The organism is Vibrio rumoiensis 1S-45 (assembly GCF_000286955.2).
In the GTDB taxonomy this organism is placed as follows: domain Bacteria; phylum Pseudomonadota; class Gammaproteobacteria; order Enterobacterales; family Vibrionaceae; genus Vibrio; species Vibrio rumoiensis_A.
Genome location: NZ_AJYK02000115.1, coordinates 1 through 57,671 on the forward strand (window position 1 = coordinate 1; position 57,671 = coordinate 57,671).

General features: G+C 41.1%; 50 protein-coding genes and 1 other annotated feature (1 of these 51 running past the window's edge). Of the genes, 16 read left to right on the forward strand and 34 right to left on the reverse strand.

Annotated features, from left to right (window positions below; genetic code table 11):
* Positions 1-317: 317 nt before the first annotated feature.
* The 3 genes from clpB to rluD all read right to left on the reverse strand — a co-directional run bounded on the left by clpB (position 318) and on the right by rluD (position 4,749).
* Positions 318-2,894: an ATP-dependent chaperone ClpB gene (clpB, locus tag A1QC_RS14865; protein WP_017023711.1), complete on the reverse strand. Its 2,577-nt coding sequence runs from the start codon at positions 2,892-2,894 to the stop codon at positions 318-320.
* Positions 2,895-3,018: 124 nt separating this feature from the next.
* Positions 3,019-3,771: a peptidoglycan editing factor PgeF gene (gene pgeF / locus A1QC_RS14870; protein ID WP_017023712.1), complete on the reverse strand. Its 753-nt coding sequence runs from the start codon at positions 3,769-3,771 to the stop codon at positions 3,019-3,021.
* Positions 3,772-3,777: 6 nt separating this feature from the next.
* Positions 3,778-4,749: a 23S rRNA pseudouridine(1911/1915/1917) synthase RluD gene (gene rluD, locus A1QC_RS14875; RefSeq protein WP_017023713.1), complete on the reverse strand. Its 972-nt coding sequence runs from the start codon at positions 4,747-4,749 to the stop codon at positions 3,778-3,780.
* A gap of 161 nt (positions 4,750-4,910) precedes the next feature.
* Between rluD and bamD the strand changes: the two genes are divergently transcribed.
* From bamD to yjjX, 4 genes are all read left to right on the forward strand, one after another.
* Positions 4,911-5,639, forward strand: coding sequence for an outer membrane protein assembly factor BamD (gene bamD, locus A1QC_RS14880; protein ID WP_017023714.1), 729 nt, complete (start codon positions 4,911-4,913; stop codon positions 5,637-5,639).
* 374 nt (positions 5,640-6,013) lie between these two features.
* Complete coding sequence (gene hpf / locus A1QC_RS14885) at positions 6,014-6,352, forward strand: ribosome hibernation-promoting factor, HPF/YfiA family (RefSeq protein WP_017023715.1); 339 nt, start codon at positions 6,014-6,016, stop codon at positions 6,350-6,352.
* 119 nt (positions 6,353-6,471) lie between these two features.
* Positions 6,472-6,593, forward strand: a sequence feature (Phe leader region).
* A gap of 10 nt (positions 6,594-6,603) precedes the next feature.
* Positions 6,604-7,785, forward strand: a complete 1,182-nt coding sequence (gene pheA / locus A1QC_RS14890) for a prephenate dehydratase (RefSeq protein WP_017023716.1) — start codon at positions 6,604-6,606, stop codon at positions 7,783-7,785.
* Position 7,786: 1 nt separating this feature from the next.
* Positions 7,787-8,326, forward strand: a complete 540-nt coding sequence (yjjX, locus tag A1QC_RS14895; RefSeq protein WP_017023717.1) for an inosine/xanthosine triphosphatase — start codon at positions 7,787-7,789, stop codon at positions 8,324-8,326.
* A 27-nt stretch (positions 8,327-8,353) separates the two neighbouring features.
* On the opposite strand, the gene trpR is transcribed toward yjjX, so the two are convergent.
* Entirely contained in the window at positions 8,354-8,680 is a 327-nt protein-coding gene (gene trpR, locus A1QC_RS14900) for a trp operon repressor (RefSeq protein ID WP_017023718.1), read from the reverse strand.
* A 4-nt stretch (positions 8,681-8,684) separates the two neighbouring features.
* Entirely contained in the window at positions 8,685-10,679 is a 1,995-nt protein-coding gene (locus tag A1QC_RS14905; protein WP_017023719.1) for a transglycosylase SLT domain-containing protein, read from the reverse strand.
* Between the two features lie 161 nt (positions 10,680-10,840).
* Between A1QC_RS14905 and ettA the strand changes: the two genes are divergently transcribed.
* Positions 10,841-12,508: an energy-dependent translational throttle protein EttA gene (gene ettA / locus A1QC_RS14910; RefSeq protein WP_017023720.1), complete on the forward strand. Its 1,668-nt coding sequence runs from the start codon at positions 10,841-10,843 to the stop codon at positions 12,506-12,508.
* A 9-nt stretch (positions 12,509-12,517) separates the two neighbouring features.
* Here ettA and A1QC_RS15775 read toward each other — a convergent pair whose 3' ends face one another.
* A complete protein-coding gene (locus A1QC_RS15775) occupies positions 12,518-12,643 on the reverse strand; it encodes a hypothetical protein (protein ID WP_277815824.1) in 126 nt (41 codons plus the stop codon).
* 81 nt (positions 12,644-12,724) lie between these two features.
* On the opposite strand from A1QC_RS15775, the gene A1QC_RS14915 reads away from it, so the two are divergent.
* A complete protein-coding gene (locus A1QC_RS14915; protein WP_017023722.1) occupies positions 12,725-13,876 on the forward strand; it encodes a M23 family metallopeptidase in 1,152 nt (383 codons plus the stop codon).
* A 70-nt stretch (positions 13,877-13,946) separates the two neighbouring features.
* Here the strand turns inward: A1QC_RS14915 and tyrA are convergent, their stop codons facing one another.
* Both tyrA and A1QC_RS14925 read right to left on the reverse strand, forming a co-directional pair.
* Entirely contained in the window at positions 13,947-15,077 is a 1,131-nt protein-coding gene (gene tyrA, locus A1QC_RS14920; RefSeq protein ID WP_017023723.1) for a bifunctional chorismate mutase/prephenate dehydrogenase, read from the reverse strand.
* 36 nt (positions 15,078-15,113) lie between these two features.
* Positions 15,114-16,187, reverse strand: coding sequence for a 3-deoxy-7-phosphoheptulonate synthase (locus tag A1QC_RS14925; RefSeq protein ID WP_017023724.1), 1,074 nt, complete (start codon positions 16,185-16,187; stop codon positions 15,114-15,116).
* 196 nt (positions 16,188-16,383) lie between these two features.
* On the opposite strand from A1QC_RS14925, the gene A1QC_RS14930 reads away from it, so the two are divergent.
* Together A1QC_RS14930 and btsR are read left to right on the forward strand one after the other, a co-directional pair.
* Positions 16,384-18,063, forward strand: a complete 1,680-nt coding sequence (locus tag A1QC_RS14930) for a sensor histidine kinase (RefSeq protein WP_026025648.1) — start codon at positions 16,384-16,386, stop codon at positions 18,061-18,063.
* An 18-nt stretch (positions 18,064-18,081) separates the two neighbouring features.
* Positions 18,082-18,816, forward strand: a complete 735-nt coding sequence (gene btsR / locus A1QC_RS14935; RefSeq protein ID WP_017023726.1) for a two-component system response regulator BtsR — start codon at positions 18,082-18,084, stop codon at positions 18,814-18,816.
* An 89-nt stretch (positions 18,817-18,905) separates the two neighbouring features.
* Here btsR and A1QC_RS14940 read toward each other — a convergent pair whose 3' ends face one another.
* On the reverse strand, positions 18,906-20,372 hold the full coding sequence (locus tag A1QC_RS14940) for a RimK family protein (RefSeq protein WP_017023727.1): 1,467 nt from the start codon (positions 20,370-20,372) through the stop codon (positions 18,906-18,908).
* Between the two features lie 102 nt (positions 20,373-20,474).
* On the opposite strand from A1QC_RS14940, the gene A1QC_RS14945 reads away from it, so the two are divergent.
* Complete coding sequence (locus A1QC_RS14945; RefSeq protein ID WP_017023728.1) at positions 20,475-21,557, forward strand: GNAT family N-acetyltransferase/peptidase C39 family protein; 1,083 nt, start codon at positions 20,475-20,477, stop codon at positions 21,555-21,557.
* Between the two features lie 77 nt (positions 21,558-21,634).
* Here A1QC_RS14945 and A1QC_RS14950 read toward each other — a convergent pair whose 3' ends face one another.
* Together A1QC_RS14950 and A1QC_RS14955 are read right to left on the reverse strand one after the other, a co-directional pair.
* Positions 21,635-23,419, reverse strand: coding sequence for a cation:proton antiporter (locus A1QC_RS14950; RefSeq protein ID WP_017023729.1), 1,785 nt, complete (start codon positions 23,417-23,419; stop codon positions 21,635-21,637).
* A gap of 135 nt (positions 23,420-23,554) precedes the next feature.
* Positions 23,555-23,932, reverse strand: a complete 378-nt coding sequence (locus tag A1QC_RS14955; RefSeq protein ID WP_017023730.1) for a DUF2799 domain-containing protein — start codon at positions 23,930-23,932, stop codon at positions 23,555-23,557.
* 228 nt (positions 23,933-24,160) lie between these two features.
* Here A1QC_RS14955 and A1QC_RS14960 point away from each other — a divergent pair, with 228 nt between their 5' ends.
* Entirely contained in the window at positions 24,161-25,654 is a 1,494-nt protein-coding gene (locus A1QC_RS14960) for a carbon starvation CstA family protein (protein ID WP_017023731.1), read from the forward strand.
* 111 nt (positions 25,655-25,765) lie between these two features.
* Here the strand turns inward: A1QC_RS14960 and ispH are convergent, their stop codons facing one another.
* The 6 genes from ispH to murJ all read right to left on the reverse strand — a co-directional run bounded on the left by ispH (position 25,766) and on the right by murJ (position 33,400).
* Positions 25,766-26,710 (reverse strand): 4-hydroxy-3-methylbut-2-enyl diphosphate reductase, encoded by a 945-nt coding sequence (gene ispH, locus A1QC_RS14965; RefSeq protein ID WP_017023732.1) that lies wholly within the window; start codon positions 26,708-26,710, stop codon positions 25,766-25,768.
* An 85-nt stretch (positions 26,711-26,795) separates the two neighbouring features.
* The gene (fkpB, locus tag A1QC_RS14970; protein WP_017023733.1) at positions 26,796-27,224 is read right to left on the reverse strand and encodes an FKBP-type peptidyl-prolyl cis-trans isomerase; all 429 of its coding nucleotides are present in this window, start codon (positions 27,222-27,224) and stop codon (positions 26,796-26,798) included.
* A 102-nt stretch (positions 27,225-27,326) separates the two neighbouring features.
* Positions 27,327-27,830 (reverse strand): signal peptidase II, encoded by a 504-nt coding sequence (gene lspA, locus A1QC_RS14975; protein ID WP_017023734.1) that lies wholly within the window; start codon positions 27,828-27,830, stop codon positions 27,327-27,329.
* A 1-nt stretch (position 27,831) separates the two neighbouring features.
* The gene (ileS, locus tag A1QC_RS14980; RefSeq protein ID WP_017023735.1) at positions 27,832-30,690 is read right to left on the reverse strand and encodes an isoleucine--tRNA ligase; all 2,859 of its coding nucleotides are present in this window, start codon (positions 30,688-30,690) and stop codon (positions 27,832-27,834) included.
* Between the two features lie 58 nt (positions 30,691-30,748).
* Positions 30,749-31,735, reverse strand: coding sequence for a bifunctional riboflavin kinase/FAD synthetase (ribF, locus tag A1QC_RS14985; RefSeq protein ID WP_017023736.1), 987 nt, complete (start codon positions 31,733-31,735; stop codon positions 30,749-30,751).
* 108 nt (positions 31,736-31,843) lie between these two features.
* On the reverse strand, positions 31,844-33,400 hold the full coding sequence (gene murJ, locus A1QC_RS14990; protein ID WP_039836099.1) for a murein biosynthesis integral membrane protein MurJ: 1,557 nt from the start codon (positions 33,398-33,400) through the stop codon (positions 31,844-31,846).
* Between the two features lie 291 nt (positions 33,401-33,691).
* Between murJ and rpsT the strand changes: the two genes are divergently transcribed.
* Entirely contained in the window at positions 33,692-33,952 is a 261-nt protein-coding gene (gene rpsT / locus A1QC_RS14995; RefSeq protein WP_017023738.1) for a 30S ribosomal protein S20, read from the forward strand.
* An 88-nt stretch (positions 33,953-34,040) separates the two neighbouring features.
* On the opposite strand, the gene A1QC_RS15000 is transcribed toward rpsT, so the two are convergent.
* The 6 genes from A1QC_RS15000 to rppH form a co-directional block, all read right to left on the reverse strand.
* The gene (locus tag A1QC_RS15000; protein WP_017023739.1) at positions 34,041-34,337 is read right to left on the reverse strand and encodes an ArsR/SmtB family transcription factor; all 297 of its coding nucleotides are present in this window, start codon (positions 34,335-34,337) and stop codon (positions 34,041-34,043) included.
* A 129-nt stretch (positions 34,338-34,466) separates the two neighbouring features.
* On the reverse strand, positions 34,467-35,363 hold the full coding sequence (gene nhaR / locus A1QC_RS15005; protein ID WP_017023740.1) for a transcriptional activator NhaR: 897 nt from the start codon (positions 35,361-35,363) through the stop codon (positions 34,467-34,469).
* A gap of 109 nt (positions 35,364-35,472) precedes the next feature.
* Positions 35,473-36,324 (reverse strand): thymidylate synthase, encoded by an 852-nt coding sequence (locus A1QC_RS15010; protein ID WP_017023741.1) that lies wholly within the window; start codon positions 36,322-36,324, stop codon positions 35,473-35,475.
* A 1-nt stretch (position 36,325) separates the two neighbouring features.
* Complete coding sequence (gene lgt / locus A1QC_RS15015) at positions 36,326-37,165, reverse strand: prolipoprotein diacylglyceryl transferase (protein WP_017023742.1); 840 nt, start codon at positions 37,163-37,165, stop codon at positions 36,326-36,328.
* 154 nt (positions 37,166-37,319) lie between these two features.
* Complete coding sequence (gene ptsP / locus A1QC_RS15020; protein ID WP_017023743.1) at positions 37,320-39,569, reverse strand: phosphoenolpyruvate--protein phosphotransferase; 2,250 nt, start codon at positions 39,567-39,569, stop codon at positions 37,320-37,322.
* Between the two features lie 62 nt (positions 39,570-39,631).
* Positions 39,632-40,147: an RNA pyrophosphohydrolase gene (gene rppH / locus A1QC_RS15025; protein WP_017023744.1), complete on the reverse strand. Its 516-nt coding sequence runs from the start codon at positions 40,145-40,147 to the stop codon at positions 39,632-39,634.
* Between the two features lie 590 nt (positions 40,148-40,737).
* On the opposite strand from rppH, the gene mutH reads away from it, so the two are divergent.
* Entirely contained in the window at positions 40,738-41,409 is a 672-nt protein-coding gene (gene mutH / locus A1QC_RS15030) for a DNA mismatch repair endonuclease MutH (protein WP_026025651.1), read from the forward strand.
* Between the two features lie 14 nt (positions 41,410-41,423).
* Here mutH and A1QC_RS15035 read toward each other — a convergent pair whose 3' ends face one another.
* Positions 41,424-41,732, reverse strand: a complete 309-nt coding sequence (locus A1QC_RS15035) for a DUF6482 family protein (protein ID WP_017023746.1) — start codon at positions 41,730-41,732, stop codon at positions 41,424-41,426.
* Between the two features lie 170 nt (positions 41,733-41,902).
* On the opposite strand from A1QC_RS15035, the gene A1QC_RS15040 reads away from it, so the two are divergent.
* Positions 41,903-42,937: an NADP(H)-dependent aldo-keto reductase gene (locus A1QC_RS15040; protein WP_017023747.1), complete on the forward strand. Its 1,035-nt coding sequence runs from the start codon at positions 41,903-41,905 to the stop codon at positions 42,935-42,937.
* Positions 42,938-43,048: 111 nt separating this feature from the next.
* On the opposite strand, the gene A1QC_RS15045 is transcribed toward A1QC_RS15040, so the two are convergent.
* The 8 genes from A1QC_RS15045 to xerD form a co-directional block, all read right to left on the reverse strand.
* Positions 43,049-43,300 carry a hypothetical protein gene (locus A1QC_RS15045; protein WP_017023749.1) on the reverse strand — a complete coding sequence of 84 codons (252 nt, stop codon included), beginning with the start codon at positions 43,298-43,300 and terminating at the stop codon, positions 43,049-43,051.
* Positions 43,301-43,799: 499 nt separating this feature from the next.
* Positions 43,800-45,146, reverse strand: coding sequence for a sigma-54 dependent transcriptional regulator (locus tag A1QC_RS15050; RefSeq protein WP_017023750.1), 1,347 nt, complete (start codon positions 45,144-45,146; stop codon positions 43,800-43,802).
* Positions 45,147-45,494: 348 nt separating this feature from the next.
* Complete coding sequence (gene lysS, locus A1QC_RS15055) at positions 45,495-47,018, reverse strand: lysine--tRNA ligase (RefSeq protein WP_017023751.1); 1,524 nt, start codon at positions 47,016-47,018, stop codon at positions 45,495-45,497.
* An 82-nt stretch (positions 47,019-47,100) separates the two neighbouring features.
* Positions 47,101-48,199, reverse strand: a protein-coding gene (gene prfB, locus A1QC_RS15060) for a peptide chain release factor 2 (protein WP_141706030.1) whose coding sequence is annotated in 2 segments (ribosomal slippage) — positions 47,101-48,123 and positions 48,125-48,199 — 1,098 coding nt in all. Because the reading frame shifts where the segments join, the coding sequence is not laid out codon by codon here.
* A gap of 162 nt (positions 48,200-48,361) precedes the next feature.
* On the reverse strand, positions 48,362-50,131 hold the full coding sequence (recJ, locus tag A1QC_RS15065) for a single-stranded-DNA-specific exonuclease RecJ (protein WP_017023753.1): 1,770 nt from the start codon (positions 50,129-50,131) through the stop codon (positions 48,362-48,364).
* Positions 50,132-50,147: 16 nt separating this feature from the next.
* A complete protein-coding gene (yqfB, locus tag A1QC_RS15070) occupies positions 50,148-50,483 on the reverse strand; it encodes a N(4)-acetylcytidine aminohydrolase (RefSeq protein ID WP_017023754.1) in 336 nt (111 codons plus the stop codon).
* Positions 50,483-51,220: a bifunctional protein-disulfide isomerase/oxidoreductase DsbC gene (gene dsbC, locus A1QC_RS15075; protein WP_017023755.1), complete on the reverse strand. Its 738-nt coding sequence runs from the start codon at positions 51,218-51,220 to the stop codon at positions 50,483-50,485. Before dsbC ends, yqfB begins: the two co-directional genes overlap by 1 nt.
* Positions 51,221-51,281: 61 nt before the next feature.
* Positions 51,282-52,166, reverse strand: coding sequence for a site-specific tyrosine recombinase XerD (gene xerD, locus A1QC_RS15080; protein ID WP_039836108.1), 885 nt, complete (start codon positions 52,164-52,166; stop codon positions 51,282-51,284).
* A 190-nt stretch (positions 52,167-52,356) separates the two neighbouring features.
* Between xerD and fldB the strand changes: the two genes are divergently transcribed.
* A complete protein-coding gene (gene fldB / locus A1QC_RS15085) occupies positions 52,357-52,875 on the forward strand; it encodes a flavodoxin FldB (protein ID WP_017023757.1) in 519 nt (172 codons plus the stop codon).
* Between the two features lie 82 nt (positions 52,876-52,957).
* Here the strand turns inward: fldB and brnQ are convergent, their stop codons facing one another.
* Entirely contained in the window at positions 52,958-54,301 is a 1,344-nt protein-coding gene (gene brnQ / locus A1QC_RS15090; RefSeq protein WP_017023758.1) for a branched-chain amino acid transport system II carrier protein, read from the reverse strand.
* A gap of 300 nt (positions 54,302-54,601) precedes the next feature.
* Here brnQ and A1QC_RS15095 point away from each other — a divergent pair, with 300 nt between their 5' ends.
* Entirely contained in the window at positions 54,602-55,309 is a 708-nt protein-coding gene (locus tag A1QC_RS15095; protein WP_017023759.1) for a tRNA1(Val) (adenine(37)-N6)-methyltransferase, read from the forward strand.
* A 281-nt stretch (positions 55,310-55,590) separates the two neighbouring features.
* Entirely contained in the window at positions 55,591-56,838 is a 1,248-nt protein-coding gene (srmB, locus tag A1QC_RS15100; protein ID WP_017023760.1) for an ATP-dependent RNA helicase SrmB, read from the forward strand.
* A 114-nt stretch (positions 56,839-56,952) separates the two neighbouring features.
* Here srmB and yaaA read toward each other — a convergent pair whose 3' ends face one another.
* A protein-coding gene (gene yaaA / locus A1QC_RS15105; protein ID WP_017023761.1) for a peroxide stress protein YaaA crosses the window boundary here: on the reverse strand, positions 56,953-57,671 show its 3' portion. The gene runs 58 nt beyond the window's last position; 719 of the gene's 777 nt are visible here — the last part of the coding sequence; the start codon falls outside the window, past its right edge — the gene reads right to left on this strand; it ends in the stop codon at positions 56,953-56,955.

Here is a 57,671-nt window from a genome sequence, read left to right on the forward strand (position 1 = left end):
CAGTGAGGGCGCATTATAGGGAGTTAAATTTCATTGGCAATAGAAAACTTCAAAAAAACTTAAAAAAACCACTCGTTCGAACACTTATCGACCAAGTGTTTATTTTTACAACTTTTCACACCTATAACTAACATTTTATCCACAGAGTTATTAAAAATGAATGATATCTCTCAGTTTTAATCTCTACCACTTTTTAAATTACCATCTCTATTAATTAGTTTTAGAATGATTATTTGAGTGCATGACAATCAAATAATAGTGCAACTATAAAAAAGGGAGCCACATAAGGCTCCCTTTAACGTACTTGCAACAACTAACTATGATTGATTAGCAACTATCTGATCATCCTTTACGGTTAAATGAACCGTTTGGCCAGGAATCAATTCCCCCGACAAAATCGAGCGCGCTAATGGATTCTCCACCATCTGCTGAATTGCTCGTTTCAAAGGTCTCGCACCATATACAGGATCAAAGCCAACTTGAGCGACTAATTCCAACGCATCATCACCAACATCAAGAATATATTCTTTTTCAGCCATACGCTGACTTAAGCGTTCTAATTGAATAGAGGCTATCGATTTTATTTGCTCTTGCCCTAATGGATGGAATACGACGCTTTCATCTACACGATTTAAGAACTCAGGTCTAAAGTGCTGACTAACAATTTCCATCACTTCTGCTTTCATCGAGTCATAAGTCGAGGTCGCGGCCTTTTCTTGGATTCGATCCGATCCTAAGTTCGATGTCATTATCACAACAGTATTTTTAAAATCTACCGTACGACCTTGTCCATCCGTTAAGCGGCCATCATCTAGCACTTGAAGTAAAATATTAAATACATCAGGATGCGCCTTTTCAACCTCATCCAATAAAATCACTGAATAAGGTTTACGGCGAACCGCTTCTGTTAAGTAACCCCCCTCCTCATAACCAACATAACCAGGAGGTGCGCCAACCAAACGTGAAACCGAATGCTTTTCCATAAATTCAGACATATCAATCCGAACCATGGCATCTGCACTATCAAACATAAAGCTTGCCAACGTTTTACATAGCTCAGTTTTACCCACCCCTGTAGGCCCTAAAAATAAGAATGAACCAATCGGTTTATTCGGATCAGATAATCCAGCTCTGCTACGACGAATAGCATTGGAAACCACTTCTACCGCTTCTTTTTGTCCAATAACACGTTCATGCAATACTGTTTCCATAGAAAGCAACTTAGCTTTTTCTGCTTCTAACATTTTAGAGACAGGGATACCGGTTTGTTTAGAGAGTACTTCAGCAATTTCCGCATCAGTTACGCGATTTTTCAAAAGCGTCATCTCTATCGTCTCGGCTTGTGATGCTATCTCTAATTGTTTTTCAAGTTCTGGAATTTTACCGTATTGCAATTCAGACATACGTTGCAAGTCACCCGCACGGCGAGCCACATCCATATCTAAACGCGCTTGTTCTAATTCGGTTTTAATATGTTGTGTACCGGAAAGTGCTGCTTTTTCCGTTTTCCACACTTCTTCGAGTTCAGAATATTCACGCTCTTTTTCTGTTAACTCTTGGTTTAAGATTTCCAACCGCTTAGTACTTGCCGCATCACTTTCATTGAGCAGTGCTTGTTGCTCTATTTTTAATTGAATAATACGGCGATCTAACTTATCCAAAGATTCTGGTTTTGAATCCATTTGAATTCGAATACTCGATGCTGCTTCATCAATTAAATCGATCGCTTTATCTGGCAATTGTCTATCTGAGACATAACGATGAGATAATGTGGCCGCAGCAACAATCGCAGGGTCAGTAATTTCAACATGATGATGAAGTTCATAACGCTCTTTTAAACCACGTAAAATAGCAATGGTGTCTTCAACGCTAGGCTCATCCACCAGCACTTTTTGGAAACGACGTTCTAATGCTGGATCTTTTTCAACATATTGCCGATATTCATCTAGCGTGGTTGCGCCGACACAATGCAACTCACCACGCGCTAACGCAGGTTTAAGCATGTTACCGGCATCCATTGAACCTTCGCCTTTACCAGCACCAACCATGGTATGTAGTTCATCAATAAATAAAATAATATTGCCATCTTCTTGGGCAAGTTCGTTAAGCACCGCTTTTAATCGCTCTTCAAACTCTCCACGATATTTAGCACCAGCAATCAACGCGCCCATATCTAAAGATAAAACCCGCCGTCCACGTAAACCTTCTGGTACTTCATTATTGATGATACGTAATGCTAAACCTTCAACAATCGCCGTTTTACCAACACCGGGTTGACCAATCAACACAGGGTTATTTTTGGTTCGGCGTTGCAGTACTTGAATCGTGCGACGAATTTCATCATCACGGCCAATCACAGGATCGAGTTTGCCTTGCTCAGCACGTTCCGTTAAATCAATGGTGTATTTTTCTAATGCTTGACGTTTTTCTTCTGCATTAGGATCATCAACATTTTGACCACCACGAATTTCATCAATGGCTTTAGCCACTTTATCTTTAGTTAAACCCAAGTCTTTAAATAACTTGCCTAACGCGCCACGATCTTCAACTGCCGCTAATAAAAAAATCTCGGATGATATGTAAGCATCTTTTCGTTGTTGGGCAAATTGGTCGCAGAGGTTTAATAAATTACCAAGGGTTTTCGATAATTGTACGTCACCGCCAGTGCCTGTCACTTTCGGCAATTTATCTAATTCTTGGCTTAATTTTGATCGCAGCTGGGTACCATCAACACCGAGCATAGTGAAAATAGGTCGAATCGTGCTGCCATCTTGATTCAATAATGCCTGCATCAAATGCACAGGCTCGATGAATTGATGATCTCGGCCTAACGCAAGTGATTGTGCATCAGAAATAGCAAGCTGGAATTTACTGGTGAATTTGTCAAAACGCATAATAAGCCTCCACTTTCAATAAAGACACTTCAGAAAAAAGTGCCTCAAAAGAAACGTTATTTATGGCTTATAGATGGATGCTAAGGAGAGAGTTTTCAAGAGCAGGAGATTAATAGAACGAATATCATTCCATCCAAATAAAAGTTGCTTGTCGACCTGTCACACCATCACGGCGATAAGAGTAAAAGTCATCCGGTTCAGAAAAAGTACATCGCTGACTATCAAAAACCTGCTCTACACCAGCAAGATTTAATCTCTGTGTAGCAAGCAAAGACATATTCGCCAACCACTTCTTCGGGCTATCTTTTGCTGCTCTTTTCGGGTGATGTCGGATAAAAGCGTCACGAGCATGGGAATCAAAATGAGTAAATACTTCAAAGACATCACTACCTACTTCAAAAGCATTTGAACCAATAGCCGGTCCAATCCAAGCCATAACTTGACTAGGTTTTGTGAATTGTTGCACCGCATTTTCTAAAATACCATCAGCAAGCCCACGCCAACCGGCATGCACTGCCGCAACTTGCGTGCCATCAGTATTGGTTAGCAATACCGGCAAACAATCTGCAGTCATCACCGTACATACGATTTTTTTATGAGTCGTAATGGCACCATCGCCATCTAACGCTTGATGAGTCAGTTTATTAAGTTCAATCACCGAATTCGAATGCGTTTGATTCAACCAAACTGGTGAGGTTGGCATTGCTGCACCAGCCACCACCAAATTACGGTTTGTCTGTACAAGAACTTCATCATCTCCCACATGCATACCCAGATTTAACCCTTGATACACACCTTGCGATACACCCTCCCAACGAGTTGAGCTAAATGCTTTCACATTTTTAGGTGCAGGCCAATTAGGAGAAATAAACTTCATTGCAACTTATTCCTCTTCTTTATTGTCTTTCGCATCTTGACGCAGAGCTTCAGCCATCACGATCATATCGTCAGGGACAGGGGCATGGAATGACATTTCCTCACCAGTTCCTGGATGTTTAAACTTCAACATCACCGCATGAAGTGCTTGACGATCAAAGTTACGGATCATTTCCGTTAGCTCTTGAGATGCGCCTTTAGGAATACGGGCACGACCACCATAAGCAATATCCCCTAACAAAGGATGTTGAATATAAGCCATGTGAACACGAATTTGGTGAGTACGACCTGTCTCTAAACGTAAACGAATACGAGTATGAACTCGGAAATGCTCAGCCACACGATAATGAGTAATCGCAGGCTTACCTAATTCATTCACCGCCATTAAAGTACGTTTGGTTGAATGGCGACCAATTGGCTTTTCTACCATCCCACCCGCAGTCATGTTACCAATGATAATGGCTTCATATTCACGAGTTATATTACGCTTTTGAAGCGCACGAACTAAACGGGTTTGTGCTTGAACCGTTTTCGCCACCACCATTAAGCCTGTCGTATCTTTATCCAAACGATGAACAATACCAGCTCGAGGTACTTCAGCGATCGAAGGGTAATGATGCAACAATGCATTCAAAACCGTACCATCAGGTGTACCTGCGCCAGGGTGAACGACAAGATCGCGAGGTTTATTAATCACGATGATGTGATCATCTTCATGAACAATATCAAGAGGAATATCTTGAGCTTCCCAACGTTGTTCATCTTCTAACTCGGCTTGAACGGTAACTTCTTCACCGCCCATCACTCGAGTGCGAGCTTTAGTTACTACCTCACCATTAACTTGAACCTTGCCGTCAAGCAACCATTCTTTAAGGCGAGAACGAGAAAATTCTGAAAATAATTCAGCAATCGCTTGATCTAAGCGCTGCCCTAATTGAGAATCTTTTACTGTATCGGTGCGTATTATCTGCTGGGCCATATCGAACTTTTTAAAAAACCATGAGACTAATATCCAATAATATGGATAAAATAGGTCTATTCACCGTTATTGGTAAAATAGTGTTATTCACCATTGTATCTGTTAAGTTGTAAGAAGTAACGGACGCGACAATATTTAATTCAAGGAATTTTATCCTCACAATGAAACGCCAATACCTTTTGGGTCTAATTACCCTACTTTTATTAGCTGGCTGTGCCGACAATAAAGACGCAGTTCCGGACATGCCACCGTCGGATCTCTATACTCAAGCACAGCAACAGTTACAATCTGGCGATTGGGCTGACGCAATAAAAAAACTTGAAGCTCTAGATTCGCGCTATCCTTTTGGCCCTTATTCAGATCAAGTACAACTCGATCTCATTTTTGCCTACTACAAAAATGGCGATTACCCATTAACTTTAGCTACTATTTCTCGTTTTACCCGTTTAAATCCAACTCATGAGCGTTCAGATTGGATATTATACATGCGTGGTTTAACTCATATGGCTCAAGATTCAAACTTTATGCACACGCTTTTTGGGATTGATCGTTCAGACCGAGATCCTGAACCGGTTAAATCCGCCTTTAGTGATTTTAAACGCTTACTTGAACGCTACCCAACAAGCCAATACGCTGCCGACTCTCGCATTCGTTTATTAGCATTAAAAAACCGCTTAGCAGAATATGACTTAGCCTCTGCTGATTTTTATCTGCGCCGTAAAGCTTGGATTGCAGCAATTAACCGTAGCCAAGAAATCCAAAAAACGTATCCGGATACGAAGGCTGCACATGAGTCATTAGAAATTCAACTTAAAGCTTATAAAGCCTTAAATTTAGAAGATGGCATTCAACAAACGCAAACTCTCATCGATTTAAACAACAAAAAATAAATGTTTATTGAAGAGCTATCAGAGCAGCGAGCAATCGCTGCTTTTTTTATGCGTTGCTCTAACCAAAACACGAACAACACCAAAAGCAGGATAAATTAGATAACAGAGGAGAATGATGAAAAAACACACAGAATAAATTTCAATTAAAACAAGCCCCTAAAAACATAAATCTTTAGTAGCCATTCAATCTAATCTACTCATTTCTCACAGAAGAACAAGCCTTTTACTTGTATAAAATCATTAACTTTTGTTTATGATCACATTTACGTATCTATATAGCCATATAACTGATAAAGATGATCTTAATCACATTTATTTCGATTTAAAACGGTAATCTGAAAGCAACTAATCAAGGTCGCAAGAGGAAAGAATCTATGACTATAAATGTAACTGGTAAAAATATCGAAGTGACCTCTTCTATCCGTGAATACATTGAGGCTAAATTCAAAAAGCTTGAAAAATGGCAAATTGAACTCATACACTGCCAAGCAACCATTAGCACTGAACCGGGTAATCAACAAAAAATTGAAGCAACGATTACGGTACCAAAGGGCCAACTTGTTGCATCCGCTTCACATGAAGATCTGTATAAAGCCATCAATGAAGCCGAACATAAATTGGAACGCCAACTAAACAAACTCAGCCACAAGCCAGAAGCCAAACGAGCTAAAGCTGAAAAAATTGAAGTTGAAGAAGAGGCCGAAGTCGAATAATCCGCTCTCTGAAATAACAGTAAACCTTTATAGCGCTCAATTGGGCGCTATTTTTTTGCTTGACGCTTTATCCTTGCTTGCTTATGGTGTTATCTCTTTACAGGAAAATAAATATTATGCATTCATTCAAACTGTTCTTTTTTGGCTTCTTTTTTCCATCCTAACTGGTGGGGCTAGATGTCGTTTTAAAAATAAGCCAAAAACGGACAGAAAGCCTCCCACTCTGGGGGGCTTTTTTATAGGGATAAGTTATGACTCAACACCAATATTCACTTGAAGAAATTAGGCTTAGACTTAATGAGCTTGATGACCAGTTACTTAGCATTATTTCTGAGCGCCGCGCACTCAGCATTGAAGTGGCCAAGAGCAAGGTTGAAACCTCTAAACCAGTTCGAGATGCAAAGCGTGAACAAGAGTTATTGGTAAAATTGATAAATAACGGTAAAGAAAAATACCAACTTGACGCCACCTACATCACCAAGCTTTTTCACACCATTATTGAAGACTCTGTCTTACTACAACAATCATACCTACAAGACCTTGCTAACCCGCAGCAAAGTAGAAAGCCGTTAGCCAGAGTAGCCTTTCTCGGTGCCAAAGGATCTTATTCGCACTTAGCAAGCCGTGAGTACTTCAGCCGTAAAAATACCGAACTCATTGAACTCAATTGCAGTCATTTTAAAGAAGTGGCTTCAACCGTAGAATCTGGCCACGCCGATTTTGGTGTACTACCCATTGAAAATACCAGTTCAGGCTCCATCAACGAAGTTTACGACTTATTACAACATACGACGTTGTATATTGTGGGTGAGTTAACCCTTCCCATTGAACATTGCTTGCTTGCACCACAAGAGATGCGCTTGGAAGACATCAAAACCCTTTATTCTCACCCACAACCTCATCAACAATGCAGTGAGTTTTTAAGCCGATTAAATGGGGTGACTTTAGAATCTTGTGCAAGTACTGCTGATGCCATGCAAAAAGTCAAAGACATGAAGCAAACGGATGTTGCAGCAATTGGTAACTCGTCCAGTGGTAAATTGTATGGTCTACAGATCATTAAAGAGAACATTGCTAACCAAACGGAAAACCATACTCGTTTTATTGTAGTGGCGCGTAAACCGGTTGAAGTCTCAACTCAGATCCCAGCAAAAACGACTGTTATCATGTCGACATCACAAGAAACTGGATCTTTAGTACAAACTTTACTTGTACTGCAACGCTACGGCATCAACATGACCAAGCTTGAGTCTCGCCCAATCATGGGTAACCCTTGGGAAGAAATGTTCTATGTGGATTTAAAAGCCCATTTAGAATCACAAGAAATGCAACAAGCAATAGTGGAACTCACAAAAATCACACGCCACCTCAAAGTGCTAGGTTGCTATCCAATTGAAAACATTAAGCCAACACAAGTAAAACTGGAGTCGTAAGGTGTCTAATTCGTCTTTACAAAAGGTCGTTGTGGCTTCGCTTAATCCTGCAAAAATTCAAGCAGTTGAAAGCGCGTTTAAAGCTTCATTCCCAGCAACAACCTTCACCTTTGAAGGCGTATCGGTTGCTAGTGAGGTTCCCGATCAACCAATGAATGATCAGGAAACAAAACTTGGTGCTTTAAATCGAGTGAGAAATGCCAAAGTTAAGATCAATGATGGCGATTATTATGTGGGCTTAGAGGCTGGGATTGAAGGTGATTTCACATATGCATGGATGATCATCGAAGATAACCATAAACAAATAAAGCGTGGAGAGTCTCGCTCAGCTTGCCTAATGCTTCCCCCTTCCGTCTTAGAAAAAGTACGCCAGGGTAAAGAGCTTGGGTATGTTATGGATGAAGTGTTCTCTACCGAGAATATTAAACAAAAAGGTGGCGCGATAGGTTTACTAACACACCACCAATTGACTCGAAGTTCGGTTTACCACCAAGCGTTAGTGCTGGCTTTAATTCCGTTTTTAAATCCAGAGCACTTTTAGATTCAGCCTTTCTTATAACTCTCGTTATTACTCTTTATCTACAGCAGCTTGCAACATACGTTGAAGTTGCTGTTTTTTATCTTGCTCAAGCTTTTTAAGCTCAGTCGAACCTCGAGTGATCGTCGCAACACCTACCCCTAACATTTGGCTGATCTGGCGTTGAGAGTGCTCCCCTTTCATAAGTTCATGCAAAATATTCATTCTAGCAAGCAGCGCCTCACGCTCATCGAAAGTCAGCAACATCGACAACAAAAAGTCCAATTGTTCCTGCTGGCAAGATTGTTCTAATAAAGATAACACATCTTGCCATCGTTCAAATTCCGGAGTGCCTTTAGGCTCAGTAGCGTTCGTCATGAATTTAATACTTTTCCTTTAGTTCGTCTGGAGTTAAGAATACTCCATCTTGACCAAGTAGATTGCGATAATAAGTTTCAAACATCAAAATATTCTGCACATAGCCACGCGTTTCATTAAACGGGATCGCTTCAATAAAAGAATAAGCATCAATTGTTTGATTCGTTCGTGCTCGCCACGTCTTCACTCGATGTGGACCTGCATTATAAGCGGCAAATGCGAAGATTCGGTTATGGTTAAAATCGTCGAGTAAACCGCCTAAATATGAACTACCAATTTCAATATTCTTTTGAACATCATAGAGCTCATTAACGTTTTCATATTCTAACTTATAGACATCGGCCGTGTGTTTAGCCGTTGCAGGCATAATTTGCATAATACCACGAGCCCCAACAGGAGATCGCGCTTCAACATCTAATGCGCTTTCTTGTCGAGCCAACGACATTAACGTAATTAATGGAACCCCATTTTTCTTTGAGTAGAAGTCAAACCACCAGCGGTGAGCAATTGGAAAACGCATGCTGGTGTAGTCCCACATTTTCGCCTCAATAGTCGCAACCACAGCAAAATTGTGCCAACGTTTTTGAGTGGCATACTCAGCTAAAGCCTTCTTTTCATTTTCAGTACTGTGCCATAGCAACCAACGCCATTCACTTTTTGCAGCACTAATTTTATCAACCGCAATCATTTCCTGAACGCGATTAAGGGCATCTTGCTTTGAGGAGAGATCCGCTGTTTTTTCAGTTAACACCTTGCTTTCATAACGAATTGGCTCACCAAGTAAATTGGCCGCCGCTACACTATAAAAATCACGCTGCCCTAAAATTTTAGTTAAACGCTGTTTCGCTTGTTTGTCTTTTCCTTGCGATAATTCAACTCGGCCTTTCCAATATTGCCAACGAGTTGTATTTCTATCACTTTCAGGAAGTTTATCTATCCAATGATCAAGCGATTTCCAATCTGCATTTTGAATCGCCAAGCGAGCGCGACGCTCTAAACGTGACGTTTCACCGTATTGATTGAGAGCATTATCACGCCACTTAGCCAGATCATCGTTACTCGTATTCATTAACCAAGCACTTGCCAAGTTAGCGAGAGAGGCTTGATCTTTTTGTGGTAGCTTTTGAGCTTTCACAACTTGATCAAAAACATCCACGGCTTGTTGGGTATTTGTTCGAATCAACCGACTTAGTGCTAGCTCCGTTAATTCTTGGCTAAAAGGGGTCACCTTAGCCCTTTGGCTATACTCTAAAACACCATTTGGCTTTGAATATAAACTTTGTAAGTCTTGTGATTGTTGTTTAGCTAAGTCACTTTTTAGAAAATCATCTAAATAGCTAAACATATTTGAATTAGACGATTTGAAGGTGAGTAACATGCGCTCTAAAACTATATCATCATCTCTTAACCCAGCTTTTGCCCACTCTGAAAATAAATTATCACATGCGGATGAAACATTGCTGCCTGTAAGCCAAAGTTTCTTAGCACCTTTATAAGCTAAGTCTTTTTGGCCTTGTGTCCATTGTGAATAATAATAATAACACTGATAAGTTTGCCCTTTCGGCTCTTGTGTTTGGTATTCTGACATCAATTTCCATTGTTTGGTTTTCGCTAAAGCACTTAAATAATTAGCACTGAGGCGGCTGGAAAATGGAACGGTTTTGTACTTAGCCTCAAAATCATTCACTTCTTGTGGCGTACGATGTTCAATGTCCGAAATAAACGCGCGGTAATCCACATAAGGCGTTAATGGATAGCTCGCAATTTGAGGCCGAATCAATTGATAATCATCCACTTTATCGTCATCCAACAAGTCTTGAGCTTGCTGGTAAATTTGACGCTGTTTTTCCAAAGGGGATAAATCAACAGGAGTAGCGTCACTTGCTTTTGCTTCCTTGACTTGAGTCTCAGCCACTGGCTGTGCGACAACAGACCCATAAGAAAAGAGATAGGTTGCTGATGCAAGACAAGAAAATATCGTCTTTTTTAAATGCGGCATGAATATGGGTTTTCCCTAAAAATGTCTCATAAAACAATATGAAACCAATGAAAGATAGCAGATTGATAATAACCTTGTTTTCACTCACCTAGTGTGAATCTTCTGTTAGAAAGAGTAAACTATCCTTTTCAATTATGCTAAAGAATAGGATCTGAGCGGCTATGGCTGAATACGTCTATACCATGTCTCGTGTGAGCAAAATCGTGCCACCGAAACGTCAAATATTGAAAGATATCTCACTAAGTTTTTTTCCTGGTGCCAAAATTGGTGTTCTTGGTCTAAATGGCTCAGGTAAATCAACACTTTTACGCATTATGGCCGGTTTGGATACCGATATTGATGGCGAAGCTCGTCCTCAACCGGGTTTGAATGTGGGCTACCTGCCTCAAGAGCCTGTGCTCGACGAATCCAAGACTGTTCGTGAAATTGTAGAAGAAGCCGTTGCCGATGTCGCGGATGCATTAAAACGAATTGATGCAGTTTACGCAGCTTATGCTGAACCGGATGCTGATTTTGATGCACTAGCCAAAGAACAAGGTGAATTAGAAGCCTTAATCCAGGCAAAAGATGGTCACAACCTTGAAAACGCATTAGAGCGTGCCGCTGATGCCCTTCGCCTGCCAGAATGGGATGCGAAAATTGAATTTTTATCTGGTGGTGAACGTCGTCGTGTTGCGATCTGTCGTTTATTGCTTGAAAAACCAGACATGCTATTACTCGATGAACCAACCAACCACTTAGATGCGGAATCTGTCGCATGGCTTGAGCACTTCCTTGTCGATTATAGCGGTACCGTCGTCGCCATTACCCATGACCGTTACTTCTTAGATAACGCTGCGGGTTGGATTCTAGAGCTAGACCGTGGTGAAGGTATTCCATGGGAAGGTAACTACACTTCATGGTTAGAGCAAAAAGATGCTCGCTTAGAGCAAGAAGCTTCAACCGAAAGTGCGCGTAAGAAAACCATCGAGAAAGAATTGGAATGGGTTCGTCAAAATCCAAAAGGCCGTCAAGCGAAATCAAAAGCTCGTATGGCACGCTTTGAAGAATTGAACAAGACCGATCACCAAAAACGTAATGAAACTAACGAACTGTTCATCCCACCGGGTGAGCGCCTTGGTGACAAAGTGTTAGAAGTCAAGAATCTAACGAAATCTTTTGGTAATCGCGTTCTGATTGATGATCTCTCATTCAGCATGCCAAAAGGAGCCATCGTCGGTATCGTGGGTGCCAACGGAGCGGGTAAATCGACCCTATTTAAAATGCTCAGTGGTGCTGAACAGCCTGATTCAGGTACTGTTGAGCTTGGCGAAACCGTCAAACTGGCTTCTGTCGATCAGTTCCGCGATAGCATGAACGACAATAACACCGTATTCCAAGAAATCTCGGAAGGTGCGGATATCATCAAGATTAACAGCTTTGAAATTCCCGCACGTGCTTACTGCTCTCGCTTCAATTTCCGTGGCGTCGATCAGCAAAAACGCATTGGTGAACTTTCTGGTGGTGAACGTAACCGTGTCCATCTTGCTAAACTGCTGAAGGCGGGCGGTAACGTATTACTACTCGATGAACCGACCAATGACCTTGATGTTGAAACACTACGAGCACTAGAAGAAGCGTTATTAGAGTTCCCAGGTTGCGCTATGGTTATCTCGCATGACCGTTGGTTCTTAGATCGCATCGCTACACATATTCTCGATTACCGAGATGAAGGCCAAGTAAACTTCTTCGAAGGTAACTACACTGAGTATTCAGATTGGTTAAAACAAACGCTTGGCGCGGCAGCAACTGAACCTCACCGCATTAAATATAAGCGTGTGACTAAGTAAGTAAACAAGTTAGCCATTTAAATAAAAATCAAAGCCATTGCCCTTTTTCTCAGCAATGGCTTTTTTAGCTTTTCCTCTCATCAAGCACGAAATGAGAACAGCGCTGTAATTTTCTTTTGCAAAATCAACCTTCACTTTTCGCACGTTATAAATTGCTGTAGACCATTAAGCACCCTTTATTTTTGTTCTCGCTTTATGACTAATTTAGATCCCACAATGCCGAACATACCATCTTCACACCCCGTTGCTAAAAGCAATCAATCAGGTGAAAATAACAATGTGAATAAAAGTATTTGGCCTATCATGATCTTTAAGATCATAGCAGGAAAAATACGAACAAAAAAAGGTCTCTTGATTGCCTTTATCACGTTATTATCTTTAGGTTACATCGTTTATCACATGCCATTAAGAGATAATATTCAAGCGTCAAAACAGCAAGATCTCAATCAACAACTAGATAAATATCAACGTCTTTATCAAGAACAATTAAGTATCAATCAAACGCTTAAAACGACTCTAGAATCTACAAATAAATTAACGTATCAAGATATCCATAAGAGAGATGAGACAGACAGTGATACTGGCGAGCAAGATTTCATGGAAAGTGAATCATTTGATGGTTTAGACACTCCAGATGAAACCACAGCATCAGGTTCACGCTTCGAGCAAGCACTCAAAACGTTTGAGGATAACGAGTCGATCCGCTTTCCATTACCTCCCGCTTTAAAAGCGTCATTATTCCAAATGATCCCTAACGATACTCCTGTTAACTACAAAAGAGTCTCATCACCTTATGGAAACCGCCTTCACCCCATCAGCGGCAAGTGGAAGCGTCATTTAGGCATGGATCTTACTTGCCCTCTTGGTACCCCAGTATTTGCAACTGCAGACGGCGTGATAGAAATGACACGTGCCAGTAATCAAGGCTACGGTAACTTATTAAAAATCCGCCATTCCTTTGGATTTTCCACGCTATATGCGCATTTAAATCAATTTTCAGTAAAACCAGGGCAGTTTGTTGAAAAAGGAGATCGCGTTGGTTTTTGTGGTAGCAGCGGCAATTCAACTGGTTCACATCTACATTATGAAGTTCGATTTATTGGCAAAACGCTCAACCCAAAAGATTTTATGACATGGAAGCCCGAAGAAACGGCTCAATTATTCAGCCAACAAAAGCAAGTGCCTTGGAATAGCCTGATCGAGCAACTAAATCGCACGGTAAACCTACAAGTGCTACTCGCCATGAGCAGTAAAATGAACCATAAAAACTCGATAGATACAAAACCGGTCAAGCAAGCGAAAAAAAGAAGTGAAGGCCTACAAGATTTTGGATTAAATGAAGATGGTTGGACAACAGTAGCCGAATAGCGGTAATAAAAAAGCCTCCTATCATCATGATAAGAGGCCAATACTTTTCAATGAATTACATCAGGGCGACTTACTTCCCGCGATGAATCGCATCATTGGCTTGTTTCAATAGATTCTGACTTTCACGCATAAATTGCTGAGAGTAGTCACCATACCATTCTGAAACGGTATTAAATTGATCCACAAAAGCTTGCTTGTCTTGGTTATCCAAAATTTGAATGGCTTCACCAAAGCGTTGATGGAAACGTTTGATCATATCAATATTGCGTTGAGACGACATAATGATATCACCATATAATTCAGGATCTTGAGCAAATAAGCGACCAACCATTGCTAATTCTAAACGGTAAATTGGTGAGCTTAATTGCACTAAAGTATCGAGATTTGGATTTTCTTTTGATAAATGAGAGCCGTAAGCAAAAGAAGTAAAATGACGTAATGCTTGAATAAGCGTCATGCCATTGTCGTGCTCTTCTGCATCAATAGCACAAATACTCGCACCCCAAATTTCAAATTGTTTAAGTAACCATTGGTAAGTTTCTGGCATACGCCCATCACTGCAAATAATCACTTGCTTTGCCATGCTTGGAATGTCTGGGCCAAACATAGGATGCAAACCAACCACGGGTCCTGAGTGCGCTTCGAGCATCGCTGCTAAAGGCTCTGCTTTAATCGAGGTTAAATCACATAAAATGCAATCATCCGGCAATTTCGGCAACTTCTTAATGACCGAGTCGGTTAAATGGATTGGAACACTCACCACCACCATTCCGGCATCTTGCACGATCTCTTCAGCGTTATCCCAATCTTTGCTGCCCAAGACTTTCACTTGGTAGCCAGAAAGCTCAAACATACGCTTAAATAGTCCGCCTAATTGCCCATTACCACCAACAATAACCACCGAACCTAACTCTGGATTTAAGCATTTAAAACCAGAATCTTTTTCGCTGGCATACGATTCACGCATAGTGCGTCGTAAAATATCTTCAATTAATTGAGGTGGAACACCACGCTTTTCAGCTTCAGCGCGACGTGAAGCCAACATCGCAGCTTCACGATCTGGGGCGTAAATCGGTAAACCATGTTTACTTTTCACTTCACCGACTTTCTCAACCAAAGACAATCGCTGAGCCAAAAGCTCAACGATTTGTTTGTCTACGGCGTCGATTTGATCTCTTAATTCATTCAGTTCAACAGCCATTTATTCCTATCCTAAATTGATGCTATGCGCCCTACTCTACCCTTTAAGGCGATTTTCTAAAAATGGTACCAATTCTTGATGCGCATGGCGTAGTAATGTTTCCGTTGAATCCCAATTAATGCACGCATCTGTGATGGATACACCATACTTCATTTCAGAAAAGGGAATATCTGATCCTTGATTGCCTTCATTGATGTGACTTTCAATCATTAAACCAATGATGGATTGATTCCCTTCACGAATTTGATGGATTACATCTTCTGCCACTAATGGCTGACGACGATAATCTTTACGTGAGTTAGCGTGGCTACAATCAACCATCAATGCGGCATCTAAGCCATGCTTCGCCATTTCTTGTTCACATTCATTCACCGACACTGAATCGTAATTGGTTTGCTTGCCGCCACGTAAAATAACGTGACCATTAGCATTACCTTGAGTCGTTAATAAAGCCACTTGACCATCACTATCAATCCCCATAAAACGGTGGCTCGATGAGGCGGCTTGCATCGCATTAATCGCCGTCGATAAGCTGCCATCGGTACCATTTTTAAAGCCGACAGGTACAGATAAACCACTGGCCATTTCACGGTGAGTTTGCGACTCCGTAGTACGAGCGCCAATAGCCGCCCAGCTGAACGTATCGCCTAAGTATTGCGGGCTAATTGGGTCTAGCGCTTCTGTCGCTAATGGGATTTCCATTTCAGCTAAATCAACCAACAGTTGACGTGCAATATGCAAACCATGTTCAATATCGAAAGAGTTATCTAAATGTGGGTCGTTAATAAGGCCTTTCCAACCGACTGTGGTACGCGGTTTTTCAAAGTAAACACGCATCACAAGGTAAATTTGGTCATCCAATTGTGCGGATAATGCTTTAAGACGTTTTGCGTATTCTTTTGCAGCATCAATATCGTGAATAGAACATGGACCACACACGATCAAAAGACGATGATCTTTCTTATGTATAATGTTTGAGATCGTTTGACGAGACTCTTGAATGAAGTGACGAGCATTGTCACTTAATGGGATCTTTTGTTTTAGTTCATTCGGGGTGATAATGACTTGCTCATCGCTGATGTTGATGTTGCTTAATTCACTCTTATGCATAACGGATACCTGTAAACTTTTTAATACGAAAATTATCTGAGTCAACTCTCAGCGCTTTATGTTTCCAAAGTAACAGTATTTATTATCTTTTCAAGTAGATTACCAACACAAGAATAAAGTAAATTATAATTTACACCTGTATCATTTTATTTACAAAAATACTTTTATACTCATATCCTCTAATAAAAACGGTATTATGGATTTAATTCTCTCGTTACTACAGCAAATGTGTGTGTATTTAGTCTTGGCTTACATGTTAAGTAAGACACCAATATTCCTGCCTTTATTGAATATCTCTTCTCGCTTATCGCATAAATTCAGCTGTTATGTGTTGTTTTCATTATTTTGCATTATGGGGACTTACTTTGGCTTGAACTTTAATGACGCCATCGCCAATACTCGAGCTATTGGAGCGGTCATGGGGGGATTGTTTGGTGGGCCAATTGTTGGTTTTGCCGTTGGTTTAACTGGTGGCATGCATCGTTATAGTTTAGGCGGCTTTACCGATGTGGCTTGCGCTATCTCGACCACAGCCGAAGGGCTTATTGGCGGTTTGCTGCACTTATACTTAGTCAAAAAAGATAAATCGGATCTTCTTTTTAACCCTATCGTCGTGCTGGCTATCACCTTTATCGCAGAAGTAAGCCAAATGCTGATCATTATCTCGGTTGCCAAACCTTTTGATCAAGCTTACGCCTTAGTGGCTGAAATCGCGGCACCCATGATCATTGCAAACTGTATTGGCGCCGCGTTGTTCGTCAGTATCCTTCAAGATAGAAAAACCATTTATGAAAAGTATTCCGCTACCTTTTCTCGGCGAGCTCTTACCATTGCAGAACGCAGTGTAGGTATTTGGAATTCTGGTTTTAATACCGAGAATGCCGATAAAATCGTACGTATTATTTATGAAGAAACCAATGTAGGTGCCGTAGCGATAACGGATAAAGAAAAGATCTTAGCATTTATAGGTACCGGTGACAGCCACCATCAACCCAACACACCAATTTCTTCAGAGTGCACCCTTCAAGCCATGGAAGAGAACCGGGTCATTTATCTAGATGGGAGAGACTCGCCTTACCAATGCTCGATATCCGATACTTGTAAATTGGGCTCAGTTTTAGTTATTCCCCTACGAACCGGAAAAGAAGTGGTTGGCACGATTAAATTATATGAGCCAAAACGAAAGCTGCTTTCTAATATTAACCGCTCGATGGGAGAAGGCATCGCGCAACTCCTTTCTAGTCAAATTCTTTATGGTGATTTTCAGCAACAACAAACGCTATTAACTCAGTCTGAAATTAAACTTCTGCACGCCCAAGTCAATCCTCACTTTTTGTTTAATGCTTTAAATACTATTAGTGCGGTGATCCGCCGCGATCCCGATAAAGCACGTGAACTTATTCAACATCTTTCCCACTTTTTCAGAAGTAACTTAAAACAAAACATTGAAACGGTCAGCTTTAAAGATGAACTTGCCCACGTCAATGCTTACCTCACCATAGAGAAAGCCCGTTTTACCGATAGGCTTGACGTTGAAATCAAAATTGATGATGAGTTACTGGATAAATTAATTCCCAGCTTTACCCTGCAACCTTTGGTTGAAAATGCGATTAAACATGGCGTCGGGAATCTATTAGAAGGTGGTAAAGTCAGTATTTACAGCCAACAAAATTCATTAGGTTATCGGATTACCGTCGAGGATAATGCTGGCAGTTTCACCGCGCCTCAACAAGATCATGAAGGTTTAGGTATGGTGATTGTAACTAAGCGCCTAACCAACTACTTTGGCGATATGGCAGAACTACAAACCCATTGTCATCATGGTCAATTTACTCGTATGAGTTTTTTGATCCCAAATGATAAGATCGGTAAATAAAAATAGATAAGGAATATCATGCTAACGGCAATCGTGATTGATGACGAACTGTTTGCTCGTGAAGAGTTAACCGAGCTACTGCAAGAAACAGGTTTAGTTGAAGTGGTTGGACGGGCCAGTAATGCTATTGAAGGGCTAAAACAAATCAATACGCTCAAGCCTGAAGCGGTATTTGTCGATATTCACATGCCGCAAGTCAGTGGTATTGAACTGCTTGGCATGCTCGATCCTGATACCATGCCTCATGTTATTTTTGTCACCGCTTACGATCAATACGCCATCCAAGCATTTGAAGATAATGCATTTGATTACTTATTAAAACCGGTTGATCCAAAACGTTTGAATAAAAGTATTCAACGCTTACTCAAAGCAAAACAAAACCAAGAAGCAGTGTATACACAAACTCAAATCGAAGCATTAACCCCCAAGCAATTACAGCAAGTACCTTGCATGGGGCATAACCGAATTATGATCATCCCTTTAAATGATATCGAATCTGCATTCAGTGATCTTTCGGGCGTGCACATTCAAACCGCTCATCAAACAGCGACCAGCCAATTAACATTAAAGACCTTGGAAGAAAAAACCGAGCTGTTGCGTTGTCATCGTCAGTATTTAATTAATACCAAAGCGATTAAAGAGATTAAATTGTTGGAAAATGGTTTAGGCGAAGTGATCACACACAGTGGCAATGTGGTTCCAATTAGCCGTCGTTACTTAAAACCACTGAAAGAAGAATTGGGAATCGTATAGACAGGCGCTCCCGCTATTAGGAAAAACGTTACTCGTAGCTCGAGAGTATTCGAACTACGAGAAGCGTACCGACCGAACATCTAAAAACGTTAAAAACCCCTCAACTGAATCCGACGTAAGAATTCCGTCATAATGCGATCGTAAAGCAAATCCCCTAACCACAAGTCTTCCACTTTGTTATCAATGCTTGGGTTATCGTTCACTTCAATCACATAAACCTGACCATCAATTTCTTTTAAATCAACCCCATATAATCCAGAACCTATCAAGTTTGCCGCTTTTACAGCGGTATCCACCACATTTTTTGGCACTTGTTTTAGATCCAGCGTATCAAAGCCACCAGACGTAGTTCTGCCACTATTATGGTGTTGATAAATTTGCCAGTGACCACGGCTCATGTGGTAACGACATGCATAAATGGCCTGACGATTCATCACCCCAATACGCCAATCAAAATCGGTTGGCATAAAGGCTTGCGCCAAAATCAGTGCACTTTTATCAAACAGTTCCGCCGCTTTTTCTTCTAGCGTTGATTCATCGGTGACTTTCACCACCCCAACAGAAAATGCGCCATCTGGAATTTTAAGTACCAAAGGCAGTTCCATGTGTTCCAATAAGTTCTTTTTCCAATCCGGATCAAAGCCGCGCAAAATCATTGATTTCGGTGCTGGTACTTTATGTCTTTCCAGCAACTCGGTTAAGAATACTTTATTGGTACACTTCATGATCGATTCAGGATCATCCATCACAACCAAACCTAACTTTTCTGCTCGCTTGGCAAAGCGATAAGTAAAGTTACTAATGTTAGTGGTGGCGCGAATGAATAAACCATCAAATTCACTCAAGCGTGAAAAATCATCTGCGGTGATCGTTTGTAGGCTCATCCCCAAACGGTTAGCCGCTTTTTTAAAACGATTTAAAGCCACAGAATCCGATGGTGGCATCTTTTCTTCAGGATCCACCAGCATCGCTATGTCATAACGATATTGCTTACTTGGTTTAGGTGACGTGCGCCAAACTTTATTGGAAAATTGCTCTAATGACTGAGCAAAAACATCTTGTTCTTCATTATTCAAATCTTGGAATGGAAAAGGTTTCACCTTCACCAATTGCCAATGTTTGCCATGTTTTTTTAATTCGATATCTAGCACAGGGATCATGAAGTGCTCAAACAAACGACGAGCGACTTTCTCAAGCCCTTTCACGTTACTGCGACCGAAATAAATTTTGCTCGACACTTGCTCTGCGTCCGAGAAGTATTTATTAAGATCTTGTTCTGGTAGAGAGATAACAAAAGGCTGATTCACATCATTGATGGTCATGACTCTAGGGATCACTCGATGCCCACGCGCCTCCGCTAACAATGAACAATAATAGCCATTACTCATGTAACCATAATCACGGCACAAGTTTAGAACTTGTACGCTTTTATGCTTTTCAGATTTGTCAGAAAGAAAGCTCGGTTGCAGATAAGTATCGACCGTTACCACTTGATCAGATGGGAAATATTGACGCCAGTCGCTGTCTTTATCAGTCACAATAACAAAATTTGCCATGAATCCATTTACCTCTAGCAAAAAAACAATTTGTCGTATCTAATCATTGTGCAGCCTCTTCAATAAGGCTTAGGCAACAATCAAATTAGGTGGGACAGTAAGATGGAATTTCGCCGCGCAACACAACAAGATTTACCCGCATTAATTGAGCTAGAAAGCCAAGTATTCAGCAGTGACGTAATTGCGCCAAGGCAAATGAAACGCTTTCTTCAATCTCAACATAGCATGGTATTTATTGCACAACACGAGCAACAAACCGCCGGTTACGCACTACTTCTTTTCCATCAAGGAACACAACTATCACGCCTGTATTCTATTGCGGTTAACCCGAACTTTCGTGGGCAACAAATCGCTCAGCAATTGGTTGAAATTTGTGAACAATCTGCTTTAGAACAAGGTTCTACAACATTACGCCTAGAAGTCAGAAATGACAACATAGCAGCAAAGAATTTATACCTAAAGTTAGGCTATAAACCACTCAAAGTGTTAATTCATTATTATGATGATTTGGCCGATGGTATTCGCATGCAAAAGCGCTTAACCGCCAGTTTGCCAAAAACCTTATTGCCAATGCCCTTGTATATTCAAACCACGCCTTTTACCTGTGGTGCCGCGTGTTTATTGATGGCATTTTCCACTTTAAATAAAGCTTTTGAACCCAGCCGAAAAGAAGAATTACAGCTGTGGCGTGAAGCCACCACTATTTTCATGGCGGCAGGTCACGGTGGATGTAGCGGACACGGTTTAGCCTTAGCAGCTAAAAAGCGCGGCTTTGAGGTTGAGTTGTGGACACGTTCAGATTCCACACCATTCATTGATAGCGTGCGAGATAATAATAAAAAAGAAGTGATTGAGATTGTTCATCACGATTTTTGCCAGCAGGCCGATGAACTTGGGATCCATCACATCATCGCCCCACCCAACAATCAACAAATTGAACATTGGATTGAACAGGGAAAATGTGTGTTGCTATTGATCAGCACCTATCGATTCAATGGTTATAAAGAGCCACATTGGGTGGTGCTATCTGGTATGAATGAGCAGTTTTTCTTTGTTCATGATCCGCATACTGATGCGAAAAAAGACGTATCATCTTCTGCTTCAATACCAGTGAGTAAAGCAAGCTTGGCGCAGATCATTGGTTTTGGTAAGCAAAAGCACACAGCGTGTGTGGTGGTCGGGTAACCGTTTTGTAGCTTGACTCGTTGCTCGAAAAACACATCGAGCAACGAGAAGTGTAACGCCCTAGAATTGAAGTGAACCTATTCCTTAATCAAACTCACGACAGTCCAGCCTTTATCTGTCTTATGTTGGCTGTCAGCAGACAATATATGAATAGAGCCTTTAGGATCGATGGTGAACAACGACAAGCGATGCCCATCAACATACTTCATCACATAATCTTCCCAAGCAAACTCTTCACTGAGCTTAGTATGTTTCACTTCAGCGCCTTGGTTAATAAGACTGGCTAATTTCTTATAGCTAACATCGTCGCCAAACAAAGTTCGACCATGTTTATCTTCAATCACGCGATGTTTCTCATGTTGATTGTCTTTCGCTTTACCGTTTAAGAAGAACACACGTCGCTCGCCAAAATCCTTCATAAAGTATTTCGCCACCACAATATTGAAATGCTTATCTGGCGTAACGGCAATCAAATTACCAATACCAATCAGGTTTAAATACTCTTCAGCATGGCTCGAAATAGGATTACCATAATAGGTTTCTAAGCCTTGCATACGGGCTTTGCGAATGTAGTCCCAGTTAGAATCGGTGATCACAATTCGATGACCGTATTTCTTCAATGCTAAAGCGATGGTGCGCCCAACATCATTAGCACCTACTATTAAATACCCTCGAGGTGAAGGCTCTGAGACTTTCAAGAAATTGGCTAAAGGGCGAGCGGTAATACTTTGCAATACCACGGTTCCCACGATCACCATAAAGGTTAAAGGAACCAATAATGCCGCTTCTTCCACTCCTTGATTGACCAGCTTAATCGCAAATAATGACGAAATAGAGGCGGCCACGATTCCGCGCGGGGCTACCCAAGCAATAAAGAATTTTTCTTTGAAATTTAAACTGCTGCCAATGGTGGCCAAAAAAATGGCTACAGGGCGAGATACCAATTGAATAACGGCAAACAGAACAGCAGACCCTACACCAAGCGCGGCAAAGTCACTTAATTCCATACGAGCAGAGAGCATTAAAAACAGCCCGGAGATCAGCAAGATCGTTAAGTTTTCTTTGAAATGTAGAATATTTTGAATGTTGACGTCTTTGGCATTCGCAAGCCACATCCCCATGACTGTAACGGCTAATAATCCCGATTCTGATTCTAAATAATTAGAGATGGAGAAGACTCCCAAAACTAATGTCAGTACAGCGAAAGGTTGCAGATATTCAGGCAATAAACGACGACGTAATATTTGAGCTAAAAACGCTCCTGCTAAAGCGCCAAATACAATACCGATTAATAGGATAAGGCCAAAGATTTCAAAGCTATGCATCTTGCTACTGGAGACAATAAACTCATACACGATGACGATGAATAATGCGCCAATCGGGTCGATTAGGATGCCTTCCCAACGTAATATATTGGCCAGTTTTGCTTGCGGTCGAACCGTTCTCAGTAATGGCACTACCACGGTTGGCCCAGTCACCACGGTTAAACTGCCGAACAATAATGCAAGCGGCCAGCTAAAGTCGAGAATATAAAAAGTGAATACGCTGGTTATTGCCCATGTCACTAATGCACCGATAGTGACAATATTAATGACGGTTCGGTTTACGCCTCTAATTTCTTTTAAATTTAAGGTTAAACTGCCCTCAAATAAAATGACGGCTACTGCTAATGAAATGAGTGGAAATAACAACTCGCCAAACATGTCATTTGGCTGAAAGATGTGGGTAATTGGCCCAATAATAAAACCTGCGATCAATAAAAATAAAATCGCAGGCAGTTTCATCCGCCAAGCAAGCCACTGACAACCTAACCCAACTAAACCAACTGCCGCCAGCATCAAGCCAATTTGTTCTTCTTGCATAGTGCCCTTTACGCCTTTGTCGTTTTGCCAATTAAAGCGAGTGATTACAACCCATAGTTAGCCGACTACGCTAATTTTAACTCAGTTAAGGGATAAAATATGGAATAACGTGGCTTTAATTACTTTAATTTGAGGTTACTTATTCAGTTGGCTATCGCTCCAACCGCGCTGCCATTCCATTCTGAATTTTTGAGAATCAGGGGTACCTTCACACACTCCTTCATAGTAATTACCACTTAAACCAATTTGATAAGCATGGTTAGGGTTACAATATTCTTTCACACCTTTTAAGTAACCTTGTGCGTAGTCGTTAACATTGACGGTATCATAACCTTTGAAGTCGCCAGCAGTACGGTGTGGTTTACCTTTTACGCCATCAGAATACCCCACAGATGTCCAATCCCCTGCTTTCGCGTAATCTTCAGACGTATTAGCGCAAGCGGTTAAAGCGAGCACGCAACAAATAACGGCTGCTTTCTTTGTCCACTTTATTTCAATGTTTTTCATCTTCATAACATCCCTTAATGATTGTTCTTATTTGTAATATTCCCACAACTATTACACAGGTCACATTCATTGCAAACCAAAACCCCACCATTATTCTCACTAAAAACCACTTACTGTCTTCTGTAACCACTCAATTTGATATGTAACCGCTCACTGAAATGTTACATGCTTGTTATTTAGCTCAGTCTTATTATATGCCCTGAATTTAAAACCACCTTGAACAGGACAATAATTATGATGATGTTCCTTTTTTGTGTAGCGGCCCTTATTGCTGGCTACTTTATTTACGGAGCTTTCGTTGAAAAAGTTTTTGGCATTAAAGAAAACCGTACTACTCCCGCTTTTTCAAAACAAGACGGTGTGGATTACGTTCCAATGTCGAACAAGAAAGTCTACTTAGTTCAACTATTAAATATTGCTGGTGTCGGTCCAATTTTTGGCCCAATCATGGGTGCCCTTTACGGCCCTGCGGCGATGTTATGGATTGTATTAGGCTGTATTTTTGCAGGCGCAGTGCACGATTACTTCTCAGGTATGCTATCCATTCGTAATGGTGGCGCATCTGTACCAACGATTACTGGCCGCTACTTAGGTAAGGGCGCTAAACACTTTATGAACGTGTTTGCGATTGTATTGTTACTTTTAGTTGGTGTGGTATTCGTATCTGCACCAGCTGGCATGATCACCAATCTCGTCAATGAACAAACCAGTGCCACGGTTTCTATGGGTACCATGGTGGTGATTATCTTCGCTTACTACATTTTAGCCACTGTTGTTCCGGTTGATAAAATTATTGGTCGTTTTTATCCATTATTTGGCGCTTTACTGATTTTCATGTCTGTTGGTTTAATCAGTGCGATTGCCTTCTCAACCGATCATGCCATTTTAGCCGGTTACAAATTTAGTGATATGTTCACCAACATGAACCCTAATGATCTACCTCTTTGGCCTGCTTTGTTTATCACTATCGCTTGTGGGGCTATTTCTGGTTTCCACGCAACTCAATCACCATTGATGGCTCGTTGTTTAGAAAATGAAAAGAATGGTCGTTTTGTATTCTTCGGTGCCATGATAGGAGAAGGTGTTATCGCATTAATTTGGTGTGCGATTGCCTTATCTTTCTTTGGCTCAATGGACGCGTTAAGTGATGCAGTTGCTAATGGTGGCCCTGGTAATGTTGTTTACTCATCATCATTTGGCTTATTGGGTGTATTTGGCGGTATTATTGCTTTCTTAGGCGTTGTTATTCTTCCAATTACCTCTGGCGACACGGCATTCCGCTCAAGCCGTTTAATCTTGGCTGAATATTTCAACATGGAACAAAAGACGTTAAAGAATCGCTTACTAATGGCAATGCCATTGTTCGTCGTGGGTGGTATTTTAACTCAAGTCGACTTTGCAATTATCTGGCGCTACTTCGGATTTGCTAACCAAATGACAGCAGTAATGATGTTATGGACCGCTTCAGCTTACTTACTACGCTTCAATAAACTGCATTGGATAACGACCATTCCAGCCATGTTTATGACCACGGTTTGTATCACCTTTATCTTAAACAGCAGCACGCTAGGTTTTGGATTACCGATGCAGTTGTCAACGATTGTGGGTATAGTTGCGATGCTCTTCATTACTGGTTACGTGATTAAAATATCAAAAGGTAAAGGCGATCCAGAGTTCGACCAAGCCGAAGAAGATAAATTAAACGTTAAGCCAGAAACGGCTCAATAATACGATTCGGACGCTACTCGCGTGAAAAAGAAAAAGGTCGGTGGATTATTTATCCATCGACCTTTCTTTTTATCTTTTTTGAATGACGAGTAACGGCGTTTCCGAAATCCTTTAATCTACATTCTTTATTTGCAGCTCTTTTGGCACTTCAAAGAACATATTTTCTTCGCGACCTAACACTTCTTCAACTTCAGTGGCGCCAAGATCTTGAATACGAGCAATAATTTGATTCACTAATTCTTCTGGCGCAGATGCCCCAGCGGTTACACCAACTTTTACTTTGCCATCAAACCACTTAGGATCAATGTCTTCAGGGCAATCAGTTAAGTAACCTGGAGTGCCGAGTTTCTCTGCTAATTCTTTAAGGCGAGTTGAGTTAGACGAGTTTTTAGACCCTACGACCACCATCACATCCACATCACCGGCTAAAATACGCACCGCATCTTGACGATTTTGAGTTGCGTAACAAATGTCGTCTTTTCGCGGCCCTTGAATTTTAGGGAACGTTTTACGCAATTCATCAATCACATCGGAAGTTTCGTCTACCGATAAGGTCGTTTGGCTAACATAGTGTAAGTTGGTCGGATCTTTAACCACTAAGTGAGCGACATCTTCAGGGCGCTCCACTAAGTACATACCCCCGGTAGTACTGGCATATTGCCCCATTGTTCCTTCAACTTCAGGGTGACCAGCATGACCAATTAATACCACTTCCATATTTTTACGGCTCGCGCGCGCGACTTCCATATGAACCTTGGTTACTAATGGGCAAGTCGCATCGAACACTGTTAATTGACGTTCCTTTGCCTCTAGACGAACCGCTTGCGATACACCATGTGCCGAGAAGATAACGATATTGTCATCAGGCACTTCCGAGAGCTCTTCAACAAATACCGCACCACGTTGCTTTAATCCTTCAACCACAAAACGGTTATGCACGACTTCATGGCGCACATAAATAGGTGGCTGATACATTTCTAATGCACGTTCGACAATGCTAATTGCACGATCAACACCGGCACAAAAGCCTCGAGGATTGGCTAATAAAATTTTCATGTTTTGAGTCATCTCTTAGTATCGCAAAAGCGTCCGTTAATGGCGCTATTCTACCTATAACCTTCTCTCTGACAACCGATAGATGTTATTCGACGTTTAAAATTTCCACATCAAAGATCACATCTTGTCCAGATAAAGGATGATTAAAGTCAACCGTGACGGATTCGCCAGAAATCTCAGAAATGATCCCTGGGATCTCCATTCCCTCAGGCCCATTAAATGCCATAATGGTACCGACTTCTAATTCTTGTCCACTAAAACGACTGCGATCCATGTGATGAATACTGTCTGGATTTGGTAAACCAAATGCATCTTTCGCTTGTAGTTCAATCGCTTTGTTATCACCGATTGTCAATCCAATCAGACATTGCTCAAAATTAGGACTTAAACTGCCATCACCCATAGAAAATTTGGCAGGCTTTCCCATATTGTGGGTACTATCGGCCACGGATCCATCTTTTAGTTTAATGGTAAAATGCAGAGTCACTACGCTATTTTCAGTAATTATTGACACACAATATCCTTATTTTTGTAATTTTAATTCGAGTTTTGAGTATATAAAAAAGCGCCAATGGAAAAACCAATGGCGCTAATAAACTGAGGCTTGAGTAACGAATTAGTCTTGTGGTTGTTCTTTTTTAGAACGAAAGCCATCAAGCACAATCATTACCGCGCCAATACAAATGGCGGAATCGGCCAAGTTAAATGCAGGCCAATGGTAGTTACCCCAAAAGAAATCAAGGTAGTCCACGACAAATCCATGCACCAAGCGATCAAATACGTTACCTAAGGCTCCGCCAATCACTAAGGCATAAGCTACGTTATTCCAACTTTCTTTGGCCGGAAGCTTACGCATCCAAACCATCAACATTGCACTGACGGCAAACGCAATACCGGAAAATAACCAGCGTTGCCAACCTTGTTGATCGCTTAAAAAGCTAAACGCAGCACCAAGATTATGCACATACAATAAGTTAAAAAATGGTAACACTTCGATACGGTTTACCCAACCGTATCCCATGTTATTCATCACAACTAACTTAATGCCAATGTCAAAGCAGAACACAACTGCCGCTAGCCAAAGCCAGCGCAGTCCTGTTTGTTTAAATAAGCTCACCATATTAAGCAAACTGACGGACTTCACCGTCTCCATCAACGTTAGTCACACAGCGGCCACATATCGTTTCATGCCCAGTAATAGTGCCAACATCGGCCACATGATGCCAACAACGGTCACACTTCGCCGCTTCTGAAGCTGAAACTTCAACAAATAAGCCTTCCATTTCCGTCGCTTTTGCAGCATCGGTTTTTTCGCTTAATGGTTTTACTTGAGCTTTTGAAGTTAACAATACGAAACGTAGTTCATTTTCAAGTTTATTGATGGTTGCTGCTAAAGCATCATCGGCATACAGAATAACTTCAGCCTGCAAAGAACCACCAATGGTTTTTTCATTACGGGCTGTTTCAAGGAATTTGTTCACTGAAGCACGAACCGTTTGGATTTTAGTCCAAAATTCATTATTCAGTTCTTCACCTTCAACTAAGCCAAATAAACCGTCGAACCATTCGCCAGTAAAGACGAATTTGTCACGCGCTTCACCGTTTGGTAATTGTGCAGGCATCTCGTTCCAGATTTCATCAGCTGTGAATGACATAATCGGTGCCATCCAACGAACAAGAGCTTCAACAATGTAGTAAAGCGCCGTTTGACAGCTGCGTTGTGCATGACCACCTTGTTTCGCTGTGTACTGACGGTCTTTAATCACATCTAGGTAGAATGAGCCCATTTCAATTGAACAGAACTGCATTAAACGCTGTGTTACGCCATGAGTATTGTACTCATCGTACGCTTTAACAATTTCAGTTTGCGCTGCTTGTGCGCGAGCTACGGCCCAACGATCCAGTGCCACCATATCTTCTGACGCAACCATATCGGTTGCAGGATTGAAGCCGTTCAAGTTCGCAAGGAAGAAACGCGCAGTATTACGAATACGACGGTATGCATCGGCGCTACGTTTTAGAATTTCATCAGAAACGGCTACTTCACCCGTGTAATCGGTCGATGCTACCCATAAACGCAAGATGTCTGCACCCAGCTTATTGGTGACGTCTTTTGGTGAAACAACATTACCGATAGATTTTGACATCTTACGGCCGTTACCATCAACCACAAAACCATGCGTTAACACTTGGTTATATGGGGCTTTGTCTTTCATTGCGATCGACGTGATCAATGAAGACTGGAACCAACCGCGATGTTGATCTGAACCTTCTAAGTACAGATCCGCGCTATGGCCATTGAACTCTTCACGGTTATCAACCACCGCGTAGTGAGTCACACCAGAGTCAAACCATACATCTAAAGTATCCAATACTTTTTCATAGTTAGCAGCGTCTTCTAAACCCATAAGTTCAGCAGTATCAACATCCCACCAAGCTTGAATGCCTTTTTCTTCAACCAGTTTAGCGACTTTTTCAATCAACTCTGGAGAATTAGGATGCAATTCAGACGTTTCTTTATGTACGAATAAGGCAATAGGTACGCCCCAAGTACGTTGGCGAGAAATACACCATTCAGGGCGACCTTCAATCATACCTTCGATGCGGCTTTGGCCCCACTCAGGCATCCATTGAACGTTTTTAATTTCACCTAATGCTTTGGCACGTAGACCCGCTTGATCCATCGATACAAACCACTGCGGAGTGGCACGGAAGATGATCGGTGTCTTATGACGCCAGCAATGTGGGTAGCTGTGCTCATAAGAATGGTGATGTAATAATGCACCGTGCTCTTTTAAAACTTCAAGTACAGAGTCATTAGCTTTAAATACGTGTTGTCCGGCAAATAATTCGGTATCTGGGAGATAAACACCGTTTGAACCAACTGGATTCGCCACTTCTAGATCATATTGCTTACCCACCACGAAGTCTTCTTGACCATGACCAGGCGCAGTATGAACAATACCCGTACCTGATTCAGTCGTAACGTGATCGCCTAAAATAGCTGGCACATCAAAATCATAGAATGGGTGATTAAAGCGAGTCAGCTCTAGATCTGAACCTTTAGCAAAACCAAGGTTATGGAAATGCTCAATGTTAACGCTAGACATTACCGATGCTGCTAATTCTGAAGCCACAATGATACGCTCAGCAGGTTGTTCACCGTTAGCTTCAACTTGAATGAGTACATATTCAAGATCATCACGTAAACACACTGCGCGGTTTGCCGGCATAGTCCAAGGCGTAGTTGTCCAAATCACGATAGACACATCACCTTGACCTTGGTGGCCTTCTTGGCAATCAAACTTAGATAGTACCGATGCTTCATCTTTCGCTTTAAAACGAACATAGATAGAAGGCGATACTTTATCTTTATATTCCACTTCCGCTTCAGCCAATGCAGAACCACAATCGGTACACCAGTGAACAGGTTTAAAACCTTTTAGCAAATGACCTTGGTCAGCAATTTTACCTAATGCGCGGATAATATTGGCTTCAGTACCAAAATCCATCGTGCGGTATGGTTTATCCCACTCGCCCATAATACCCAAACGCTTAAAGCTTTCTTTCTGGCCTTCAACTTGACCCGCCGCGTACTTACGACATTCTTCACGAAATTCTGCCGCAGAGATCTTTTGACCCGGCTTACCTTTTTTCTTCTCAACCATTAATTCAATTGGAAGACCATGACAGTCCCAGCCAGGAACGTACGGTGCATCAAAGCCAGAAAGGGTCTTTGATTTAATAATAATATCTTTAAGAATCTTGTTTAACGCATGACCAATATGGATATCACCGTTGGCATATGGAGGGCCATCGTGTAATACGAAGGATTTTTTACCTTTCTTTGCAGCACGGATTGCGCCGTAAAGATCTTCTTTGTACCAATGCTTAAGCATTTCTGGCTCACGATTGGCCAGATTTCCGCGCATTGGAAACCCTGTTTCAGGTAGATTCAGAGTATCTTTATAGTCAGTCATCGATTCTTAATTCCGTTACATTGGGCGATATTAATGAGAATTTTCCTAGAGGGTAGCCTTAGCACACCGGCTCTGAAAACATGTTGTGTTCAAGCAACCACACCCTTGCGGCTTGAGCATCTAATTCAATTTGTTTTTTTAGCAAGTCAAAGGTGTCAAACTTCTGCTCGTCGCGTAATTTGTGCAACAGCACCACTTCCAATTGCTTACCATATAAATTCTGTTTGAAGTCAAACAAATGCACTTCAAGTTGCTGACGAATACCGTTGACCGTGGGACGATTACCAATATTGGCCACACCACCAATCACCGTTTTATCATCCGCCCCCATTACTTTAACCACGTAAACGCCAGAAACTGGAGAAACATTACGTTTTAAAGGAATGTTTGCGGTAGGGAACCCTATCGTTCTACCTAACTTACGACCATGTGAAACTCGGCCATTAATACTGTAATCTCTGCCAAGCATTTGAGCGGCTTGTGGCAATTGATCATGAGCTAAAGCCTGTCGAATTTCAGTACTACTAACTCTTACAGGAGCAGTACCTTCTAATAAGTTAGTCGCAGCACTCATGCAAAAACTTTGCGTACTCACGACATCAAAACCAAACTCTTTGCCTGCCACAAGAAGATCATCAAACGAACCTTTGCGATCTTTGCCAAAGCAAAAGTCGTCACCAACGACAAGAAACTTCACCCCCAAACGTTCAACCAACAGATCTTTAATAAAATCTTGAGGGCTTAAGCTGGCAAACTCTTGGTTAAAGTTAACACACAATAAACGTTCAATATCGCATTTCGCCAGTTGAACAAACTTATCACGCAAACGAGTCAGCCTTGCTGGTGCTGCTTGCTTAGCAAAAAATTCCATTGGTTGAGGCTCAAACGTCATCACAACCGCTGGAAGCGATAATAATTCGGCCTGCTCACAGAGCTTATTTAATACTTGTTGATGCCCTAAATGAACACCATCAAAATTACCAATGCTCAATACACACCCTTGATGGTGTGGCTTAATATTGTGAATGCCTCGAATTAATTCCATATGGTTCTTATTTACCAAATTTTTGCTTCGCGTTAAACCGGCGAATTATATACGCAATGCCTTTAAGATGCGAGCATCGTACATACTTTCACCGTCAGTTTTACGCCATTAATTCGCTTTTAAATGCTTCAGGCGAATACCTAATACCAGTGCTGAAATTAAATACACAATCGCACCTAGACCAATCAATCCAACTAACCACATTGCTCGGTACGATGTTGTCCATTTCAGCCACACATTAAAATCGGCCATTTGCCAATCGATAGCCACAACCATTAAACCTCCAGCAATGGCAACTTTTATCGCAAAAATAATGGTTTCTTTAGACAATCGATAAACATTGGCGATATGTAAGCCGCGATATAAAAGCCCCATATTAACCAAAGCCGACAATGACGTTGCCATGGCTAAACCGACATAACCATAAAAGTACGCAAAAATAGCATTGAATACCATGTTAGTGATCATCGCAATAATGCCATAACGAACCGGTGTTTTGGTATCTTGTCTTGAGTAATACCCTGGCGCTAAGACTTTAATCAACATAAAATTCAACAAACCAGCAGCGTAAGCCCATAGTGACAAGGATGCATTGTGCACATCGCTTGGCGCAAACTCGCCACGCATAAACAATACCATTAACATAGGCTTCGCCAATACAATCAGGCCACACATCGCTGGAACGCCAAGTAGTATGACCATACGAACGCCCCAATCCATCGTATTGGAAAATCCTTGGCTTTCCGAATCAACATGCTTACGAGAAAGCGCTGGCAAAATCACCGTGGCGATGGCAATACCAAACAAACCCAAAGGAAATTCCAATAAGCGATCAGAGTAATACAACCAACTGATCGATCCTGTCATTAAGAAACTGGCTACCGCAGTATCAAATAACAAGTTAATTTGGCTCACCGATACACCAAATAATGCAGGGATCATCAAGGTGCGAATCTTCTTCACCCCAGGATCATTCCACCCCCATTGAGGCTTTACCAGCATGCCGTGCTTTAATAAAAATGGTATTTGAAATAGAAACTGAACTAAACCACCTAACAATACACCAATCGCTAAACCGATTTCCGGCTGCTCCATATTAGGAGCGATATAAATCGCAGCAAGAATCATCATCACATTCAGAAAAACTGGAGTGAAAGACGAAACCGCAAATCGACCTATGGTGTTTAAAATAGCGCCAGATAAAGCAACAAAAGTAATAAACCAGAGATAAGGAAAAGTGATCTTCAATAAGAAACTGGCTAGCACAAATTTATGCGCATCAGGGCCATCATGCACCCAATCCATAAACCAACCAGCACCAAAGATAGCGGTTACAATCCCCGATCCCAAAATACCGAATAACGTCACAATGGTGACCAAAACCCCAAGCGTACCTGAAGCTTTAGCAATAAGATCGCGGGTTTTATTGATATCCCCAGATGCATGATATTCAGTTAGCACTGGTACAAAGGCTTGAGAAAAGGCTCCTTCTGCAAATAAGCGACGTAAAAAATTTGGAATCCGATTGGCAAAAAAGAACACATCAGCCGCAGCCCCTGCACCCATTAAATTCGCAACAACCACATCACGGACAAGGCCTAACACCCTAGAAACAAACGTCATGGCGCTTACAATAAGCCCAGATCTAAGCAGTTTTCTACTCACAAGTGCCTCAAATATAAAGAGTTCATACAATAAAAATAAGTCACCGCTTATGCAGTTGCTTGAAATTCAAAACAAAGCGATAAGAGTTACTCATGTGATGAGATAATTAATAGCATTGGAATTCAAATGCTGATAGAATCCACGCCATCTTAACCGCGTAGACCTCACTTCACCAAAATTTTCTTTGGTAAAGGTTGGTTTTCGTACAAATCTGTTGACAAACACGTAGGAAAGAGGCATAGTCCTCGCCCTTAAATTGTCACCGAACTAAAGTTTTTGGGAGTTAGACCCTTGGCAAACACTAAATCTGCTAAGAAGCGCGCGATTCAAGCTGAAAAACGTCGCCAGCACAACGCTAGCCGTCGTTCTATGATGCGCACTTACATGAAAAAAACTATTGCTGCTATTGAAGCTGGCAATAAAGAAGCTGCAACTGCTGCTCTAGTTGAAGTAACACCTCTTCTAGATCGCATGGCGACTAAAGGCCTTATTCATAAGAATAAAGCTGCTCGTCATAAGTCTCGCTTCACTGCAGCAATCAAAGCTCTTTAATTTTAAATTAAAAAGTTTTAATTGCACAAAAACCGGCCTCGGCCGGTTTTTTTATATCTAAATTTTAATATCTCGTTTCTAAAAAAGATTACTTTTCGCAATATAGATGATGCAACTGTTCGATCAGTGCTTTAACTTCATCACTTTGCAGAGAATAATAAACGGTTTGAGATTCTTTACGCGTTTGCACCAATCCATCTCGACGTAGCCATGCCAAATGTTGAGATAATGCTGATTGACTTAATGTAAGCTTTGCATAGAGCTGCCCTACCGACAATTCATCATCATGTAAAATACATAGGATTTGTAATCTATTTTCATTCGCCATGGCTTTTAACAGCATCACCGCTTGTGAAAGGTTTTTTTCTATTTTTGTTAAATCCATTTTATTATCTCTTATTATTTATACCCTAGTGCCACGTTAATGTTGAGCTTAGTAATGTCTAAGGAAACAAGCTTCCAACGAACGATCACTTCGAGTGCTAAAGGTATATATGAAAAGATTTGGCATCTATCATTGCTCTTGAAACAAACCACTAAAATCAGCATCACACACATTTTTCACAGAAGGATGCTGAATCATTCTTTCCGCAAAAATAACATAATACTCTTCTTTCAAATCTTCGACTTCAGCAATCAAGTGAAGTGATATTTCATCTTTTACTTCAGAAAGGTATAGATTAGGAGCTAAAAAGATGGCGTCAGTATGATAGCGGGCGAATGCTTTCATTAAAGCTGAATCATCAAACTCTCCTAAAATATTAGGCGTGATCCCTAATCTTTCAAACCAATGCATCACATTTCTTCCCATTGCCGTTCTTCTGCCAGGAATTAATAATTTTCTTTGGCTCAAAATAGAGGGAAATTGTGCATCATTGATGGGTTGAGATGAATAAAAGCACATTTTGCACTCCCCTAGCTTCTTGCTATAAAGCCCTGGGCTCTGGCTAGAATCAACCGGACAATCAGATAAGATCATATCCAACTTGTGCTGAGATAACTGCTCAAGCAACAGCTCATGGGTCGATTCAAAACAACGCAAATGAATACTATTACTTTCAGGAACGGTATTTAAGAGAATTTTACTCACTAAACGTTTAGATAAGGCATCGGCGACCCCCACATCAAACAGCACATTTTCTTGTTGAGAGTAATTTACAATGTCGAGCATTTCATAGCTCAAACCAAACATGCGATCAGCATACTTAAAAACAAGCTGTCCAAGCTCTGTCGGCTCAACACTACGACCACTGCGCTTCATCAACTTGCCATTCATTCTCTCTTCGAAAGACTTGATTTGACCTGTGACTGTTTGCGGCGTTAAGAAAAGCGCTTCAGCGGCTTTGGCTACCGAACCTTGCTTGCATACCATCCAAAAATAGTAGAGATGGTTATAATTGAGGTGAGACATTGTGACCTCGAAAAACCCATTAAATATTTGCTTATATTACGGTTTTTTCGAGCTATAAAAAAGCCTCAATTACATAGAGGTAATTGAGGCTAAATATAATGTCGTTTATTTAAACTGAAAAAGGATATTGAATCGGTTCATGACACTGATAATCCGTCACCTCAAAATCATCTAAAGTTACCCATGTTTCCAAATCTTCTAATGTTTTGATTTTTGGATTGATATGAAACTTAGGTGCATTAAAAGGTTCACGCTTGAGTTGAATATCACGCATTGGCGCTAATTGATCTTCGTATATATGTCCATTCACAATTTTATGATACGCCACACCCGCTTTCTTTCCGGTAATTTGCGCCATTATGGCTAAGAACACATACACTTGAACCATATTGAAATTAAGCCCTAACGGCACATCACAAGAGCGCTGAGTGCTGTTTAAGTACAAGGTATCACCTAACAAAGAAAAGTGGTGGCTATACATACAAGGGCGCAAACACCCCATATGAAATTCACCTGGGTTGTAAAAGTTAAGGATTTCACCTCGATCATCCACACCTCGAGTCAAATCATCGACAATCTTACGCAACTGATCAATATGACCACCATCAGGTTTTGCCCAAGAACGACCTTGAACGCCGTAAACCCGCCCCATATCGTCTTCACCTTTACGATAAGGGTTATTTAACCAAGCATCGTTTAAGTTTGAATTGGCATCCCATGTTTTGGTACCAAGTTTACGAAAATCTTCCGCGTTATCATACCCACGAATATAACCAAGAAGCTCCGCAACGGCTGATTTCCAAAAGCTTTTACGGGTCGTCACTAAAGGAAATTCATTATGACCAACATCATAAGTTAAATCGGCATTAATAATGGTTAAACAGCGTTTACCTGTACGTTCATTTTCAACCCATTGGCCTTCATCAATAATACGCTGGCATAAATCTAAATACTGTTTCACCTTACTTCCCTTTCGTCACTTTACTTGATTTGCTGGTAGTTTGTGCCGTTGGTTTTTGCGTTTTATAAGACCAAACCATAATCAAGGCACCGATAATAATCATCGGAGTTGATAGAATTTGTCCCATTGAAATTACGTTATCAAATAACCCTAATTGAGCATCAGGTTGACGAACAAATTCCACACAGAAACGGAACGTGCCATAGCCAACCATAAATAATCCAGATACCGCACCGGCTGGTCTAGGCTTGCGAATAAACCAATTCAAAATAAAGAACAGAACAACACCTTCTAAGAAAAACTCATACAGCTGAGAAGGATGTCGAGGATACGGTCCACCCGTTGGGAAAATCATCGCCCATGGCACATCGGTAACACGTCCCCATAACTCACCATTAATAAAGTTACCAATTCGTCCTGCGCCTAAACCAAATGGTACTAACGGTGCGATGTAATCAGCAACACTAAAGAAAGTGCGTTTGTTTTTGCGTGCATACCACCACATTGCGGTAATAACACCAAGCAAACCACCATGGAAAGACATGCCTCCAGTCCATACTTTAAAAATATACAGAGGATCGGCCATCCAATAGTCAAAGCCGTAAAACAGCACATAACCAATACGGCCGCCTAAAACAACCCCAAGAAAACCTGCAAATAATAGATCCGATACTTGTTCGCGTGTCCAACCGCTGCCTTGTTTATCCGCTCGACGGTTTGCAACATACATAGCAAAGGCGAAACCAAGCAAATACATTAATCCGTACCAACGTACGCCAATAGGTCCAATTGCAAAAATAACTGGATCAATTTGTGGGAAGATAAAATATCCCTGACTCATAAAAGTCTCTCTGTATAAAATGGAAATAATGATGGTGAATAGTGTCTGACAATCAAAGGACTAAATAGTGCCAAACAAACACGTTTCTGAATGGCAGGTATCATAAAGTAAACATCCAGTAGATGCAGCAGTCTTTTCTATTGTTCGTTACTTACTACTTTTTGCCCGCTCGAATAAAGCCAGCTAATCCTCTTTGCTCTAAGTAGTTCAACATCATGCAATGAATTTCGCTGCCATAAGGCTGCTTAATTGCTTGTTCAACCAATTGCTCGAGCTCTTGAGAATCTGACTTTCTTAAAATATATTTTACTCTCGCCACATTCGAGGTATTCATACTTAGCGATCGGTACCCTAACCCTATGAGTAACAAGGCTCCAATAGGATCACCGGCAAGCTCACCACAAATACATACGGGTAAATTATATTGTTCGCAGGTTTCATAAATATGTTTAAGCGCCATGACAACAGATGGATGTACATGCTCATACACATCGGATACTCGGGAGTTATTTCGATCAACGGCCAGCAAATATTGAGTCAAGTCATTGGTACCCACAGAAACAAAATCCACTTTATGCGCAACCAATGGCAGCAAATACAACATAGAGGGCACTTCAAGCATAATGCCAATTTGAGGTCGCTGAATTTCTTTATCAACCTCAGAGACTTCAAGATACGCTCGTTCAATCAGTAATAAAGCCTCATCAATTTCCTGACAGCCCGATATCATAGGTAACATGATATTTAAGTTACCCAAGCCGGTGCTGGCTTTTAGCATCGCTCGTAATTGAATCAGAAAAATATCAGGGTGATCAAGTGTGAAACGAATGCCACGCCAACCCAAAAATGGATTGTCTTCTTCAATAGGAAAATACGGCAGCGCTTTATCACCACCAATATCTAAGGTTCGCATCACTACTCGTTTGTCGGGGTACGAAGATAAAATGGTGCGATACTGTTGGGTTTGTTCTTCTTCTGATGGAAAACGATGCTGTAATAAGAAAGATATTTCAGTTCGGTATAAACCGACTCCATCGACACCTTGATTGATGGCAATGTTGGTATCGGCGCTCAAACCAGCATTGAGCATAAGCTCGACACGTTGGCCATCTTGGGTGAATGCAGGCTGTGCTAGCTCTTGAGCAATCAGCTCTGAAAGCTCTTCTTCCTCATTTGAAAGAGCCCGGTATTCATTGAGCAATTGCGCAGCCGGTTCAATAAAAATATCACCACTGTAACCATCAACAATGCCCAATTTCCCCATCACGGCTTCAGGCTTTATTTTAGCCCCCATGATAGCGGGAACGCCTAGAGCCCTCGATAAAATAGCCGCGTGAGAATTCGCAGCACCTTCTAACGAGACGACAGCAAGAAGTTTTTCTTTTGGAATAGCAGCAAGAATAGAAGCGGTTAACTCACGAACCACTAAAATTACAGGCTGTTTAAAAGAAGGATCACGAACTTCACTATTGTGTAAAAAATACAATAAACGTTGACCAAGCTCTTTAATATCATTGGCACGTTCACGTAAATAAGCATCACTCATTTTGGCAAAGCGTTCTGAGTAGATCTCCACAACTTGACGCAAAGCCCAATCAGCACGATCCCCTTTTTCGATTTGAGCATTGAGATCCGCTCTTAACAATGGATCGTGCAACAAGTGAATAAAGAGTTCAAAGATCGCTAAGGTATCTTTATTTAATTCCGTATCAAAGCGTTTTCTCATTCGCCTAAAATCAGCAATCGCACTTTCAATTGCCAGAGCCAACCATTCTTGTTCTTTGTCGACATTCAAACAAGAAGCAGGAGAAACTTGTGATAAGTCAGGATGCGTGTCATCCCACCACATCGTACCAATAGCGATCCCTGTTGAGGCTGGGATCCCTTTAAACGATCGAACTTTGGTATTGTTAAGTTGCCACTGACCTTGCGCCTGAGTATGCGCAATAATCACGGCTAACTGAGCAGCAAGTGTCACCAAAAACGACTCTTCCACCTCACTAAATAAGCGAGAAGAGCGTTGTTGAATAACCAATACACCAAGCACTTGGCGGCGGTGAATAATAGGTGTTCCAAGAAAGGATTGGTAAATATTTTCGCCTAATTCAGGGAAATATTTAAAATTAGGATGGTGCTGAGCGTTAGCTAAGTTAATCGGTTCAGCGCTGCGTCTCACTAAACCGACTAAGCCTTCTTCAAATGGGATATGAATCGTTTGACCTGAAAACTTCAAGCCTTGAGTGGCCATTAATTCAAGTCGATTTTTTTCATTATTAGATAAATAAACGGTGCAACACTCCGTTTGCATCGCTTTACAAGTATCTTTGACCAAGATGTCTAAAGCTTGACGAACATCATCAACTTTAGATACCTGTTCAACAATGTCCCTTAGTTGAATCAGCATGCCTTATTACACCTTTGTTTATCCTTACACCAGTTCCCATCAGTCATCAGCATAAGGCATCATTATCGACGCAGTTTACGTTTACCTTTTATTTTAGGCTCTCGAAAAGGCATAGCAAATGCCGCAAACTCCTTCATTGCCCGTCGATAAACATCGCGTTTAAATGAAACAACTTGCCTAACTGGGTACCAAAAGCTTACCCAACGCCATCCATCAAATTCAGGGGTTCGACCTCGAGTCATGTTAATGTTTGCTTCATCACACTCTAATCTCAGTAAAAACCATTTCTGTTTTTGTCCGATACAAACCGGTTTTGAATCCCATCGAACCAAGCGCTTTGGTAATTTATACTTCAACCAGTGCCTGCTTATCCCGATGATCTTCACATCTTTTTTAGTAAGACCAACCTCTTCATACAACTCTCGATACATGGCTTGTTCTGGGGTTTCCCCTTCATCCATCCCACCTTGTGGAAACTGCCAAGAGTGCTGTCCGTATCGTTTTGCCCAGAAGACCTGACCATGGTTGTTACATATTACAATTCCGACATTCAAGCGGTAACCATCGCCATCTATCACGGCTAACCTCTAATATAAATCTCTGTTAACCTGATTTTTTCACATATCCACAAAAGGGGCAAATTTCAAGTGCACAAACTGGCGTTTTTTATTAGCTAACGCCCACTTTTTGAATAAAAACCCGTATTCACACCACTTATCAACATAAATAATAATGATTAGTGGCTTTATTCACTATTTCTGTGAATAAATGTGTGAAGAAAATGAGAACAGACAAAAAACCACACTAACATTCTAATAAAATTAAATTATCACTGCTAATCGAAACAAGACTATTTAATTTAAAAACAATGAGATAAGTTTATATTATGTAAGTTTAATTACAAGGAAGATCCAAAGGATCTTTTATGAACGCAGATCGGTTAAAGATCCACCACGCTAAAGATTATCCACACAGGATCGCTGCAAACCGGTTAAAAATCTATCTATTCCACTTAAAGCCCACTCTATATGTGAATAAATGGATCCAAAACTCACCATTTAACTTCATTGTACATTTAGCCTGTGGATAACTTTAATGTTATACAAATAAGATCAACATAAGAAAATGTTGTACCATGATCCTATCGTCAACTAGCCAATCGTACGTTATGCCATTACCTCCTCAATCCGAACAAGAACTCCTCTACCGAGCACAACAAATTGTCGGCAAGCCTTTTGGTCTATTGGCCCAACAAGCCAATATCGCCATACCTGAAGATTTAAAAAGAGAGAAAGGTTGGGTTGGACAATTACTAGAATGGCACCTAGGGGCAGAATCTGGTAGTAAACCTCAACCCGATTTTGAGCATCTCGGGATCGAACTTAAAACGATCCCGATCGGATACAACGGTAAACCATTAGAAACCACTTTTGTTAGTGTTGCCCCTCTCACCGGAGTTCATGGTTTAACTTGGGCGCATAGCCATGTTAAACACAAATTAGCAAAAGTATTGTGGATCCCAGTCGAAGGTGAAAGAGAGATCCCATTAGCAGATCGTCGAGTTGGCTTACCTCTGCTTTGGAGCCCAACTCCAGAAGAAGAACAACAACTCAAACAAGATTGGGAGGAGTTGATGGAGTTTATTGTCCTAGGTAATGTAGAACAAATCACCGCGAAGCATGGTGCGGTAATGCAGTTAAGGCCTAAAGCAGCCAACAGTAAAGCCGTAACCGAAGCATACAGCGAGGCAGGACAGCCGATCAAAGCACTACCAAGAGGCTTTTATTTACGTACTCAGTTTACTGGTGAGATCCTTAAACGACACCTTGGACTCACTTAGATCCAACAGGCTGACTAAGATACCAGATGCAACTCGATATCTTGAAAGATCATATTACCCTCATGTCCAAATTCATCATAAGCATTATGTAGCCTTAAATACGCTGACGATAAACCCAGTTTCTTTAATTCCTCTTTAACCGATTCTAAAGAGCTGTAATAGGCTAATTGATCTTTAACTAAAATAGGTTCTAATTTATGTTTATATTCAACCGCTAAAGAATAGTGAGAAAGATCAGCACAACTCACAACAAACACTTTTGGTGCTTCACATTCTTCTTTCTGACTTGCTTGAAGCCAATGATCAAGCTGCTGTTTATTCATACTGCCCCCTAAGGTCAATAACTCACATAGTAAACGAATAACCACGTACCTTTTTATTTAGTCTAGAACAAAATAAACATTCTACCCATCTGCCTTTCTTCTCTTACTGAAAGTGATTTTTTCCTATATATTGTAAATAAACCAATCGCATACCATGCCAAGGAAGTGCAATGAAATATCACAAGATCCCGCATTCAACCCTTGAAGTAAGTAAAATATCTTTAGGTACAATGACGTTCGGAGAGCAAAACTCACAAGCCGATGCATTCAATCAATTAGATTATGCTGTCGAACGTGGGGTTAATTTAATTGATACCGCTGAAATGTATCCGGTTCCACCTAAAGCTGAAACCCAAGGATCGACCGAAGAATATATCGGTAATTGGTTAGAAAAATCGGGTAAACGTGAAAAGATCGTTTTAGCTACTAAAATAGCAGGTCCTGGCAGAATGTCGCATATTCGTGACAATATGAGCCTTGATCGTCGCAATGTTCACTTGGCTATCGACAGCAGCTTACAACGCTTAAAAACCGATTATGTGGATCTTTATCAAATTCACTGGCCACAACGAACCACTAACTGTTTCGGGCAGCTTAATTATCCGCACTTAGATGAACAACAAGAAGTCTCGCTTATTGAAACGTTAGAAGCACTTGCTGAATTAGTCAAAGCAGGTAAAACGCGTTACATCGGCGTATCGAATGAAACCCCTTGGGGAGTGATGACATTATTAAGGCTGGCTGAAAAGCATGATTTACCTAGAATTGTATCAATTCAAAATCCATACAATTTATTGAATCGAAGCTTTGAAATCGGATTATCTGAAATTAGCCATCACGAAGGTGTTGAACTACTCGCTTATTCTCCATTAGCTTTTGGTGTATTAAGTGGTAAGTACTTAAATGGCGCACGCCCTGAAGGTGCTCGTTGCAGTGTATTTGAGCGCTTTGTTCGTTACATGAATCCGCAAGGAGAAGCGGCAACACAAGCTTATGTCGATTTAGCAAATAAACACAGTATCGATCCTGCTCAAATGGCATTAGCTTTTGTCAACCAAAGGCCATTTGTCGCTTCCAATATTATTGGTGCAACCACCATGCCGCAACTTGAAGCGAACATTAACAGTATTGATATTGAGCTTTCTGATGATCTAATGAAAGAGCTTCTCGAAATTGGTACTCAATACCCAAACCCTTGTCCTTAAACTAAATACGTACAAATAACGAATATATTTAAGATCAAAAAGGAGGGAGACTCAATGAGTCTCCCTCCTTTTTAATGGTGTTGATAAAAGCTCATTTACCAACACCCACTTCTATGGACTCTGTCGAGCTTGAAGTAATCGACGCATTAAACTCACACGACGTTCCACTTTTACAGGCGAACGGGAAACTTCCCCTAATGGGCGACCTGTAGAGTCTAAACCAATATCACGTAATAAATATTCGTTGTGCCATGGGATTTCATATTGAGAACGACGTACCTTTCTCTTCCAAGCATTTTCTTCACGCTTAATATCCACTTTAATCAATAAAGTAGCGAGTTGAATATAAATAGAATGACGCATAATTTTCTCCAAAATAATTGTGGGGAAAATAGCAGCATAAAAGGAAATACAGATAAGGATCCTGTTGGCTGCTATTTCCGCAGCCAAAGGTTACGGAATAATTAGTTGTTTCGTTTATTGGTCATCATGCTGTTCATACCCATTACTCGAAGAGAAATAGAATGACAATGATGGCTAATAATTCGTACCAATCGGGCGCACACAAATGTAGTCAAACGAAAATTGTTCATAGTGTGCCTCCCTGGTAACTAATTAATCCTAAAAATATGGTTGGTGAACTTCAATTCACGGTTAAATATTAACCAATTGAGTTAGCTATTCAAGCGTTAATTTTAGATCCAAATAAAAACAATTTATTAACCTAAAATAAACATAACATTCAGAAGGAATCGATTGAATAAGCAAACGATTGCATTCAAATAAAGAATATACTCTTGTGAATGCATTAATAACGCCAATAACCCTAAATAACAATCCTCATAACAAGTGAGTTTGAAAACTAATTTAAAGTGCGACCTTCAGAGACTAAATTATGCTTGCCTAATAATCGATACATTGTCGCCCGTGAAATACCAAGTTCTTTTGCCGCTAAGGCAACCTGCCCCTCATGTGACTCTAAAACATAAAGTAAAGCATCTCGCTCTGAATCTTCTCTTATTGTTCTTAGACTTCTGGCTTTACTTGCTTGCTTTGGTAAATCGAAATGATCCAGTTCAATTAACCCCCCTTCAGACATCAAGACCGCCCGCTTAACTTGGTTTATCAATTCACGGACATTTCCTGGCCATTGATATTGAGCTAATACCTTCATCGCTTGCGGTGAAATGCTCCGAGCTTGGGCATTATATTCCCGGCTAAACTGTTGAACATAAAAATGAGCAATTAATCCAATGTCTACACTGCGCTCTTTTAAAGGGGAAACATGAATTTTTAAAATATTCAGGATATAAAATAACTCGGCATTAAATTCTTGGTCTCGAACACTTTGCTCTAAATCTTTATAGGTGGTTACAACAATACGAACATCGATAGGCTTTATACCATCAGCAGTTTCAATCGATTGATTAGATAAAAATTGCAATAAATTACGCTGTTGAGATTGAGGTAGCGCGGTAATATCTTTAATAATCAATGTTCCACCATCCGCTGCCTCTATTTTAGTTTTACATTGAGGGTGTGGATTTTCAACATCGATACCAAAGACTTCTCGCTCAAACCGCTGTTCTGATAAAGCACTGCAATTCACCACGACCATGGGCGCTTTATTTCTAGGAGAGTGCTGATGAATGGATTTAGCCACTAAACTTTTACCGACGCCTTGTTCACCAGAAACAATGATAGTCGCATCGGTATTCGCAATCCGTTTAATTTGCTCTCTTAAACGCTTAACAACTAAAGATTCACCAATTAAAGAAATTTGATTATCTATTGAGTTATCTGGCCATACTTTTTTCTCTAGCTTTAACATACCAAGCTGATGACCAATACTGCTTAATAACAATTTATCAGGCATAGGGGCGGTGAAAAAATCGATACAAAAATTCACAATAAACTGGCAAATTGGATCATGAGTTAATTGCTGATCTTTAATATAAGCCATCCAACGAACTTGTTTATTATTACTGACCAAATAGGTCACAGCACTTAAGCTAAAATCATCTGCGCTTAGATCCACCAACCCAATACAAGGGCCAATTTTATCTATTTGCTGCTGACCAAGACGCAGATCTTCACAGCGATAACACTTCCACCCAGCTAAAGTAACTTTATCTAACCATGCTTCATTTTTACCGCCAATCACCAATAATGAACCGGGTACGGAATCCATTTTGAATTGAGTTTCCATAAAACATCCTTATATTATTTATGCCTAAACAGCTTCAAAATGCGAGTTTCAGCGAGAATAAAGCTTAATTTAATTAACCCACTAGGTTGGTGAAAAAATACTCACTATAGCGGTATTATTATGTATGTTCGTCTCAATATTAAGACATAGACTATTTCACTAAAAAAATCGAATAATATTTAAAGATATGTGATATCTAAGTCACCTCAAAATGCGAGTTTCATCGAAAGTGAAACCAGTATTATTCTGCATCTTAAAGTCACAGTCGTATATAGGCTGAAAGTATAGATAAAATAATAAACCCACTAAAATAGTGGGTTTATTGATGTTGCGAAGGAGATAAAACGCTTAGTTTTGAGGACGCATTGCTGGGAATAAAATCACATCACGAATAGTGTGAGTGTTAGTAAATAGCATAGCTAAACGATCGATACCAATACCTTGACCCGCAGTTGGTGGCAAACCGTGTTCTAATGCATTAATGTAATCCGCATCATAGAACATTGCTTCATCATCACCCGCATCTTTGGCATCCACTTGTGCTTTAAAGCGTGCATCTTGATCTTCTGCATCATTAAGCTCAGAGAAACCATTGGCCACTTCACGACCACCAATAAAGAATTCAAAGCGATCGGTGAAGAACGGATTGGAATCACTACGGCGAGCAAGTGGTGAAATATCTGCTGGATAGCCAGTAATAAAAGTTGGTTGGATCAACTGAGGTTCAGCCGTCTCACCAAAGATCTCTTCAAGAAGTTGACCACAAGTCCAGAAGCTTTCGACTTGGATATGTACTGATTTTGCAATCTTCACCATAAAGTCACGATCTTTAACCGTCTCTTCATTTAGATTCGCAATATCGGCATGATCTGGATTGTAGTGTTTGATCGCGTCAATCATGCTCATACGTGCATATTTACCGCCAAACTCAACCGTCTCTTCACCGTATGGCATTGACGTTGCACCTAGCACTTCTAATGCGACTGTACTTAGCATTTCTTCAGTAAGATCCATCAGATCGTTGTAATCTGCATACGCCATGTAGAATTCCATCATTGTGAATTCTGGATTATGGCGAGGTGATAAACCTTCGTTACGGAAGTTACGGTTCACTTCAAACACACGATCAAATCCACCAACCACCAAACGCTTCAAGTAAAGCTCAGGTGCAACACGTAAGTACATGTCGATATCTAATGCGTTATGGTGAGTAATAAATGGGCGAGCCGTCGCACCACCTGGGATCACATGCATCATTGGTGTTTCGACTTCTAAGAAAGATTTTTTCGCCATGAAGTTGCGAATAGCCATCACTAATTTTGAACGGATGATAAACGCTGTACGAGAATCTTCATTCACAATTAGATCAACGTAACGTTGACGGTAACGCATTTCTTGGTCAGTTAACCCGTGGAATTTCTCTGGTAGCGGACGAAGTGCTTTAGTCAGCAATTCATAGCTTTCCATATTCACGTAAAGATCACCTTTGCCTGATTTGTGCAAGGCACCTTTCACGCCGATGATGTCACCGATATCTAAACCTTGGTATTTCTCTTTTAATTCTTTTTGCACTTCTTTTGCAGCATACGCTTGAATGCGGCCAGATGTTTCTTGGATCACAAGAAATGGGCCACGTTTGGCCATCACACGACCAGCAATCGCCACAACATGATTTAATGCTTCTAAATCTTCTTTGCTCTTTTCTCCAAACTCAGCTTGAAGATCCGCAGCTAAATGCTCACGACGAAAATCATTTGGGTGGCCATTCGCTTTACAGTTTTGACGGATGTGATCCAGTTTTGCACGACGCTCAGCAATCAGTTTGTTCTCTTCTGCTACATCGATATGATCTTGGCTATTTGACTCGGTCATCAGGTGCCCTTAATAAGTAAGTTGTTTTCTGTTAAGAAAAATAATTCTGTTATTCACAAGTTGGTCTTCTGTCGTGGATTCTTTATAAGCCCGACTTCAAACTTGCTTCTATAAATTTATCGAGATCGCCATCGAGCACAGCTTGAGTATTGCGATTTTCAATACCAGTACGTAAATCTTTAATACGTGAATCATCTAATACGTACGAACGGATTTGGCTGCCCCAACCGATATCAGATTTAGAATCTTCATTGGCTTGTTTTTCAGCATTCTGCTTTTGCAATTCAAATTCAAACAATTTGGCGCGAAGTTGCTTCATCGCTTGATCTTTGTTTTTATGCTGAGAACGATCATTTTGGCACTGCACCACAATATTGGTTGGAACGTGAGTAATACGAACTGCCGATTCAGTGGTGTTAACGTGTTGACCACCCGCACCCGAAGCACGGTAGACATCAATACGTAAATCCGATGGATTAATATCAATTTGAATATTGTCATCAATCTCTGGATAAATAAACGCAGATGCAAATGAAGTATGGCGACGGCCACCTGAATCAAACGGAGATTTACGCACTAAACGATGCACACCGGTTTCTGTGCGTAACCACCCGTAAGCATATTCACCAGAAATGCGTACTGTCGCGCCTTTAAGGCCAGCAACATCCCCTTCTGAAACTTCAATGATTTCCGTTTTAAATCCTTTCGATTCAGCCCAACGCAAATACATACGTAGCATCATCGATGTCCAATCTTGTGCTTCAGTACCGCCAGAACCTGATTGTAGGTCGATATAACAATCTGAAGCGTCATGATCACCGGCAAACATACGACGAAATTCAAGCTTTTCTAACTTGGCTTCCAACTCGGCAAGTTCAGGTTCGATTTCATCAAAGGTTTCTTGATCTTGCTCTTCAACAGCAAGCTCTAATAAACCTTCAACATCTTCACCACCTTGATCGAGATGATCAATAGTTTCCACAACCGCTTCTAAAGAGGCACGTTCTTTCCCTAACGCTTGTGCACGTTCAGGCTCGTTCCATACATCGGGTTGTTCAAGTTCTGCGTTGACTTCTTCTAGACGCTCTTTCTTGGCATCATAGTCAAAGATACCCCCTCAGAACATTCGTGCGCTCGGCAACGTCCTGAAGGCGGTTTTTGATAGGATTGATTTCAAACATGTGGGCTCATCGCTAATTTGAGAAATGGGATCGTTTATAAGCGCAGAATTCTACCTAACTTACTAAGGAAGATACAGGGATTTCCATAGTGGATTGACGAAATTCTCATCGATTTTATCGCTTCATCGGCAAAGTAATCCTGGCGATGAAGAGACAATAAGTTTAATTGGCTTTTAGATGCTCAACCATCAATTGCAAAGATTGATTGCCACGAAATTCATTAATATCAAGTTTATAGGCTAAATGAACAGTTTTTACCGAAGCATCAGGCCAACGGCGTAGATCAACATTAAAAGCAATCCCGTCAATCATGATCCCAGTAGGGTGCCCTTTAAACAAAGGCTCTAGCATCATTTTAAGATGTTTCTCCCCTACCAATTTTTGGTGAAGCAACTTGAATTCACCATCAAAAATAGGCTCTGGGAAGGCTTGACCCCATGGGCCACCAGCGCGAATGTCTTCCGCCGTATGCATTGAAAACTCTTCTGGTTTTAATTCACCATCCGACAACACCACACCTTGTAAAGCAGATGAATCTAGATCGTGTCTAACTGCTTGATCAAATAATTGGCTAAATTGCTCAAACTTATCGTGATAAATGGTTAAACCTGCCGCCATCGCATGCCCACCAAATTTCAGAATGATACCAGGGTGCTGAGTATCAATACGGTCTAATACATCGCGCATGTGTAAGCCCGGAATTGAGCGACACGAGCCTTTGAGCACAGATTCACCAGAATCAAGTTGCCCACCATCGGCAAAAGCAATCACCGGACGATGAAATTCATCTTTGATGCGTGAGGCCAAAATGCCAATCACACCTTGATGCCAATCGGCTTGATATAAGGTTAACCCATAAGGCAGTTGTGATAGATCCGACAATCCACCTTTCGCATTCAATAAACGCTCGCAAAATGCCATGGCTTCTTGCTTCATGCCTTGTTCAATTTCACGACGCATTAGGTTTAAGCTATCAAGCTCACTGGCCATTCTCCGAGCTGCATGAATGTTATTACACAGCAATAACTCGACGCCATAAGACATATCTTCTAACCGACCTGCAGCATTAATTCTTGGCCCTAAAGCGAACCCAAAATCTGCAGCCACTAATCGTTTGGCATCTCGTTTCGCCACTTCAATGAGCGCAACAATACCGGGGCGGCCTTTACCAGCTCGAATACGCTGCAAGCCTTGATGCACTAAAATTCGGTTATTCTCATCCAGTGGTACCACATCGGCTACCGTACCTAATGCCACTAAATCCAGTAGTTCCGCTAAGTTAGGTTCTGGCATATTTTGCTGAGTAAACCAGTTTTGTGTTCGCATCTCAGCGCGCAAGGCCAGCATTAAATAAAAGGCTACGCCGACTCCAGCTAACGCTTTGGAAGGAAAAGCACATTGTTGGAGATTAGGATTAACCATGGCATCTGCCATCGGCAATTCATGTCCCGGAAGGTGATGATCGGTGACAATAACCGTTAAGTTTTTCTCTTTGGCATAACGCACCCCATCAATCGATGACACCCCATTATCCACTGTCATGATCACCTGTGCGCCAAGCTCTATCGCTTGATCCACCACATCAGGGCTCAATCCATAGCCATCTTCAAAACGATTCGGCACAAGGTAATCTACGTTTTGACTGCCCAACATACGGATAGCCAGAACCGATAACGCTGAACTGGTCGCACCATCGGCATCAAAATCTCCCACCACAATCACTCGTTTTTGCTCTTTAATTGCCTTAAATAGCAATTCCACTGCCAAACTAATGCCATGTAATGATTGATAAGAATGTAATCCCTTCGCCCCTTTTTCCAGTTGGCTCACATCATCAATATTGCGATTTAAGTAAATTCGACGCAACAGCGCAGGAATCGACTCTGGCAAACGAGAAAGGTCAACATCAGGGCGACGGGTAATAGTAGTCATAACACTCTTTGGTTAATTAATTTGATGTAGATATCAACTGGTAATGAATCACATACAACTGTTCAATATTGGGATAAATTTCTTGAATGACTGATTGTAATTGCGGCAATGTCATATTTTCTTGCTCAGCGTGAAAGTCATTTAATTCCGAACATAACACTGCATCAACATTCAAGATTCTCAATTGGCAGAAAACTCGCCCAGCTTCTAATGTAGATACAGTCACAATAGAGCCTGGCACATAATGACTTTCTGCTTCATCTCGAATAGTAATGGTTTTCTTGCCCGCTAAAATATCAGCTTCAAAGCGGGCAAAAAAAGTCATCTCAGTCGGGGTAGCTGATGAGGTCATTATAAACCCGCAGCTTGAAGCGTTTGCAATAATTTATCTGCCGGTAAGTAACCACCCACCAACTGTCCATTTGATAATAAAATAGCAGGCGTTCCGTTAATTCCCAGTTGTGAACCAAAAGCGTATTGATCGGCGATCATTTTTTGACACTTCGGCAAATTTTTCGAATCAAAATCAAAGCGGCGATTTAATTTCACATCATCCAATGCGACTTTGCGATCGTCAGCGCACCATACTTTAGCCATCGTTTCGGCCACATTGCCCGTAGGCCCTTGACGTGGGTAAGCCATATAGCGAACGGTAATACCGGCATCGTTGTATTTTTGCATTTCTTTGTGCAATTTTACGCAGTAACCACAGGTGATATCAGTAAAGACCGTCACCACATATTTTTCATTCTTTGCTTTATACACAATCATGTCATCAGCAAAACCTTCCACTTGCTTAGCGTATTTTTTTGCCATTAAGTCGGTAAAGTTGCCATCTTTATCTAAAGAATACATTTTACCTTGAATGAAATGATCGCCCTTATTAGTGGCAAAGAACAAACCTTGATTGGTCGTCACTTCTGCTAGCCCCTCAATCTCAGAAGGTTGAATATCCGTAACACTTAATCCTAACTTGCCAAATCGAGAACTGATCTCAGATTTATCAATGGTATCTGCTTGCACTGCCACACTGTTTAGCATCATAACAACCGATAACACAGCTGCCGGTAAAAAAGAAAGATAACGCATGAATCACCTTAAAAATGAATAGTTATAATAAATAGAGCCATAATCACAAGGCTATGACTGATTAAGCTCGCGGGTGATGCTCTTGATGGATTTGCTTCAATCGCTCAGTTGCCACGTGAGTATAAATTTGTGTGGTCGATAAGTCACTATGCCCAAGCAGCATTTGCACCACCCTGAGATCGGCACCATGATTCAAAAGATGGGTCGCAAACGCATGACGCAAAACGTGAGGAGAAAGTGCTTCAACATCAATTCCGGCATGGACGGCATAAAATTTAATTCGGTGCCAAAACGTTTGCCGAGTCATCTGCTGGGCTCGTTTACTTGGGAAAACAACATCAGAACTTTTCTCGCCTAATAATGCGGGCCGACCTTGCTCTAAAAAGGTTTCAATCCATTCGATTGCATTCTCCCCCATTGGCACTAAACGTTCTTTGCCACCTTTACCAATAACCCGGACTACCCCTTGACGCAAGCTCATGTTTTCCATCGTCAAACTGATCAATTCAGTTACACGTAAGCCTGTCGCATAAAGCAGCTCAAGCATCGCTTTATCTCGCAGTTCTATCGGGTCTTCGACAATAGGAGCCGAAAGTAAATCTTCAATTTGTTGTTCTGATAAATCTTTCGGTAGGCGCTTTGGCAACTTAGGCATAATAAGTAATGCACTTGGATCATCGGCTCTAATTTTTTCTTGGATCAAGTACTGAAAAAAACGACGTATCGCTGACAACATGCGAGCTCGGGAAGTTTGCTTAAAATCCTGCGCAACCATCCAAGCTTGGTAATCTTGTAAGTCACTATTACTGATCGTATTCCAGTCAAGCTTAGTCTTCATCATCCAGCCGACTAAGCGTTCTAAATCATAACGATACGATTGAACGGTATTTTCTGATAGCCCACGCTCTAACCAAATAGAATCTAAAAAACGCTCCACTAATAACATCTGTGTCGATTGCTTTACTTCCACAGGCTTTACTTCAAATTGCTTAGCAGACACCTTAAACCTCGTTTATTTTTGTTGCTCTAACATGAGAGTACGGTAGGCGATCATCAATTACCATTAGTTTTCATTAATCATTGGCTATATGTTTGTTAGAATAGAAATCCTTGTGACACATCAAAAAGATTAGTTTATGAAAATTGGTTTGTTTTATGGCTCCAGCACCTGCTACACCGAAATGGCATCAGAAAAGATCCGCGCTATTATTGGGGAAGAATTAGTCGACATATACAATATTAAAGACACCCCAGTTGCAACATTACAAGAATACGACTTTCTCATTTTGGGTATTTCTACTTGGGATTTTGGTGAAATCCAAGAAGATTGGAGTGCAGTATGGCAACAAATCGATGGGCTTACTCTAAACGACAAGTACGTCGCACTATTCGGGCTCGGCGATCAAGAAGGTTATGGCGAATGGTTTCTCGATGCGATGGGAATGCTGCATGATGAATTAGCGGTGACTGGCGCGACATTCTTAGGCTACTGGCCAAATACTGGTTATGTTTTTGATAAATCGAAAGCACTAACTGAAGATGAGTCTCACTTTGTTGGTTTAGCATTGGATGAAGATTCACAATATGAATTAAGTGATGAACGTATCGAAACTTGGTGTGAACAAATCCTCGTGGAATATCACGATAAACTGTAAGTTTTATCAAAAAATGGCTTAACCGATTGGGGTTAAGCCATTTTTATATTCAATCAAATTACAACAAATCTCTGAACTGAAATTATAGTGACTCTGCTTTAATTTCGTTAAGATTGGTGCTGACTTTCTCTTCAATCACTTCGATTTTTTTCGGGATAAAGAACATCGCAATGATCATCGCCAGTGTTGGTGGAATCCAAGCCATGCCGTAATCAAATAGCGGTAGGAAACTGAAGATAGACACATCCATTCCAACAACCTTTGCTGCATCAATCAGAGCAAATACTAATGACACAATCACGACGTTACGATAAGCCGCCTTACGATTAGGCAAACGACCACGTATAAAGGTCAGTAATACAATCGCAATCGCCACTGGATACAGAGCAAATAAAACCGGCACAGAAAGCGTAATAAGTTGATTTAGCCCTACATTAGCCACAAGTGCACAAGCAGCCCCTGTAATCACAACCCACTGCTTGTAAGTTAAAGACGTAAGCGTACTAAAGTATTCGGCACATGAAGAAATTAAACCAATTGCCGTGGTTAGACAGGCAATCAACACAATTGTTGACAACACAAATTGACCTTCAGTACCAAATAGCGCTTGAACATAAAGCGTTAACACTGTGCCACCATTGTCAGCACCTGCTGCAACTTCATTACTGGTCGCGCCTAAGTAGAACAGTGAAATATAGACAAACGCTAAACCAGCCGCCGCAATAAATGCCGCACCAATCACGTATTTAGTGACAACTTTCTTTTCCGTGATGCCTTTACTGCGCAGAGCTTCAATCACCAACGCACCAAACATCAAAGCACCAAACGTATCCATGGTGTTATAACCATCTAAGAAGCCTGTGGTCATTGGTCGTGTCAGATAATGTGCTTGTGCTGGTAAAATTTCACCTTGAGGATAAAGAAACACCATCACAGATAAAACAATTAAGCCCAAAAATAAAACCGGAGTTAAAACCTTACCTATCACATCCAATAATTTACCTTGATACCAAGCAAAGAACATGGCAACTAAGAAAAATACGATTGAGAACAACGTCAACTGCAATTGCTCAGGGTTAGCAATAAAAGGTTTCACCCCCATTTCATAGGCAACAAGGCCAGTACGAGGAGCAGCAAATGCGGGGCCAATGATAATGAAGAAAAGAACAGCCATAAACGTAGCGGATTTTTTCGGCAGATCACTGGTTAACTTTTCCCAACCACCACCAGCAACGGCAATGGCAATAATGCATAATAACGGCAAACCTACGGCTGTGATTAAAAATCCAGACATGGTTAATAGAACATGATCCCCAGCCATTTGTCCGGCAAGTGGTGGGAAAATAATGTTGCCAGCACCTAAAAAGAATGCAAACAACATGAAGCCTAAAGCGATAATATCGGTTATTTTTAACTTTTGGTTCAAAATAAACCCTTAATGTGTGTATGAGTAAACAAGAGCAAGAACGATGAAAGTGTAATCAACCGACATCTATCCCATTTGCGCAGATAATGACGAAATTTAGACTAAGTGGCAAGTCGAACACCAAAAAACACAATAAAACTGCAAACATTTGACAATAAGTTAGATAATCAAACTGAATATTAAAAAGAAATCAGATTTAAACACTCAGAAAAACGCAATAAAATGGTCATCAATTAACATAAAAACCCAATATTCGATCAAATATCAGAATGATAAACTAGATAAAGGCCATGCTTATTAATGGATAAAACCAAAGATTTCCACTTAAAACAATTTTCTATTATTGGCGGGCATTCAGGTATGCCAGTCAGTACAGATGGCATCTTACTGGGTGCTTGGGCTAACTTACTTCATGCTCATTCGATACTCGATATTGGCACCGGTACAGGGCTGCTCGCCTTAATGTCGGCGCAACGTAATCCCAAAGCTAAAATCCAAGCTATCGACATTGATATTGATGCCGTAGATGCTGCAACAATCAATATAAAAAACAGCCCTTGGTCTGACAGGATCACAGTAGAGCAAGATGATATTACGCAGCGGCAACCCAACATGAATGTGGAGCATATCACTTGTAACCCTCCTTACTTCAACTCAGGCGAAACGACACAATCGCAAGCCAGAGCAAAAGCTCGCCACACGTTAACCTTAAGTCACCCAGAATTATTAATCGCTTGCCGTGCATGGTTATCAGATGAAGGTGAGGCCAGCTTTATACTGCCCAAAGCAGAAGGAAAAGCTTTTCTAGATCTCGCTCAAACACTCGGTTGGTTTATTAGCCGGATATGCGAAGTAAACACCACTGCAACAAAACCTTGTCACCGGATGTTGATCGCACTTACTCGCCGAGATATCGACATAGAATATAGCCAATTAACCATTCATGAAAACGGCCAATACAGCCGAGATTTTATTGAATTAACTAAGGACTTTTATTTAAAAATGTAACAGAGGCCATATAGGCTTTAAAAAGCATCCTGCTATCAGGAAAAACACAGAGATCTCTCGCTGAAAGTGTGATCTTGAAGTATAATGCGCGACCGTTTATCCCCTTAAAAAAACTTGGGTATACGAACCTTTTTCTGCGTGTGGCATGTGTTCACACTATCTTTATTATACTCAAAGTCATCAAGGTTACAGTGAGCAAACTTTGCCAACATGCTGTAATGTTAAGTAGACAAGTATAGAACCATGTTAAACAACGCCGAATGGCTTGCTGGAGAAATTACGTGATCAGAACTTTTGCAGAACTCGATCTAGACCAAAACCTTATCGAAGCTATTGAAGAAATGGGCTTTGAACGCCCGACTCAAATACAAGCTGATGCAATTCCACAAGCTCTGGATGGTAAAGATGTTCTAGCATCAGCACCAACAGGTACCGGTAAAACCGCTGCATTTGCCTTACCCGCTTTACAGTTTTTGCAAGATTTCCCACGTAAAAAAGCTGGCCCTGCTCGCGTACTTATTTTAACGCCAACGCGCGAACTGGCAATGCAAGTGGCGGATCAAACTCGCGCTTTGGCAAAAAACACTAATTTGAACGTCTTCACCATTACTGGTGGCGTGATGTATCAAGATCACGCAGATATCCTTGCCACAACACAAGATATCGTCGTCGCAACACCTGGCCGCTTAATGGAGTACATTGAAGCAGAACGCTTTGATTGTCGTGCTATTGAATGGTTAATCCTTGATGAAGCAGATCGCATGTTAGATATGGGCTTTGGCCCAGTTGTTGATCGCTTATCAGCAGAGTGTCGCTGGCGTAAGCAAACCCTTTTATTCTCGGCAACATTAGAAGGCCGTGGAGTAGAAGGTTTCACCGAAGATCTCCTTAAGAACCCTGTTAAGTTAGAAGCGGATCCATCACGTCGTGAACGTAAAAAGATCACTCAATGGTATCACCGCGCCGATACCGCAGCGCACAAGCTGGATTTGCTAAAAGCAATTTTAACTCAAGCTGAACGCACCATTATTTTCGTTAAAACTCGTGAGCGTTTAGCAGAGCTGCGTGGCCACTTAGAAAGTGCTCAAGTAGTGTGTGCGTGGATCCAAGGTGAAATGCCTCAAGATCGTCGTAACAATGCCATTACTCGTTTCCGTGATGGTGACGTCAATGTATTGATTGCGACCGACGTTGCTGCTCGTGGTATTGACTTACCCGATGTGAGCCATGTGATTAACTACGATATGCCACGTACTGCTGACGTTTACTTGCACCGTATCGGTCGTACTGCTCGCGCAGGTAAAAAAGGCAATGCTATCTCTTTAGTCGAAGCCCATGACCAATCAATGATTGAACGAGTGATGCGTTACACCAAAGATGAAATCAAAGAACGCTACGTTCAAGGCCTGCGTCCTAATACCAAAAAGCCAGTGATTAAGAAAAAGAACAAAAAGAAAGTGAAGGCAGCTGCCGCAACAATTTCTAAAAAACAAGCTGCGCTTAAAAAGAAGAAAAAGAAAAATAAATAATCAACACCAGTCTGGCTCATAAAGCTGTTGGCTGATAAACAGTGGAATGAAAACGAAAAGGGATCTCATTTTAAAGTGAGATCCCTTTTTTCGTTAATTACGCCAATAAGACAATTAGTTTTGTTCTTCGCGCTTAAATACCAACTCGGATGCTGTCGACTCAGCAGGCACAAAGTAATACCCAGCCACATCAAAAGATTTCAGTTCATCCAATGTCTTGATATTGTTTTCGATGATGTAACGCGCCATCAAGCCACGTGCTTTTTTGGCATAAAAGCTGATCACTTTATAAGTGCCATTTTTACAATCTTTAAACGCTGGAGTAATGATAGTACCCTTCACTTTTTTAGGCTTCACGGCTTTAAAGTATTCATTCGAGGCTAAGTTTATTAACAAATCGTCACCTTGGGCTTGTAAGGCTTGGTTCACCTCATCAGTGATGATATCCCCCCAGAACTGATACAAGTTCGTACCGCGCTCATTAGCAAGCTTAGTACCCATTTCTAATCGATATGGCTGCATCAAATCCATTGGCTTTAATAAGCCGTATAGCCCCGATAGCATACGCAAATGAGATTGCGCATAATCTAAATCTCTTTCCGATAAACTTTCCGCATCTAACCCCGTGTAGACATCACCTTTAAAAGCAAATATGGCTTGGCGAGCGTTATCAAAATCAAACGTTGGATTCCACTGAGCAAAGCGGGCAACATTAAGCCCTGCTATTTTATCGCTCACCTTCATTAGACGAGAAATATCTTCAGGGCTAAGCTTACGACAAACATCGATCAATTGTGCTGAATGATCAGTCAACACTGGCAAAGTATGCTTTT

What these genes read in the sequence shown, in the direction of transcription:
- clpB (WP_017023711.1), bottom strand. Translation starts at nt 2,894, where the DNA reads ATGCGTTTTGACAAATTCACCAGTAAATTCCAGCTTGCTATTTCTGAT.
- pgeF (WP_017023712.1), bottom strand. Translation starts at nt 3,771, where the DNA reads ATGAAGTTTATTTCTCCTAATTGGCCTGCACCTAAAAATGTGAAAGCA.
- rluD (WP_017023713.1), bottom strand. Translation starts at nt 4,749, where the DNA reads ATGGCCCAGCAGATAATACGCACCGATACAGTAAAAGATTCTCAATTA.
- bamD (WP_017023714.1), top strand. Translation starts at nt 4,911, where the DNA reads ATGAAACGCCAATACCTTTTGGGTCTAATTACCCTACTTTTATTAGCT.
- hpf (WP_017023715.1), top strand. Translation starts at nt 6,014, where the DNA reads ATGACTATAAATGTAACTGGTAAAAATATCGAAGTGACCTCTTCTATC.
- pheA (WP_017023716.1), top strand. Translation starts at nt 6,604, where the DNA reads ATGACTCAACACCAATATTCACTTGAAGAAATTAGGCTTAGACTTAAT.
- trpR (WP_017023718.1), bottom strand. Translation starts at nt 8,680, where the DNA reads ATGACGAACGCTACTGAGCCTAAAGGCACTCCGGAATTTGAACGATGG.
- A1QC_RS14905 (WP_017023719.1), bottom strand. Translation starts at nt 10,679, where the DNA reads ATGCCGCATTTAAAAAAGACGATATTTTCTTGTCTTGCATCAGCAACC.
- ettA (WP_017023720.1), top strand. Translation starts at nt 10,841, where the DNA reads ATGGCTGAATACGTCTATACCATGTCTCGTGTGAGCAAAATCGTGCCA.
- A1QC_RS14915 (WP_017023722.1), top strand. Translation starts at nt 12,725, where the DNA reads ATGCCGAACATACCATCTTCACACCCCGTTGCTAAAAGCAATCAATCA.
- tyrA (WP_017023723.1), bottom strand. Translation starts at nt 15,077, where the DNA reads ATGGCTGTTGAACTGAATGAATTAAGAGATCAAATCGACGCCGTAGAC.
- A1QC_RS14925 (WP_017023724.1), bottom strand. Translation starts at nt 16,187, where the DNA reads ATGCATAAGAGTGAATTAAGCAACATCAACATCAGCGATGAGCAAGTC.
- A1QC_RS14930 (WP_026025648.1), top strand. Translation starts at nt 16,384, where the DNA reads ATGGATTTAATTCTCTCGTTACTACAGCAAATGTGTGTGTATTTAGTC.
- btsR (WP_017023726.1), top strand. Translation starts at nt 18,082, where the DNA reads ATGCTAACGGCAATCGTGATTGATGACGAACTGTTTGCTCGTGAAGAG.
- A1QC_RS14940 (WP_017023727.1), bottom strand. Translation starts at nt 20,372, where the DNA reads ATGGCAAATTTTGTTATTGTGACTGATAAAGACAGCGACTGGCGTCAA.
- A1QC_RS14945 (WP_017023728.1), top strand. Translation starts at nt 20,475, where the DNA reads ATGGAATTTCGCCGCGCAACACAACAAGATTTACCCGCATTAATTGAG.
- A1QC_RS14950 (WP_017023729.1), bottom strand. Translation starts at nt 23,419, where the DNA reads ATGCAAGAAGAACAAATTGGCTTGATGCTGGCGGCAGTTGGTTTAGTT.
- A1QC_RS14955 (WP_017023730.1), bottom strand. Translation starts at nt 23,932, where the DNA reads ATGAAGATGAAAAACATTGAAATAAAGTGGACAAAGAAAGCAGCCGTT.
- A1QC_RS14960 (WP_017023731.1), top strand. Translation starts at nt 24,161, where the DNA reads ATGATGATGTTCCTTTTTTGTGTAGCGGCCCTTATTGCTGGCTACTTT.
- ispH (WP_017023732.1), bottom strand. Translation starts at nt 26,710, where the DNA reads ATGAAAATTTTATTAGCCAATCCTCGAGGCTTTTGTGCCGGTGTTGAT.
- lspA (WP_017023734.1), bottom strand. Translation starts at nt 27,830, where the DNA reads ATGGTGAGCTTATTTAAACAAACAGGACTGCGCTGGCTTTGGCTAGCG.
- ileS (WP_017023735.1), bottom strand. Translation starts at nt 30,690, where the DNA reads ATGACTGACTATAAAGATACTCTGAATCTACCTGAAACAGGGTTTCCA.
- ribF (WP_017023736.1), bottom strand. Translation starts at nt 31,735, where the DNA reads ATGGAATTAATTCGAGGCATTCACAATATTAAGCCACACCATCAAGGG.
- A1QC_RS15000 (WP_017023739.1), bottom strand. Translation starts at nt 34,337, where the DNA reads ATGGATTTAACAAAAATAGAAAAAAACCTTTCACAAGCGGTGATGCTG.
- nhaR (WP_017023740.1), bottom strand. Translation starts at nt 35,363, where the DNA reads ATGTCTCACCTCAATTATAACCATCTCTACTATTTTTGGATGGTATGC.
- lgt (WP_017023742.1), bottom strand. Translation starts at nt 37,165, where the DNA reads ATGAGTCAGGGATATTTTATCTTCCCACAAATTGATCCAGTTATTTTT.
- ptsP (WP_017023743.1), bottom strand. Translation starts at nt 39,569, where the DNA reads ATGCTGATTCAACTAAGGGACATTGTTGAACAGGTATCTAAAGTTGAT.
- mutH (WP_026025651.1), top strand. Translation starts at nt 40,738, where the DNA reads ATGCCATTACCTCCTCAATCCGAACAAGAACTCCTCTACCGAGCACAA.
- A1QC_RS15035 (WP_017023746.1), bottom strand. Translation starts at nt 41,732, where the DNA reads ATGAATAAACAGCAGCTTGATCATTGGCTTCAAGCAAGTCAGAAAGAA.
- A1QC_RS15040 (WP_017023747.1), top strand. Translation starts at nt 41,903, where the DNA reads ATGAAATATCACAAGATCCCGCATTCAACCCTTGAAGTAAGTAAAATA.
- A1QC_RS15045 (WP_017023749.1), bottom strand. Translation starts at nt 43,300, where the DNA reads ATGCGTCATTCTATTTATATTCAACTCGCTACTTTATTGATTAAAGTG.
- A1QC_RS15050 (WP_017023750.1), bottom strand. Translation starts at nt 45,146, where the DNA reads ATGGAAACTCAATTCAAAATGGATTCCGTACCCGGTTCATTATTGGTG.
- lysS (WP_017023751.1), bottom strand. Translation starts at nt 47,018, where the DNA reads ATGACCGAGTCAAATAGCCAAGATCATATCGATGTAGCAGAAGAGAAC.
- recJ (WP_017023753.1), bottom strand. Translation starts at nt 50,131, where the DNA reads ATGACTACTATTACCCGTCGCCCTGATGTTGACCTTTCTCGTTTGCCA.
- yqfB (WP_017023754.1), bottom strand. Translation starts at nt 50,483, where the DNA reads ATGACCTCATCAGCTACCCCGACTGAGATGACTTTTTTTGCCCGCTTT.
- dsbC (WP_017023755.1), bottom strand. Translation starts at nt 51,220, where the DNA reads ATGCGTTATCTTTCTTTTTTACCGGCAGCTGTGTTATCGGTTGTTATG.
- xerD (WP_039836108.1), bottom strand. Translation starts at nt 52,166, where the DNA reads ATGTTATTAGTGGAGCGTTTTTTAGATTCTATTTGGTTAGAGCGTGGG.
- fldB (WP_017023757.1), top strand. Translation starts at nt 52,357, where the DNA reads ATGAAAATTGGTTTGTTTTATGGCTCCAGCACCTGCTACACCGAAATG.
- A1QC_RS15095 (WP_017023759.1), top strand. Translation starts at nt 54,602, where the DNA reads ATGGATAAAACCAAAGATTTCCACTTAAAACAATTTTCTATTATTGGC.